The sequence below is a fragment of the Georgenia alba genome, assembly GCF_042665525.1.
Lineage (GTDB): Bacteria > Actinomycetota > Actinomycetes > Actinomycetales > Actinomycetaceae > Allobogoriella > Allobogoriella alba.
On the sequence record NZ_JBHTCQ010000002.1, the window covers coordinates 112,667 to 166,694 of the forward strand.

Sequence of the window (54,028 nt, forward strand, 5' to 3'; positions counted from 1 at the left end):
GGTCGGCGCCGAGCCGGTCGGCGACGAGCGGGGCGACGAAGCCGCCGAGCGAGTGCCCGACCACGACCGTGCCCGTGCCGTCCGTGCCCGAACCATCTGTGCCCGCACCGTCTGTGCCGGCCGCGGTGGCCGCTGCCACGACGGCGTCCGCGCAGTCGTGGAGGCCCTTGGACTCGTCGTCGCACGGCATGTCGATGACGACCACCCGATGCCCGGCCGACTCGAGCTCGGCCCGGACCCGGTGCCACTCCCACGCGGTACCGCCGGCGCCGTGGCAGATGACGACCGTCATGAGCGTGCCTCCTCGGTGGGCCCCGCCGTCTCGAGGGTCACGGCGCTCCCGTCGTGGTCCCCACCCTGCCGCGCCGCTGCGACCGACACCAGGGCAACTGAGTCCGGCGCCGGGCCCGGAAGCCCTGCCTCCGGGGCCGGTGCCTCGCCGTCGTCGCCCGGCGGCTCCTGCTCGGGTGCCTCGGCGTAGCGACGCGAGATCCTGCGGTACGCCGGTGTGCGGAGCGCGCCCAGGGCCAGCAGGACCCCGAGGGCGCCTGTGACGAGGAAGATCAGGGCCATCCCGCGCGCGTCGCCGGCGCCCAGCAGCCACGCCCAGTCGGCGCGGGCGGCCGGTGTCTCCATGTACGGGATGATGAGGTACTCCGCGATCGGCGCGACGAGGAAGGCGGTCACCGGGGCCGCCGCTGCCTCGAACGTCATCGCGAACCCGAAGACCCGGCCCTGCTTCTCGTACGGCACGACCTTCTGGATGACGGTCTGCTCGGCAGACTCGACCGCCGGCATCAGCGCCATCCAGAGGAACATCCCGACGACGAACAGCCAGCCCCACTCGCGCAACGTGAAGACGCCGCCGAGTCCGCCCATCACGGCCGCCACGACGAGCATGGTGCGGACCGGGTTCCGGCCCAGGCCAAACTTGGCGATGACCCCGCCGCCGACCATGAAGCCGGTGGACGCCACGGCGAGCCAGACGCCCCACATCTCCGGCGAGAACAGGGTGAGTCCGTACGGGTCCATGAGCGCCATGTAGACGCCGCCGAGGAGGTTGTTGAGCGTGGTGAACAGCACGAGGGCGAGGAGTCCCGGCGCGGACCGCACTGCCCGCCACCCGATCCGCACGTCGTTCCAGCCCGCCTGGCCCTCGGACTGGACGATCTGCGGCTCAGGGATGCGGACGAGGGCGAGGTGCACGAGCGTGACGCCCATGGCGGCGGTGCCGATGACGAGCGTGGGGCCCATGCCCAGCAAGCCGATCGCCAGCCCGCTGAAGACGCTGGTCACCAGGAACGTCAGCCCTTGCACGGTGCCGACCAGGCCGTTGGCATTGGCACGACGCTCCTCGGGCACGAGCAGCGTCACCGTGGTGGACAGCGCGATGCCGCGCAGCTGGACGACGACGGAGCCGGCGAGCATCGAGGTCGCGAACAGCCAGAACCACGGCCCGGCGAGCGTGCCGACGGCGTCCTCGCCGACGGCGAAGAACAACACGGCGTCGAGGACGAAGACGATGAACGCGACGACCGTCGCCCAGACCATGACCGCCTTCTTCCGGTGCCGGTCCACCAGCGAGCCGAAGGCCATGCTGAAGAGCGAGATGAACAGCATGTAGGCGCCGCCGATCACGCCGGTGGCGAGCACCGAGCGCGTCTCGAGGTAGATCCAGAAGGTGAGGGCGAACCACACGAAGCTGGTGGTCACGTTCGCCGCGCCGGTGTTGACGAGCACGTGCAGGAAGGTGCGGAAACCGTCTCGGGGCGGGGCCGCGGTGGGCACGCTCATGAGCCTGATCCTTCGTCTGGTCCGGTCTGTGTGGTCTGTGTGGTCTGTCTGGTCGGTGCGGTCGTCGCCGCGGAGATCTCCCAGAGGTGACCGTCCGGGTCGGCGACGGTCCCGGTGTATCCCCACGGCTGCTCGCCGGGGGCGGTGACGAGGTCGGCACCCGCGTCCGTCGCGCGCCGGACGAGCCGGTCGACGGCGGCGTCGTCGGCGACCGTCACGCCGAGCAGGCACTCGACCGTGTGCGGCGCGGCCACCGCACGGTCGCCGACCGCCCAGCCGAACCCGTCGGTGGGGACGAGCACGAGATGGAGCCCGTCGTTGACGGCGAGCGTGAGCGGCTCCGGGAGCCCGTCGCTCTCCGGCTCGCCCACCGTGCCGAGCTCGAGGGCCGAGGTGTAGAACGCGTGCGCTCGGTGGCGGTCGGCGACGGGGAGTGCGACGACGGCCGGCGTGAAGGTCGGCATGCTGGCGCTCCTGGGTCGGTCGGGCTGCCCGGGTGGGGCTTCGTCACGCACGCTACCCGCCGAGGTTAGGAAAAACAACCAATTAGAGCGAAAAGAAAACTCAAGTGGTACCGTGGCCGCATGACCGGCAAGCGGTGGTACGACGACGCGTGCGGGCTCGCGCAGGCGCTGAACGTGGTCGGGGAGCGCTGGGCCCTGCTCATCGTTCGCGAGCTCGTGCTCGGCGCGAAGCGGTTCGCCGACCTGCGGGCCGACCTGCCCGGGATCTCCAGCAACGTCCTCTCCCAGCGCCTCGGTGAGCTCGAGGAGCGCGGCGTCGTCCGCCGTCGGCGGATCCCGCCGCCCGCTGCGAGCACGGTGTACGAGCTCACCGAGTGGGGTGCCGAGCTCGAGCCGGTCATCTGCGTCCTCGGTCACTGGGGCGCACGGTCGCCCGTCTACGACGGCGCCGTGCTGAGCTGCACCTCCGCGGTGATGTCCCAGCGCACCATGTTCCGCGCCGACGCGGCGCCCGGGCTCTCGGTCGCGATCGGGCTGCGGATGCCCGAACGGGACCACGTCCGGCCGTTCCGGGCGCAGGTCGAGGACGGCACGTTCACGATCGACCCGGTCGAGGAGCTCGGGCCGGACGTGGACGCGGTGGTCACGGCGACGCCTGCCGTGCTCGCCGACATCCTCTACGAGGGGCGCGAGGTCTCCGAGGCGATCGAGGTCGGGGACCTGACCGTGGAGGGGGACCGGTCGGCGTTCGAGCGGTACGTGGGCTGCTTCTGGCTGCCCCAGCGCGCCGAGGCCGGCTGACCTCGCAGGCCGCCCGGCAGCAACGACCGGTCAGCGGCGTACCGTGCCCACGAGACCCAGCTTCCGCTCGGGGTCCAGCCGGGTGGCGATGGTCGCCGAGATCTGCTTCAGCTCGGTGATCTGAGACGCCTCGAGCCCCTCGAACACCAGCGACCGGACGTTCTCCACGTGCCCCGGCGCGGTCTGCACGACCTTCTCCCATCCGGCGTCCGTGAGCACCGCCATCGTGCTGCGGCCGTCGTCCGGGTCCGGTCGGCGCACGACCCAGTCCCGGTCGGCGAGCCGGTCGAGCAGGTGCGAGAGCCGCGAGACGCTCATGTTGGCCATCGTGGCGAGCCGGCTGATGCGGATGGTCCGTTCCGGCGCCTCGGAGAGCGCCGAGAGCACCGCATAACCGGCATGCGTGAGGCCCGCGTCGCGCTGGAGCTGGGAGTCGAGCGCGCCCGGCAGCACCATCAGGACCGTCATGAGCGACCGCCACGCGTCCTCCTGCTCGGCGGTCAGCCAGCGTGTCTCGCTCATCGGACCAGCCTACGGCGCGGCCGCGGCCGGGAATGCGGCGTCGGTCGTTCGCGGTTGGCCTCGACACGACGCACACTCCAGGACCCGGCGCCGAGGCCGGGCAGGACGAGGGAGACCACGATGACCACGTACGCCGTCACGGGAGCCACCGGCCACTACGGCCCGATCGTCGTCGAGACGCTGCTGGCGCGCGGGGTGGCGCCGGGCGACGTCGTCGCGATCGCGCGGGAGCCCGTTCGGGCCGACCTCCCCGAGGGAGTCGTCGTCCGGGAGGGCGACTACGACCGGCCCGAGACTCTCGCCCCGGCGCTCGCCGGGGTCGACCGGCTGCTCCTGGTCTCCGGCAACGAGGTCGGGCGGCGGGTGCCGCAGCACACCGCCGTCGTGGAGGCCGCCCGCACGGCCGGAGTCGGGCGGGTCTTCTACACCTCGGTGCTGCGTGCGGCCACGACGCCGCTCGTCATCGCCCCTGAGCACAAGGCCACCGAGGAGGCCCTCGCGGCCTCCGGGATCCCGCACACGCTGCTGCGCAACGGCTGGTACATGGAGAACTACACCAGGGCCGCGCCGCAGCACCTCGCGAGCGGCGTGATCAACCACGCGGCAGGGGAGGGACGCATCGCCGCCGCCACCCGTGCCGACCTCGCCGAGGCCGGCGCCGCCGCGATGGTCGCTGCCGAGCCGCGGGACGTCTACGAGCTCGCCGGCCCGGGGTTCACCTACGCCGACCTCGCGCGCACCCTGACCGAACTGACCGGGACACCGGTCGAGGCCCGGGCGCTGACGCCGCAGGAGCTGACGGACGCGCTCACCGCCGCCGGGGTCGACGACGGCACGGCCGGGTTCCTCGTCACCCTCGACCGGAACATCGCCGACGGCGCGCTCGACGGCGACCCGGCCGACCTCGAGGGTCTGCTCGACCGTCCGGCCACACCGCTCGCCGAGGCGCTGCGCCTTGCGCTCGCGGTGTGACGTCGCCGGACTAGTCCTGGTCGTCCAGCACGATGCGCTGCTTCGTGCCGCGTTGTGACGGGTCTTTGATCGGGACGGCGGAGAGCAGCGCCTGGGTGTAGGGGTGTTGCGGATCGTCGAAGAGCCGCTGACGGTCGGTGTTCTCGACGATGCGTCCGCGGCGCATCACGGCGACGTGGTCGGAGATGTGGCGCACGACGTCCAGGTCGTGCGCGATGAACAGGTAGGTGAGGCCGAGCCGCTCCTGCAGCTCCCGGAGGAGGTTGATCACCTGGGCCTGGATCGAGACGTCCAGAGCACTGACCGGTTCGTCGAGCACCAGCAGCCGCGGTTCCAGGGCCAAGGCCCGGGCGATCCCGATCCGTTGACGCTGCCCACCGGAGAACTCGTGCGGGTAGCGGTTGGCGTGCTCGGGCCTCAGGCCCACCATGTCCAGCAGCTCCCGCACCCGCCGGGTCCCGCCGCGTCGGTACCGGCCATGGATGCGCAACGGCTCGGCGACGATCTCGTTGACCGTGAGTCGCGGGTCCAGCGAGGCGTAGGGGTCCTGGAAGACCATCTGCAGGTCACGCCGCACGCCGCGCAGCTGCCGCTTGCCCAGGCTCGCCAGGTCGTGGCCGCGGAACTCGACGGTCCCGGACGTGGGCCGGAGGAGCCGGACGATGCAGCGGGCGACGGTGGACTTTCCCGAGCCCGACTCGCCGACCAGGCCGAGGGTCTGCCCCTGACGGATCTCAAAGCTGACGCCGTCGACGGCGCGCGTCGTCCGAGCGGCGCGGTGGCCCGGTCCGGCGCCGTGGAACTCCTTCACGAGCCCGCTCACCCGCAGCATGACGTCGGAGCCGGTCATCGGTCCGCACCGCCTTCCGCGGACCTGCTCTTCGCGCCTTCGTCCCGTTCGCCCGCGAGCTCTTCGTGGTAGTGGCACCGACTGCTGCGCCGTGCGGTGCCGTCCTCGACGGGGAGCAGGGCTGGCTCCTCCAGCCGGCACGGGGCTCGTCCGTGGGACTGGTCGCACCGCGGATGGAAGGGGCAGCCGGAGGGCAGGCTCAGCAGGCTCGGTGCCTGGCCGGGGATCGCCGGCAGCTGCTCCGACTGCTCGAGACCGGGCCGACTGGCCAGCAGTCCCCGGGTGTACGGGTGCCGCGGCTCGCGGAAGATGTCGTGGACCCCGCCGGTCTCCACGACCCGGCCGGCGTACATGACCACCACCCGGTCCGCCATCTCGGCGATGACGCCCAGGTCGTGGGTGATGAGGATGATCGAGGCCTCCATCTCCTGCCGCGTGCGGGCGAGAAGCTCGAGCACGCGCGCCTGGACCGTGACGTCGAGGGCAGTGGTGGGCTCATCGGCGATGAGAAGCTTGGGCCGGTTCGCGACCGCCATGGCGATCATGACCCGTTGGCGCATCCCGCCGGAGTACTCGTGCGGGTACTGGTCCACCCGGCGCTCGGGATCGTCGACGCCGACCGCACGGAGCAGCTCCACCGCCGTCGCATGCGCGTCGCCCTTCGTCACGTCGCGGTGAGTGCGGATCGCCTCGGCGATCTGCCGGCCCACCGTGAGGACAGGGTTCAGTGACGTGATCGGGTCCTGGAAGACGAGTGCGAGCTCGTCGCCCCGGAGCCGGCGAAGCTCGTCCGGCGGCAGTGCCAGCAGGTCCCTGCCGTCGAAGACCGCCCGGCCCTGCACCACCCGGCCGGTGCGGGGCGGGACGAGGCCGAGCACGGACATCGCCGTGACGCTCTTGCCCGACCCGGACTCGCCGACCACGCCGACGACCTCGCCGCGGCCGACGTCGAAGCTGACGTGGTCCACCGCCCGCACCACACCGTCCGGGGTGTCGAACTCGGTGACCAGGTCCTGGACGGACAGCAACGGTTCGCTCATCGGTCTGCCCCCTTTCCGGACTCCGGGTCCAAGGCGTCGCGCAGCCCGTCGCCGATGAAGTTCACGGCGAGGGACAGCACGACGATGGTCACGCCGGGCATGACCACCAGCCACCACTGCGTGAGCATCGAGCTCTGGCCGTCGGAGATCAGCTTGCCCAGTGCCGGCGTCGGCGGATCGATGCCGAACCCGAGGTAGGACATCGTCGATTCCAGGAGGATCGCCTGGGCGACGACGAGGGTGGCGTTGACGATGATCGGTCCCATCGTGTTGGGCACCATGTGCCGGAAGATCAGCCGCAGGTCTCCCGCGCCGAGGACCCGGCCTGCCTGGACGTACTCCGCCTCGCGCAGGCTCAGGCACTGTCCGCGCACGATCCGCGCGATGGTGGTCCACATGACGACGCCGAGGATCAGCGCGACCCGAACGGGGGAGCCGCCACCGAGGAACGCGGCGAAGACCAGCACCACCGCGAGGAACGGCAACGTCATGATGAAGTCGACGACGCGCATGAGGATGTTGTCCACCAGGCCGCCGTAGAAACCCGCGAGGGCGCCGACGACCGTGCCGATGACCGTGGAGATGACGGCGACCAGGATCGCCACCTGTACCGACGTGCGCGTGCCGTGGAGGACTCGGCTGAAGTAGTCCCGTCCGACCTTGTCGGTGCCGAAGAAGTGATAGTCGGTGACGGTCGGGGGTCGGCTGACGTTCTGCAGGTCCAGCTCGTCATAGGCGTACGGCGCGATCCACGGGGCCAGGAACGCCGCGACGGCGATCAGCGCGAACACGACCAGGCTGGTCATGGCCAGGCGGTGGTGCAGGAAGCGGCGCAGTGCTCGCTGGCCCTGGGACTGCAGGACGGGCAGGTCCTGCTCCGGGGACGTTCCGCGGCTCATACGCGGCTCCGTGGATCGAGGACCCCGTACGCGAGGTCCGCGAGGAGGTTCCCGATGAGCACGAGGACCGCCGTCACCATGAAGAAGGCCATGACGCTGTAGACGTCGCGTTCCTCGAGAGACTCGATGAAGAACAACCCCATGCCGTCCAGGCTGAACACCGTCTCCGCGACGATCGAACCACCGAACGTCAGGCCGATGTTCAGACCGACCACCGTGGCGATCGGGACCAGCGCGTTGCGGAGCGCGTGACGGCGCATGACGTCCTTCTCCAGCACACCCTTGGCGCGGGCGGTCTGCAGATACTGGGCGCTGAGCACCTCCAGCATCTCGCTGCGCATGTAGCGGCTGTAGGCCGCGACGTTGACGTACGCGACCGCTGCGATCGGCAGCGCCAGGTGCTGCAGCCGATCCACGAGGAAGAGGAGGCCGCTCCCCGGATCGATCGAGCTCAGACCGGAGGTGTAGAAGATCCGGACGCCCGAGGCGAGGTAGAGGTTGGTGAAGAGGACCTGGAGGATCAGAGCGAACCAGAACACGGGGATCGAGTAGCCCAGGAAGCTCAGGCCCGTCAGGCCGTAGTCCAACCAGCTGTACTGGCGCCGGGCGCAGACAACTCCGATCGGCACCGCGACGACCAGGGCGATCAGCTCGGCGGCGACGACGAGCTGCAACGTGTTCACTGCTGCGCGCGAGAGGTCGGGCCAGATCGCCTGACCGAACGTGGACGTCCCGAAGGCGTTGGTGACGGCGTCGTGCACCCAGTAGCCGTACTGCACCAGGAGCGGCTCGTCGAGGTGCTTGGCCTCCACCGTGGCCTGGATGGTGGCCTCGCTGACGTTCGGGGAGCGGCGAAGCTGGGACAGCGGGTCACCGATCGAGGAGATGCCGAAGAAGACGACGACACTCGCCGCGAAGAGCACCGGGACGCTGTAGATGACCCGCCGCACGATGTAGCCGGTCATCGCCTGCCCCAGACCTCGACATTCCAGAACGCACCCCAGTCGGTGGGGTTGGGGCGCGGTCCTTCGATCTGGCGGGACCACGCGAGAAAGACCGGGCTCTGGTATAGCGGCAGCGCGGGAAGCTCGTCGGCCATGATGGCGTCCGCTCTGTGGAGCAGCTCGGCGCGACGCTGCGGGTCGAGCTCGGTGCGGCTGGCCGAGACGAGCCGGTCCACCTCCTCGTCGCAGTACGACCGGTAGTTCATGGCACCGTCGCACGCCCAGAACTCCAGCGCCGGGTTCGGATCCGCGGTGTTGAGCCAGGCCTGGTTGAACAGCTCCCAGGCGCCGTCGCTCCCCGAGGGCCACAGCTCCCCGAAGAACGAGGCAGGGTCCTGGGTCTGGGAGGTGAGCTCGATGCCGATGTCGCGCAGGTACGCCTGGATGATCACGAACTGCAGCTCGCGGAGCTCGTTGCCCGAGGTGTAGGCGTAGTCGAACGAGAGGCGGACGCCGTCGCAGACGAAGATCCCGTCCTCGCCGGTGACGCACCCGTGCTCCCTCAGCAGGGCACGAGCCCCATCGGGATCGAAGGACCACCGGTCGAAGGCGGGTTCGTACTCGGGCTGGTCGTTCACGTAGACGATGCTCTGCAAGGGCTCGGCGGCGGGATTCATGGGGCCGATGAGGACGCGGACCAGCTCCCGGCGGTTGATCCCCATCGCGATCGCCTCACGCACGAAGGCGTGCTCCTCCCCGAGGCCCTCGACGCCGTGGTTGAGCTCGAAGAACTCCCAGACGCCACCGGACGTGACCTCGTGCTCGATGCCCTCGAGCTCGCGGACCTGGTCGACGAGGTCCGTCTGCGGCTGGGAGCTGAGCATGTCGATCTCCGCGCCGCGCAACGCCTGGACCTGCACGCTGGAGTCCTCGATGAAGCGCAGCACGAAGCGGTCGAAGCCGGGGGTGGACTCGCCCCAGAAGTTCTCGTTCCTCCTGAGCGTCATCTGCTGCCCCCGGTCCCAGCTCTCGAACATCAGCGGGCCGCTGGACACCGTGATGCCGTCGTCCCAGACCTCGTCGAAGTCCTCACCCTCCAGCACGTGCGCCGGCAGGATGGATCCGGCGGCGTTGCTGAACAGGGAGCGCCACGGCGCGTAGGGCTCCTTGAACACCATGCGGAAGGTCTTGTCGTCGACGATGCGCGACGCCTCCATGTCGACCATCTGGCAGCCGGCGCGCACCGCGATCGCGTAGTCCTCGTTCAGGCAGGTCTCCAGGGTGAACCGGATGTCCTCAGCGGTGATCGGGACGCCGTCGCTCCACGTGGCCTCCTCCTTGAGTCGATAGGTCACCGTGAACGGGTCCTGCTCGACCTCCGGCTGGCCGTCCAGCAGGAGCGGCTCGTACTCGAACTCCGGTGTCAGGCGCCACAGCGGGTACAGGATCGGCAGCGTCAGTGTGTGCGTGGCCTGCAGGTTCCCCTCGCTGACCCACGGGTTCATCACGGCGGGCTCCTGGGCCAGCCCGGCAACGAGCGTGCCGTCCGCGAGGCGGCCGCTCCGATCCTGCGGCGTCAGAGCGCTGCAGGCCGATGCGAGCATGATCAGCACCAGGACGAGGGCGAACCCCTGCTTGCGCGATCGGCGCACGGACTCCCCTCACACCCGCGGTGGTCGGCCGCATCGGCGGCAACGCTCTCGGGCGCCCAGGCTTCCACAGCAGCCCCGCGCCCGCAGGTCGGGATCGCGACCGGCCGGCTCAGCCGCGCAGCGCCGCCAGCTCCTCCCGCCGCTGCTGCTGCTCGACGGGGTCCGGCACCGGCACCGAGGCCAGCAGGCGCTGGGTGTAGGCGTCCTGCGGGTCCGCCAGCACCTGCGCGCTCTCGCCGAGCTCGACGAGCTGGCCGCGGTAGAGCACCGCGATGCGCCGGGCGAGCATGCCGACCACGGCGAGGTCGTGGCTGATGAAGAGCGTGGCGAAGCCCAGCCGTTCCTGCAGCTCGGTGAAGACCTCGAGCACCCGCGCCTGGACCGAGACGTCCAGCGCCGACGTCGGCTCGTCCGCGACGAGCAGCTCGGGGTCGAGCGCGAGTGCACGGGCGAGGCTGGCGCGCTGGCGCTGCCCGCCGGACAGCTCGTGCGGGTACCGCGCCCCGAAGGCCTGCGGCAGGTGCACGGCGTCGAGCAGCTCCTCGACCCGGCGGCGGATCCGGCGCGGGTCCTGCTCCTGGCCGTGGACCACCAGCGGCTCGGCGATGCAGTCGGCGATCGTCAGCAGCGGGTTGAACGACGTCGCCGGGTCCTGGAACACGAAGCCGATCCGCGCCCGCAGAGGACGGAACGTGCGCTCGCGGAAGCCGACCATCTCGTGCCCGAGGACCTCGAGCGAGCCGCCGGTCGCGCGTGTGAGGCCCGCGATGGCGCGACCGATGGTGGTCTTCCCGGAACCCGACTCGCCGACCAGGCCGAGGACCTCGCCCGGCGCGATGGAGAACGACGCCCCGTTCACCGCACGGAACCCGGCCCGCCCCAGCCGTCCGGGGTAGACGATCTCCAGGTCGCGTGCTCGCACCACCGGGGTGCTCTCGCCCGGGGACTGCTCGGGGAGCTGCGCCTCGGTCCGTTCCTCGGTCGGCTCCGTGACTCGTTCCGGCTGGGGCTCGGCGACCTCGGCCGCGACTCGCCCGCCGAGCCTCGGCACGGCGGACAGCAGCGCCCGGGTGTACTCGTGGCGCGGCGCGGAGAACAGGGACCGGGCGTCGGCCTCCTCGACCACCTGCCCGCGGTACATCACCGCGACCCGGTCGGCCAGGTCGGCGACGACGCCCATGTTGTGCGTGATCAGCACGATGGCGGTCCCGAACTCGGTCCGGACCCGCCGCAGCAGGTCGAGGATCTCGGCCTGCACCGTGACGTCCAGGGCCGTCGTCGGCTCGTCGGCGACGATCACCTTCGGCCCGAGCACGAGTGCCATGGCGATGACGATGCGTTGCTTCTGGCCGCCGGAGAACTGGTGCGGGTAGTGGTCCACACGCTCCTCGGGGTCCGGGATGCCGACCCGGCCGAGGATCTCGATCGCCTTCGCCCGCGCCTCCTTCTTGGAGTGCTGGCCGTGCGCGCGCAGGCCTTCCGAGATCTGCCAGCCGACCGTGTAGACGGGGTTGAGGGCCGAGGACGGCTCCTGAAAGACCATGGCCACGTCGCGGCCGCGGACCTGCCGCAGCTCGGCCGCGTCGAGCGCGACCACGTCCTGCCCGGCGAGCAGCACCGCACCGTCGACCGTGGCGGTCTCCGGGAGCAGCCCGAGGATGGACTTGCCGGTCACGGTCTTGCCGGACCCGGACTCACCGACGACGGCGAGCACCTCGCCCGGGCGGACGGAGAGGCTCACGCCCTCCACGGCGCGCACCGGCTCGGCGTCGGTGGCGAAGGTGATGTGCAGGTCCTTGATGTCCACGACGCTCTCGCGCGCCGTTCCGCCCGCCGCGGGGTGATGCGTGCCGGTCATCGGGCACCTCCGAAACTCGGGTCCTCCGCCGTCGCCTCGCCGGTCGTGTCGCCGTCGGCCCCGGCCGCCGCGGGCGCGACGATCGTGACGCCTCCGGTGACCCTCCGGCGGATCCGCAGGCGCGGGTCGGACAGGTCGTTGAGGCTCTCCCCGACGAGGGTCGCGCCGAGCACGAGCAGGACGATCGCCAGGCCCGGGAACACACCGGTCCACCAGATGCCCGAGGCGACGTCCGCGACCGCACGGTTGAGGTCGTAGCCCCACTCCGCCCCCGCGGTGGGGTTGATGCCGAAGCCCAGGAAGCCCAGGCCGGCCAGGGTGAGGATGGCCTCGGAGGCGTTGAGCGTCACGATGAGCGGCAGCGACCGGGTGGCGTTGCGCAGCACGTGCCGGAACAGGATCCGCGACGTCGAGGTCCCGATGACCTGCGCCGACTCCACGAACGGCTCGGCCTTGAGCCGGACCGTCTCGGCCCGCACCACACGGAAGTACTGCGGCACGAAGACCACCGTGATGGACAGTGCCGCAGCGACGATGCCGCCCCACTTCGAGGACTGGCCGCCGGAGATCACGATCGAGATGACGATGGCCAGCAGCAGCGTGGGGAAGGCGTAGATGGCGTCGGCGATCGTCACCAGCAGGCGGTCCAGCCAGCCACCGAGGTAGCCGGAGATCAGTCCGAGCAGCACGCCGAGGAACATCGAGGCGGCGACGGCGATGATCACCGTGGACAGCGCGGTCTGGGACCCCCAGATCACCCGGGAGAGGACGTCGTACCCACCGACGGTGGTGCCCCAGACGTGGCCCTCGCCGGGAGCGGCCTGCCGGGCGAAGTTGCCGGCGTCGCCGGAGAGCTGGTTGAACCGGTACGGAGAGATGACCGGCGCGAGCAGAGCGAGCGCGGCGAACCCCAGGCAGATGGCCAGCCCCGTGATGAGCATGCCGCGCTGCAGCCCGACGGACTGGCGCAGCTGCCAGATCAGGGGCAGGCGCTTCCACCGGGCCTCGGTGGAGCCGCCGTGGGCGACGGTCGCCTCGGTGGTGTCGGTGACGGTCTCGGCCATCAGTACCTCACCCTCGGGTCGATGAGTGCCGCGATGACGTCGACGACGAAGTTCGTGACCGCCACGACGACGGCGAGCAGCGCCACGATGCCCTGGACCGCGACGAAGTCGCGGGCACCGAGGTACTGCGTGAGCTGGAAGCCCAGGCCCCGCCACTCGAACGTCGTCTCGGTGAGGACCGCGCCGCCGAGCATCATGGCGATCTGCAGACCCATGACCGTGACGATCGGGATGAGAGCGGGCTTGTAGGCGTGCTTGCGGACGAGGCGTGACTCGGCGACGCCGCGTGACCTGGCGGCGTCGACGTACTCCCGGCCGAGCGTGCCGATGAGGTTGGTGCGGACGAGCCGCAGGAAGACGCCCGCGGTCAGCAGCCCGAGTGCGAGCGCGGGCAGGGCCGCGTGCGCCAGCACGTCGGAGATGAGGTCCCACCGGCCCGTGCGCAGGGCGTCGAGGATGTTGATGCCGCTGGACCCGGCGATCTGGTCGAGCACGAGCTGGACCTCGGGGCTCGCGCGTCCGGAGAGGGGGAGCCACCCGAGCCAGACCGCGAAGACGAGCTTGAGCAGGAGGCCGGCGAAGAACACCGGCGTCGCGTAGCAGAGGATCGCGAAGATCCGCAGGACCGCGTCCGGCCACCGGTCGCGCAGGTAGGCGGCGAGCATGCCCAGGGGGACGCCGACCACGAACGCGACGACCAGCGCGAAGAGCACCAGCTCGAGGGTCGCGGTGCCGTACTCCACGAGGATCTCGGTGATCGCCCGGTTGTCGGTGACCGACCGACCGAAGTCACCGGTGAACACCTGCCCGAGGTACTCGGCGTACTGCACGAGCAGGGGGCGGTCGTACCCGGCCGCGTGCAGCCGCTCCTGGAGCTGGGCCGGGGTCAGTCGTCCACCCACCGACGCGGTGATCGGGTCCCCGACCACCCGCATGACGAAGAACACGAGCGTGACGAGGATGAAGACGGTCGGGATGATGAGCAGGAACCGGACGAGGACGTACCGGCCCAGGCCCGAGCCCGGGACGCGGGCCTTCGTGCCCCCGACCGTCCGGTCGTCGGCGATCGTCAACGCAGATGACTCCTTCGCATGGTGGTGAGCCGGGCCGTCCTGCCCGGCCGAGGGAACGGGACGCCGCCGGACGCGCCGTCCCGTTCCCCCGAGGTCTCGCCGATGCGGTCGCTCAGCGGTGCAGCGGGGCGAACCGGAACTTGAACGAGCTGTCCAGAGTGACGCCCTCGACGTCGTTCTGCGCGACGGCGATCTGGGCGCCCTGCAGGAACGGGATCGTCGAGAGGTCCTCCGCGACCGCCTCCTGCGCCTGCTCGATGAGCGCGGTGCGCTCCGCCTCGTCCGTGGCGACCGCCTGCTGCCGGATCAGCTCGTTGGCCTCGGCGTCGTCGTAGTGGTTGAGGAGGAACGTCTCGTCCGTGAAGAACGGCGTCAGGTAGTTGTCGGCGTCGGAGTAGTCCGGGAACCAGCCCAGCTGGTACGCCGGGTAGAGGTCCTGGGTCCGCTCCTGGGAGTAGGTGTCCCACAGCGTCTGGGCGAGGTTGACCTCGAACAGCCCGTCGGCCTCCAGCTGGCTCTCGATCATGGCGTACTCCTCGTCGGAGGAGTTGCCGTAGTGGTCGGAGTTGTACTGCAGGTCGAGCTGCACGGGGGTCTCGACCCCGGCGTCCTCCAGGGCCTGGCGGGCCGCGTCCGGGTCCGGACCGCCCTCGCCGTCGCCGTACATCTCGCGCAGCGGCTCGACGGCGCCGGTCAGCCCCTCGGGGACGTAGGAGTACAGCGGGGTGTAGGTGCCGGCGTAGATCTCCTCCGACAGCGCCTCACGGTCGATGAGGTGGGCGACCGCCTGGCGCACGGCCAGCGCCCGCTCGGGGTCGGCCTGCTCGGTCTCGGCGCCGTACGGCTGGGTGTTGAAGTTGAAGACGATGTAGCGGATCTCGCCGCCCGGGCCCTCGTGGACCGTGAGGTTCTCGTTGCCCGAGAGGTCCTCGAGGTCGGTGGGGCTGAGCGAGCGGTGGGCCACGTCGATGTCACCCTGCTGCACGGCGAGCTTCATCGAGGTCTCGTCCGTGTAGTAGGTCAGGGAGACGCCGGCGTTCTCGACCGGGCCGAGGATGCCGCCGTACCCGTCCGCCGGGGCGAACTGGATCAGCTCGTTCTCGCTGTAGTCGGTGATCGTGTACGGGCCGGAGAAGCCCTCGTTGTCCACGATCTCCTGGGCGGGGGTCAGCCCGTCGGCCGAGAAGACCTCCTCGTCGACGATCGGGCCGGCGGGGGAGGACAGGATCTGCGGGAAGACCTGGTCGTTCTCGCTGCCCAGGTGGAAGGTCACCGTCAGGTCGTCGACGACCTCGACCTCCTCGAGGTTGTACAGCAGCGAGGAGGGGCCGTTCGCGTGCGCGATGCCGACCTGCCGGTCGAAGCTGAACTTCACGTCCGAGGCGGTCAGCTCGTTCCCGTTGGCGAAGGTCAGGCCCTCGCGCAGCGTCACGGTGTACTCCGTGGGGGAGGTGAACTCCGCGGACTCCGCCAGGTCCGGCTCCACCTCGGAGCTGCCGTACGGGGTGTTCATGAGGTAGCCGAAGACCTGGGCGTGCACCTGCGAGGTGCCGTTGTCGTAGGCGCCGGCAGGGTCGAGGTTCGTCACGGTGTCGGTGGTCCCGGCGGTGATGACGCCACCGGCACCACCGCCTGCGCCGCCACCGTCGCCTCCGCCGTCGATGTTCTCGGTGTCCGCGCAGGCGGCCAGGACGAGGCCGAGCGCCGCGGCGGCACCGACCATGCTCCCGGCACGACGGCGCTTTCCAGCAAGTGCCATGGTGAGGGTCCTCTTCTGATCCAGGGGCACACCGAGGTGCCCGGTGCCGAGGCTCTCGTGCCTCGGTGGGCACCTTGTCTAACACACGCGCGGTCGACGGTCCGAGCCGCGCAGGTCAACCAGTGTCCCACGATGCGAAACTGCAACGTTCCCCGGGGCGGCGCCACGACGATCCGGGCGAGGGCCGCCGTGGTGCGCGACGATGGCTCCATGGCGAGGACCGAGCAGCCCGAGACCGTGCAGATCGACGGTCGACGGCTGCGCGTCAGCAACCTCACGAAGGTGCTCTACCCGCAGACGGGGACCACCAAGGCGGAGGTGCTCGCCTACCTTGCCGAGATCGCCCCGGTGATGATCCCGCACGCGGCCGGGCGGCCCGCCACGCGCAAGCGTTGGCCCGACGGCGTGGGGACGGACTCCGAGCCCGGCCAGTTCTTCTTCATCAAGGACCTGGAGCCGTCGGCACCCTCGTGGGTGGTGCGGGGGGACATCGAGCACTCGGGAGGACCGAAGACCTACCCGATCGCCGACGACGCCGCGACGCTGGCGTGGCTCGGTCAGGTCGCGGCCCTGGAGATCCACGTCCCGCAGTGGCGCTTCGGCAGTGACGGGCGGCGACGCAACCCCGACCGGATCGTCCTCGACCTGGACCCGGGGCCGGGTGCAGGGCTGCCGGAGTGTGCCGAGGTGGCCCGGCTCGTGCGGCCGGTGCTGCAGGGGATGGGGCTGGAGCCGGTGCCGGTCACCTCCGGGTCGAAGGGCATCCACCTGTACGCGGGCCTCGACGGCACGCACACCTCCGAGGACATCAGCGCCGTGGCGCACGAGCTCGCCCGCGCCCTGGAGGCGGACCATCCCGACCTGGTGGTCTCCGACATGAAGAAGACGCTGCGCACCGGCAAGGTGCTCATCGACTGGTCCCAGAACAGCGCCTCCAAGACGACGATCGCCCCCTACTCGCTGCGTGGGCGCCCGCATCCCACGGTCGCGGTGCCGCGGACGTGGGAGGAGCTCGACGACCCGGGGCTGCGCCACCTCGAGTTCACCGAGGTGCTGGACCTGGTGCGCCGGCGCGGCGACCCGATGGCCGCGATGTACGGGCAGCAGGCGCTGAGCACCTACTCCTCGATGCGTGACGCCGGCCGGACACCCGAGCCCGTGCCGGACCCGCTTGGACCGGCGGGCGAGCAGGCGGGCGCCGGTCGCGCCTTCGTGATCCAGGAGCACCACGCCACGCGGCTGCACTGGGACCTCCGGCTGGCGCACCGCGGGGTCCTCGTCTCGTGGGCCGTGCCGAAGAACATCCCCACCGACGGCACCAACCACCTCGCGGTGCACACAGAGGACCACCCGATGGAGTACCTCACCTTCTCCGGCACCATCCCTGCCGGCGAGTACGGCGGCGGCGAGATGACCATCTGGGACACCGGCACCTACGAGGTGGAGAAGTGGCGGGAGGGGAAGGAGGTCATCGTCACCCTCACCGGCCAGGAGGACGGCGGGTTGGCGGGGCCGGACGGTCCCGGCCGGGAGGCGAAGGTCGCCCTGATCCACACCGGCGGACGGGGCGAGAACGACGAGAAGAACTGGCTGATCCATCTCATGGAGGGCAGTCGGGTCGGGCGCACGGTGTCGGGTCGTGACCGCCGGCGCACGGGGTCGGGCACGACCGGCCGCGCGAGGTCGCACGATGCGCGCGAGGTCCCACGGCAGGACGCGCGTCCGCGGTCCCGCGGTGCGACCTCGGGTGCCGACGCTGCGGGTGCCGGCGTTGCGGGTGCCGGCGTTGCGGGTGCCGGCGCGCGGAGACCGGCTCCCTCGCCCATGCTCGCGACGGCGGGGGAGGAGCGCGACCTCCTGCCCGACCTCGACTGGTCCCTGGAGATGAAGTGGGACGGTGTCCGGGCGGTGGTGCTGCTGGACGAGGGGGCGGTCCGGCTGGTCAGCCGCACCGGCAACGACGTCACGGCCCTGTACCCCGAGCTCGCCGACGTCGGCGCCTGCCTGCGCGGCGTCGGCTCCGCGGTCCTCGACGGGGAGATCGTCGCCCTGGACGGCCGGGGCAGGCCGAGCTTCAGCCGGCTGCAGCAGCGGTTCAACCACACTCGCGAGGCGGACATCGCCCGCGGTGTGCGGGACGCGCCGGTCCACCTCATGCTCTTCGACGTCCTGGAGGTCGACGGCACCTCCACCGTCCGGGAGACCTACGACCGGCGTCGCGAGCTGCTTCGCACGGTCGTCGACGAGGACGCCCATCCACGGGTGGCGGTCCCGGACGCCTTCGACGGCGACGTCGACGCGGCACTGGCGGCGTCGCGCCGGTGGGGGCTGGAGGGCGTGGTGGCCAAGCGGCGCGATTCCCGGTACGCCGTCGGACGGCGCTCGCGGGCCTGGATCAAGATCAAGCACACCGTCACGCACGACGCCGTCGTCATCGGCTGGCGACCCGGCCGGGGGAACCGTGAGGGCGCCGTCGGCTCGCTCCTCCTCGCCGTACCGGGCGAGGGCGGCGCGCTCAGCTACGCGGGGCGGGTCGGGACGGGCTTCAGCCACGACGAGGCCGTGCGCTGGCGGCGCGAGCTGGAGGAGCGCGAGCGGTCCGCCGCGCCCGTCGACGACGTCCCGCGCCTCGACGCGCGCGACGCCCGCTGGGTGGTGCCGGACCGGGTGGCGGAGGTGGAGCTCGCCTCCTGGACCAAGGACGGCCGCATGTGGCACCCGCGCTGGCGCGGCTGGCGGCCGGACAAGACACCGGCCGACGTCGACCCGCGCCCGGGCGGGCCGGCGGCCTCGTCGCCGGACCGCGCGGACGCCTGACCCAGTGGGCCGCGCACGGACCGGGCGAGTCGGGCCTGAACCCGGGCGACCCGCTTTGCCCGCAAGGGCAGAGGCCTGACCGTCCCGTGGCGGATGGTGGGACGGTCAGGCCTCTGGGGAGGACCGTTCGGCCGGGGAAGCCGACGGTCGGTCTACTCAGAGCAGGCCGGCACGACGCTGCCGGCGCCGGGCGGCACGTTCCTGCCGGTTCGCCCGGCGCAGCTCGCGGATCTGGTGGATCTCGGCGGCGCGGGTCAGAAGCTCTTCGTGATGGATGCGAGCGAGAACGTCGTGCGTCTCGCCGATGTAGGGATTCACGTCCGTGTCCTTCGTTCTCGTGGCCCTCGAGGTGGTGTGGTGCGACACCGCAGCGGCACCGCATGTAACGGGTTAAACGTGTGATTGAGGTTACGCTGGCCGTAACCTACTGTCAATGCGGTTCCGGTTACAGACAGGTGGCTGCTGCCCGCTCCCGATCACGTGACCCACTCCATCACCGACCACTGACATGGGCGTCGTCGCGCTGCTCCTGGCAGCGCCGTCCGGGCTCCGGCGGGCATCCAGGACCGGGTGTGCTCACAGATGGGCGCGCGGGCGTCGTCCGCCGAGCACCCGGGCGCAGGCCACGGTGAGCAGCCCGCCGGCGGCGGCGAGCCCGAGTCCCACGCGGAGGGAGGTCGCCTCGGCGACCAGGCCGACCAGGGCGGGGGAGACGAGGAACCCGGCACGCATGGCGATGTTGATGACCGTGAGCCCGACGCCCGGCGGGGGGCCGTCGAGCTCGTCACCCGCGTGCATGGCGGCCGGGATCAGGGTCGACGCGCCGAGGCCCGACGCGGCCAGGCCGAGGATGGTCAGCGGGACGCTGGGGACGGCGACGGCCAGCCCCATGCCGGCGAAGATCAGCAGCCCCCCGGCCCGCGCGACGACGGCCTGGCCGAAGCGGTCGACGAACCGGTCGCCGGTCAGCCGGCCGAGGGTCATCGCGACGTTGAGCGCCACGAAGCCGAGGCCCGCCGTCGCGCCGTCGGCGCCGAGGTCACGACCGAGGTAGAGCGCCGCCCACGACGCCCCGACGTCCTCCACGAAGGAGCCGCAGATCCCGATCAGGCCCATCAGCGCCAGCGCCACGACGATCGCCCGGGCGGCGTGGAACCGACGCGGAGGAGGGGCGGCCGAGGCGTTCGGGTCAGGCGTCGGGCTGACCCGCTCGGCGTCCTCCGGGCCCGGCAGCATGGACCGCAGCGCGACGATCGCCACGGTGGCGAAGATCGCGGCCGAGCAGCCGATGTGCAACGGCAGCGGCACCGCGAGGCCCGCGGCCACCGAGCCCATGAGGCCGCCGACCACCGCCCCGATGCTCCAGAGCCCGTGAAAGGCGTTGACGATCGAGCGCCGGTAGAGGCGCTGGACGCGCAGGCCGTGCGCGTTCTGCGCCACGTCCACGACCGCGTCGGTGGCCCCGGCCAGGGCGAGCACGACCACGAGGACGGCCAGCGCGGGGGCCAGGGAGATGCTCAGTATGGCGAGCGCGAGCACGACGATGCCGAGCGTGGCGACCCGCGCGGACCGGAACCGGCCGATGAGCAGCGGGGCGAGGAATCCCGCCAGCAGTGCCCCGAGCGGGTTCGCGGCCAGGGCCGTGCCGTAGGTTGCGTCGCTGAGCTCCAGCGACGCCTTGATCTCCGGGTAGCGCGGGACCAGGTTCGCGAAGAGCGCGCCGTTGGTCAGGAACACGGCGGAGACGGCCGCCCTGGCCCGGCGGGCCTCCGGGGAGACGCCGCCGGAGCGCTCGGGGAAGGGCATGGATGGAGCCTACGGTCACCGTGAGGTGCCGGCCGAACCCGAGCCTGCGACCCGGTGGATAACCGGTAAACGGGGACCGTATGGTTACACTGGTCGCATGGTGACGGTCCCCAGGGTCGAGATGGCCGACGTGCTCGAGCTCGTCAACACCTACGGGCGGGTGCCGCGGGCCACCGCGCAGGACCAGGGCGAGGGGTATCCGGCCCTGTCCGCGGTCATGGCCGACAACGCGGAGCGGTTCCCGGGAACCGAGCTCGAGCACCTGCAGGCGCTGGCCGACGAGGCGTACCAGGTCTTCGCCGCGGCGCACGAGGGCGGCGACGTGGCGGACCGCGTCAACGCCCTGCTTGCGCCCGCGTCACCGACCCCCACCTGCACCCCCGAGTGCGGGATTGAGTGGGAGGTCGCCGACGCGGCCGACGCGCTGCGTGCCGCGCTCGGGGTGGCGCTGCTGGACTTCCTGCACACGCGCGGCGCCGAGCGGCTCGGGACCTGCAAGGGGATCCGGTGCGCCGACGCGTTCGCCGACCTCTCGCCGTCGGGCCGGAAGCTCTTCTGCTCCAGCGGGTGCCTGAACCGGCACAAGGTGGCCGAGCACAGACGGCGCGCGAAGGCGTCCGCCTGAGCCCAGCCGGCCTCCCGGCGTCAGGCCTGACCGGCCTGGTTCTCCGCCACCTGCTTGCGGACCTCGTCCATGTCGAGGTCCTTCACCGCGTCGAGCAGCTGGTCCAGGCTCTTCGCGGGCAGGGCACCGGCCTGGTTGAAGACCATGATCCCGTCCCGGAACGCCATGAGCGTGGGGATCGCGCTGATCTGGAGCTGTGCCGCCAGACCCTGCTCGGCCTCGGTGTCCACCTTCGCGAAGGTGATGTCCGGGTTGGCCTCGGAGGCGCGCTCGTAGATGGGTGCGAACTGCTTGCACGGTCCGCACCAGTCCGCCCAGAAGTCGACGAGCGTGATGCCCTCGGCGCTGACCGTGGGCTCGAACTCCTCGGTGGTGATGTTCTTGGTCGCCATGCTTCCTCTTCCGTGTCGATGGCGTGGTCTCTGCTGGTGCAACGTCCGTGGCTCGCGATCATTCCCGGCCACCGGTGCGGTCGCAGCCCCACCGGCGCGGCGCCGCCTGTCTACGCTGATCGCATGACGCAGATCACCGCCGACGGCGCGACGTCGGTCGCCGAGGCCGTCGCCACGCTCGCCCGGGCGGCCAAGACCGCCTCGCGGTCGCTCGCGACCGCCACCCGCGCCACCAAGGACGCGGCGCTGCACGCCATGGCCGACGCCCTGGTCGCGGAGGCGCCCCGGGTCGTGGCCGCGAACGCCGAGGACCTCGAGCGGGGACGGGCCGGCGGGATGGCCGAGTCGCTGCTGGACCGCCTCGAGCTCGACAAGGAGCGGATCGCCGGCATCGCCGACGCCCTGCGCGAGCTCGCCGCCCTGCCGGACCCGGTCGGCGAGGTCGTCCGCGGCTCGACACTGCCCAACGGCCTCCGTCTGCGGCAGGTGCGGGTGCCGATGGGCGTGGTCGGGATGATCTACGAGGCCCGGCCGAACGTCACGGTGGACGCCGCGGGTCTGGCCCTGAAGTCCGGGAACGCCGTCCTGCTGCGGGGCGGCTCGGCTGCGGCGCGCTCGAACGAGGCGATCATCGCGGTGCTCGGCGACGCGCTCGCCGGGCAGGGGCTCCCCCGCGAGCTCGTGCAGTCCGTCGACGCCCACGGTCGGGCCGGCGCGGTCGAGCTCATGCGCGCCCGCGGCCTGGTCGACGTGCTCGTCCCGCGTGGCGGGGCCGACCTCATCCAGACCGTCGTGCGCGAGTCCTTGGTGCCGGTCATCGAGACCGGGGTCGGGAACTGCCACGTGTACGTCGACGCCAGCGCCGACGTCGCCCAGGCGGTGCCGATCGTGGTGAACTCGAAGACCCAGCGCACCGGCGTGTGCAACGCGGCCGAGACGCTGCTGGTCCACCGCGACGTCGCGCCGTCGTTCCTGCCCGCGGTCCTCGCGACGCTCGGCGAGGCGGGCGTCACGGTCCACGGTGACGACGAGACGCGGGCGGCCGCGCCGTCGGGGCTGCGGTTCGAGGCGGCCACGGAGGCTGACTGGGCGACCGAGTACCTGTCGCTGGACCTCGCGGTGAAGGTGGTCGACTCCCTCGACCAGGCGCTCGAGCACATCCGGCGCTTCTCCTCCGGCCACACCGAGGTCATCTGCGCCACCGACACCCGTGCCGTCCGGCGGTTCACCACCGAGCTTGACGCGGCCGCCCTGATCGTGAACGCGTCCTCGCGGTTCACCGACGGCGGCCAGCTCGGCCTCGGCGCCGAAATCGGCATCTCGACCCAGAAGCTGCACGCCCGGGGCCCGATGGGACTCGCGGAGCTCACCACCACCACCTGGATCGTCGAGGGCGACGGCCACCTGCGGACGTGATCGCCGCGGGCAGGCGGCCGTCACGGCGAGCCTCGGTGGCTAGGGTGTCTCGGGATGGCTGGAGCGTCCGAGGAAGGACGGCGGGGGCCGCAGGGCGTCCGGCGACGGCGGTGGTGGGCGCTCGCCACCGTGGTGGTGCTGGTCGCCGCGGCGGTCGGCGTGATCGCCGTGGAGCGCTGGCGGGTCGCAGGCGGTGAGGCGGCGTGGACCACACGGGTCGACGGTGTGCGCGGGGTCGAGGACCATGACGCCGAACGGGTGCTCCTCGACACGCGGACCGGCTTCGCCCTCCTCTCTCGCGCGGACGGCAGCGTGCTGCAGGAGCGGCGGATCGACGAGGCGTGGGAGCCCGAGCTGTTCGAGCCCGCCGGCAACGTGCTGGCCCTGGTCGACCAGGGAGTCCTGGTCAGCACGTTCCCCCGGCGGGACTTCGCCATGATCGGCGTCGTCGGCGAGGACGGCAGGTGGCTCTGGCAGGAGCGCGTCGACGAGCGCCAGTTCGTGGTCGGGGTGGATCCGAGACGTTCGCGAGTGGTCCTCAACGCCCCTCAGTCCGGCCGGATCCGCGGTCTCGACACCGCCACGGGCGAGGAGGCGTGGGTGCTCCCGCACGACGAGGGACGGGTGTGGAACAACCCGGACTTCGTCGCGGAGGTCTCGTCGGCGACGCTGCTGGACACGAGCGTCCTTGCGGTGATGCGCTCCGCCGACTCCCCGGTCCTCAGCCTGATCGACGCCGCGGGCGGTCAGGTGCTCGCCGAGACCAGGCTGGCCGACGGGTCCGTCGGCGTCGGTCCGGAGGCCGTCCTGACCCTCACCGGCGAGGACTGCGACGTCGAGCTCTTCCACCGGGGCACCGAGGTGCCCGTGGACTGGGGCGAGGTCACGGTGCCGGAGACGTGCGGGCTCGTGCCACCCTCGGGGCGGCGCGCCTACGTGGTGGAGACCGGCGGACCGGTCGAACGCGTCTACGCACTGGACGTCAGGACCGGCGCGGTCGCCGATCTGGGCGTCACCGGGCTCGACCTGTGGCAGAACCTCAACTGGCGCGAGCCGTGGGGTTGGTTCCCCGCGGAGCACGACGACGGCTTCACCGTGCACGACGGCCGGACGGGGGAGTCACTCTGGACCCGGGCATGGACGAGCCAGAACACCGAACCCGACCGCACCTGGACCTCGCCGGGCCCCGAGCCGACCGATCTCGTCGACATCCCCGACGTTGGTCCCGAAGCGCTCGTCACCCGGGACCGGCCGGGCTGGTGGCAGCGCACAGCCGGTGGCGCCACGGGGTACGAGCTCGAGCTGTGGACGTCGCGGGGCGAGGCCGTCGGTGCGCTGTACCCACGCGTACCCACGGAGTCCGTGAGGGTGCTCGACGGGGAGCAGGCCGTCGTCGCGCTGGAGAACGGCGAGGTGGCGATGCTGCGATGACCGTTTCCGGGCCGGCGTGGGCTCGGCGCCGAGGCGTGGTGGTGGTGGCCGTCGTGGTCGCCGTCGTGGTCGTGATCGCGTGTGTCGTGGCCTGGGCGCGGTGGCGGGTGGCCGACGGAGACGCGGCGTGGGTCACCCAGGTCGACGAGTTCTCACCTGTCGCCGGCGACGACGCGCTGGTCGTCGACCACGACCGCTCACGCCTGCTGCTGGCCACGGAGACCGGCTTCGCGATACTCGCGCGGAGCGACGGAAGCGTCCTCGCGGAGCACACGATGGACGGTCCGTGGGACCAGACCGGCTCGGACGTCGCGCTGGTCGACGGCGGCGTGCTCGTCGCCGGGGAGTCCGTGCTCGGCGTCCTTGCCGGCGACGGCACGTGGCGCTGGCGGCTTCCGGGTACGGCACGCTCGCTCTGGTACGCCGGCGTCGACCCGGCACGGCGGACCGTCGTGGTGCACGACTCGGGGGCGGACGACATCGTCGGCCACGACACCCGGACCGGCGAGCGCGTCTGGAGCATCGACCGCCCCATCGCGCCGGATCTGGAGACGAGTCCCATCGGGGAGCCGGTCGCCGCGGTGCTGGGTGTGGACCTGCTGGAACCCGAGCGGCGCGGACTCGCCTTCGGCACGGCGGACGGCGCGCAGCACTACGAGCGGGCCGGCAACGGCTGGATCGGGATCGGTGCCGAGGCGGCGGTCGCCGTCGAGGACGGGTGCGACATGACCGTCGTCCGTGCCGACGGGCCGGTCGATGTGGACTGGCCCCACGCCGGCCCGCCCGACTGGTGCGACGCCGTGGCGGGGCGAGGACGGTTCGCCTTCGTCGAGAGCCGCGCGCGGACGTGGAGCCTCGACCTGACCTCCGGCGAGATCCGGGAGCTGCCCGTGGACGACCGGTTCGAGGAGCAGCTCCGCCAGCAGGCCGGCGTCGCGCAGGCGCACCGGTGGCTCGTCCTGGGGTTGCCGGGCGGTCTCGAGGTCTACGACGCGGCTACCGGCGAGGTGCGCTGGACCCACGAGTGGCGGGGTGGGGGCGAGATCCTGGCTGTCGGCGTCGACGGCGTCGTCGTGCGGGACCGGCCCGGGCCGTGGGACCGCTTCGTCGGCGGCGCCGTCGGTGGGGCCGTGATGCTCCACGACGAGTCCGGGGCGCGGGCCGGGACGTTCTTCCTCGGCGGTGCGGGCGTCAACGGTGCCCGGGTGCTCGGTGCCGGTGAGGCCGTCGTCGTCACGGACGACGGTGACGTCGTGATGCTGCGGTGAGGCCCTGAGCCGTGTCCGGACGTGCTCGAGGAGCGGCGCGTCGACGCACCGCCCCGCGGGTCATGGGGAGCGACCGTCCGGCACGGCCGGGCCGGGCGTCACCGCGCGGGGCGGTCGTCGTGGCCGTCCCGAGGTCGCCGTGCCCGAGTGACGTCCTGCGGTGGCGGGATGGCCTCGAGCTCGGTGAGGGCCCGGGCGATGCTGACCGCCAGCGCCGTCGCAGCCATCGTGCCGCCGCCCACCCGCTCGATCCGTGACGCGTCGAGGTGCTCGACGAACCGAGCCAGCGCGTCCCGGGCCTCCTTGACCGCCTCGGGGGCCGTGTCCGTGCCGTCGCCTCGGACGACCCGCTCCAGCCCACCGACCATATCCGCCGCCGCGGGCCGCAGGTCGGGACCGAGCGCGACCATCTCGTAGTCAGGCCGTTCGTGCATGCTGAGCAGGTCGACGAGGTCCTGCACGAGCAGCGCCACCCGGTCCAGGCCCCGGCCGTGCCGCACGAGCTCGTCGAGCGCCTCCCGGTGACGGCGGGCACGGATGTTCCCCTGCCGGGCTTCACTGGCAGTGTCGAGGGCGGCCCGCATCCGGGAACGCTGGGGCTCGAGGTTGTGCTGGCGCCGCCGCCACTCCTCGTCGTCGAGCGGCTCGTTCTGCGCCAGGGCCTCGGCGAGGTCGTGGACCTGGTTCGCGAGCGAGGACCGCACGTGCTGGACCGCCTGCACCGCGGGGGCGAGGGGCAGCGGCGGGAAGACGGCGTTGATCGCGATGCCGACGGCGCCGCCGAGCAGGACCAGGCCGGCGAAGACGCCGATGTAGAACGTCTCGCCACCCCCGATGACGAGGGTGAACAACGCCCCGGTCGTGGTCCAGCTGGCCATCGCGCCGAGCCGGCGCCAGCCCGCGAGGAGCACACCGACCGCCACCACGACCGCCACGGTCACGGGATTGTCCTCGGACCCGACGAAGTCGGCGGCGTGCGCGATGGCGCCCCCGATGGCGATCGCCGCGACCGCCTGCAGCGACTCGCGGACCGAGCCGGCCAGCGTGAACGTGGTCGCGACGACGGCGCCGAGCGGGGCGTAGAACGGGTACTCGGCGGCCGGGTCGGGCAGCAGCCGCGCGAGCCACCAGGCGATCGCCGCCGCCAGCGCCGCGCGCACCGCCATGGCCACCCGCGGGTGGTCCGCCCAGGCACGGAGCAGCGCACCCTGTCGCCGGACCTCCTCACGGGAGGGCAGGAAGGGGCCTCGCCGGTCGGAGTCCGTTGCCACGAGGACGTGGTAGCACGTCTGGGACGCCGCCGCCCGTCGAGCGGGACGCCGGACCGCGACAGAATGGGGTTGAGCCCGCCGAGCCGGACGACCTACGGTCGGGCCATGATCATGGTGATGGTGCGTCGTGCGCGGGGCAGGGACCTCGGCACATGGTGCCGCTTCGAGCAGGCAGCCCCGCTGGGGAGCGCATGAGCTGAGCGCCCGCTGGGCGCGACGCGTGGTCGCGTCCTCCGGTGCGGACCGCGGCGACCTCGTCCTCGACCTGGGGGCCGGACGAGGAGCGCTGACCCTGCCGCTCGTCGAGCGTCGCTGCCGGGTCGTGGCCGTGGAGCGGCACGCCGGTCGCGCGGCCGGGCTGCGGGCCCGCGCGCCCGACGACGTGACGGTCCTCGAGGACGACCTCCTCGCCGTCCCGCTGCCGCGCCGCCCGTTCCGCGTGGTGGCGAACCCGCCCTATGCGGTCGCCGCGCAGCTGGTCCGGCGGATCACGGTGCGCGGCTCGCGACTGGTCCGGGCGGACCTCGTGCTGCCCGCCTGGCAGGTGCGGCGCTACCTCGCCGACCCTCCGCGCGGCTTCACCGCCGCGGCGGGCCTGTACGTGCCGGCGAGCGCGTTCCGGCCGCCGCCGCGCAGCGACAGCGGCGTCCTCGTGCTGCGGCCGCGGGGACGGGTGCGGTGAGCGGCTCGGCAGTCTTGCGGAGAGGTCACCCGCTGCGTCTATCGTGACGACCATGAGGGCGAGCGGCGTCCGGCGCGTGGTCCTGGTCGTCGTTCTCGCGATGGTGCTGGTCCTCGGCGCCGTCGTCGGCTGGTCCCGATGGACGGTCGCGGCGGGTGGCGGCAGCTGGACGGTCGCCGTCGCCGGCGCTCGCGACGTCGTCGATCACGACGGCGACCGCCTGCTGGTCAGCACCACCAGGGGGTTCAGCGTCCTGGACCGGACGGACGGCTCGACGCTCGCGGAGCACGCGGTCGGGACGCCCGTCTCGTCCGAGGGCGCCGTCGGGTTCGTCGACGGCGGCGTGCTGGTTCGTGCCGAGGGGCGCATCGGCGTGATGGCGGCGGACGGCTCCTGGGCCTGGCGGCAAGAGTCGGACGCGACGGTGGTCGCGGTCGATCCGAGCCGGTCGCGGGTGGTCGTGCTGGACTGGGACACCGAGATGCTGCTGGGCCTGGACAGCCGCACCGGCGAGGAGGTCTGGGCCCACCCGGCGATCGACGTGGCGCCGGCCGACGGCCCGAGGCTCGGACTGCTCGTCGCCACCACGCGGGAGAGCGGTCAGACCGTGGTCCGCACCAGGGACGGGACGGCACTGAGCACCCTGGATCCCGGCTCGGACGGGCTCGGCGTCGGCCCGGGTGGCGTGGTGGCACGCGAGGGGGAGCGGTGCGCGCACCTGGTGGTCGTGCGCCCGGACGGCGAGGTCGTCACGACGCGCGGGACGGGCGTCCGGCGCTGCGCGATCGCCGGTGTCGCGGCGCACTACTCCTACCTGGTGTCGGACGAGGCGGTGCTGGCGCTGGAGGCGAGCACCGGGCACGTCCGGCGGCTGCCGGTCGGCGTCGACGACGCGGACGCGTGGTCGTTGGTCGGGCAGGCGGACCGCTGGCTGGTCCTCGAGGAGGGGAGCGGTGCCGGGGTGTACGACGCCAGCACGGGTGAGCCGACCTGGTCGGGAAGCTGGCAGGGCGACGGCGGGGTGCTGGCCGTGGGCACGGAGGGGTTCGTCGCGCGCGACGCACCCGAACCGTGGGACCGGACGGTGGGCGGTGCCGAGGGGCAGGCCCTGACGTTCCGCGGACCGCAGGGAGCGATCCTGGGCACCTTCCAGCCTGACGGCGTGGGCCTGACGGTCGCGCGGGTGCTCGACCGGGGGCAGGCGGTCCTCGTCCTGGCCGACGGCGAGGTGGCGATGCTCGGGGAGTCCTCCGAGGGCGCGTGAGGCACGGTGGGTCAGGACCGCCCGGTCGGCTCGGCGCTCACGGACGGCCACGGCCCGAGCTCCGGAAGCGGCTCGGCGACGTCCGCGCGGGTGGCGACCGGCGCCGCCTCGGGCTCCCGGCCGGCCAGCCACGCGACGATGTCACGCAGGGCACCACGGACCACCAGCGGCTCGCGGTCGGCCGTGGCGACGGTCCACCGCACGTCGGCGTCGTCGGCCTCGAGCACGACGTGGTCCGCGTCTCCCAGCCGCGGCTCGAGGAACCCCAGCAGGTGGAGGCACAGGTCGTCGTCCCACGACCCGGGGCCCACGGTGACCCGGAGGTCGACGAGGTGGATGCGGACCTCACGCCACCACAGCACCGCCACCCCGGTCAGGTCGCCGTCGCGGTAGGACGTGGGCTCCCGCCACACCGGAGAGGCGGGAACGGGCCAGGCCGCCTCGAGGCGGGTGGCGAGCCGGCCCAGGCCTGCGGCGTGCTCCTCGAGCACGCGGCCGGCATCGGCCTCGATCGCTGCGTCGCGACCGGCGCGGCCGCCGTCGTAGAACTCGACGACCTCGCCGCGGGCTGCTGCCTCCGCCTGGCGCGCGCACGCGTTGCCCACGCCCTCGATGTGGGCGAGAACGTGGCCGCGACTCCAGCCGGGCAGCGTCGACGGCGCACGCAGCGCGTCGGCGTCGAGACGTTCCATGGCCTCCAGAACCGTGCGCAGGGCGACGGCGGAGTCGCGTACCGCCTTGTCGACCAGGACCGTGGTCTCGTCATCCGGGGTGTGCGCCACACCGCCTCCTTCCCTCGCGGCAAGCATTCCACGCCCGCCACGGAGACGTCATCGGCCCCCAGGGTGACCTCGGAGTGCCGTGCCCGGTGACTGGGGTGAATCCGCGGTGCGGAAGTGAACTCGGATCGAACGTTCGGTGTCTCGAGGGGTTGACGCGGTGGGCCCCACTGAGGGGGGATAGACCAATGACCCTGTGCACCCATCTCGATCAGATCGACTACGACGCGGTCGACCCGGATGCCGACGGTTGCGAGGAGTGCCTGGCCATGGGCGACCGGTGGGTCCACCTGAGGGCATGCCAGTCGTGCGGGCACATCGGGTGCTGCGACTCCTCGCCGAACCGGCATGCCCGGGCGCACGTGACGCAGACCGGTCATCCCATCATCAGGTCCTACGAGCCGGGCGAGAGCTGGTTCTACTGCTACCCCGACGAGCTCGTCTTCGAGCTCTCCGGTGCCCCGCCCGCACCGACGCACGCGTGACGCCGTGGACCAACGACTCTCCTTCGTCACCCTGGCTGTCCGGGACGTCGCCGCCTCGCGTCGCTTCTACGTCGACGGCCTCGGGTGGCGGCCCGAGTTCGAGGCTCCCGGCGTGGTCATGATCGGCGTCGGCGAGCACGTGCTGCTCTCCCTGTGGGACGAGACCGAGTTCGCCGAGGAGGTCGGTCCGGTCCGTCGCGGGGCGGGCGTCGCACCGGTCACCCTGGCGCACAACGTCGCCACCCGTGAGGAGGTCGACGACGTGCTGGAGACCGCGCGTCGCGCCGGGGCGGACCCGGTGAGCGTCGCGGTGGAACGTGAGTGGGGCGGCTACTCCGGCTACTTCGCCGACCCGGACGGCTACCGCTGGGAGATCGCGTGGAACCCGGGCCCGATCGCGGAGCGGGTCATCCCCGCTGGCTGACCGCCGCCCGCTCGGGCTCGGCGCGGTGGGCGCCGCGCCGCCGCTCGCGGCGGCTCCGACGTCGTTCGGAGCGCCGCTCGACGAGCACGTACAGGGCGGGCACGAGCAGCAGCGTCAGCACGGTGGAGCTCAGCAGCCCGCCGATGACCACGAGCGCCAGCGGCTGGGAGATGAAGGCACTGCCGCCGGTGAGTCCGAGCGACATGGGCACCAGGGCACCGATCGTGGCCGCGGCCGTCATGAGGATCGGCCGGAGACGGTGCCGGGAGCCTTCGACGATCGCCTCCCGCAGCCCCACGCCCTGCCGCCGGTACTGGTTGACGAGGTCGATCAGCACGATCGCGTTCGTGACCACGACGCCGACGAGCATCAGCGCGCCGATGAGCGCCGCGACGCCGAGCGGGGTGTCCGTGGCGAGCAGCAGGCCGATGGCTCCGGTCGCGGCGAACGGCACCGAGACGAGCAGGATGAGCGGCTGCACGAGGGACTTGAACGTGGCGACCATGACGACGTAGACGATGAGGATCGAGAACGCCAGGGCGAGGCCGAGGTTCGCGAACGCCTCTTCCTGGTCGGCGCTCACGCCCGCGATCTCCGCCGTCACGCCGTCCGGGAGGTCAAGGTCGTCCAGCGTGGTGCGGAGCGACGCCGTCAGGCTGCCGAGGTCCTCGGCGGTGGCCGCCGCGCTGATGGTCGCGCTGCGCAACCCGTCCAGCCGCGAGATCGAGGTCGGCAGGTCGACCTCCTCGACATCGGCCACGTCGTCGAGCGGCACCGGCCCGGCCGGCCCGGTGAGCGGGAGGTCCCGCAGCTCGGCGACCGTGGCGGGCTGCTCGCCCACCCGCATGACGACGTCGTTGTCGCCGTCCGGGGTGGCGATGGTGCCGAGGGTGCTGCCGCGCAGTGCGGCGGACACCGTCTGCCCGATCTGCGCCTCGGTGAGGCCGACGGCTGCGGCCGCCTCGCGGTCGACGTGCACCTGGATCGTGGGAAGCTCCGCGGCGAGGTTCGAGGTCACGTCCGTCGCGCCGTCGAGGTCGGTGACGGCGTCCTGCACCCGGCGGGCCGCCTCGGCGACCTCCTCGCCGTCGGCTCCGGAGACGACCACCTCGAGGCCCGAGGACATACCGGCCATGCCGGCGGCGACGGTGACCTCGCCGGCGTCCGGGCCGAGGTCCTCGAGCCGGTCGCGCAGCTCGTCCTCGGCCGCCGCGGCGTCGGTGTCGAGGGCGAGGGTGACGGCGAACGTGGTGTCCTCACCGCCCGTGCCGAAGGCGGCCGTGGCGGTGTCCGCGGCGCCGCCGGTGACCTGGTACGTCTCGACCCCGTCGAGCCCGTCGATGACCTCCTCGACCTGGCGGGCCGCCTCGTCGGTGGCCTCGAGCGACGTCCCGGCCGGCATGGCCTGGGTGACCGTGAGGGTGTTCTGACCGGTGTCGCCGAGGAACTGGGTCTCCAGGCGGGTGGCGAGCCCGAGCGTCCCGGCGAGGATGACGACGGCCGCGAGCACCGTCAGGACGGGTCGCGCCAGGACTCCGCGCAGCGTCGCGACGTAGCCGCGCTGCAGCAGACCGCTCGTCTCACGCTCCGCGGCAGCCGTGGGGCTCGGTGCCGCCTCGGCCTCGGCGTCCGGTGCCTTGAGGAACCACCAGGCGAGCACGGGCACGATCGTCAGGGCGACCAGCAGCGAGGCCATGAGCGCGAGGGCGACGGTGAACGCGAACGGTCGGAAGAGCTCGCCGACCATCCCCCCGACGAGCCCGATGGGCACGAAGACCGCGGCCGTGGCGATGGTCGAGGACGTGATGGCGCCGGCGACCTCGCCGAGCGCGTCCAGGATCGCCCGACGGCGCGCCTTGCCGTACGAGAGGTGCCGGCTGATGTTCTCGATGACCACGATCGAGTCGTCCACGACGCGCCCGACCGAGACGGTGAGGGCGGCGAGGGTGAGCATGTTGAGGGTGAAACCGACGACCTGCAGGCCGATCAGCGCCACGAGGACGGAAAGCGGGATGGACAGGGCGGTGACGCCGGTGGGCCGCCAGCGCCGCAGGAACAGCAGGATGACCACGACGGCGAAGATCAGGCCGAGCCCGCCCTCGGTGGTGAGGTCCTCGACGGACTGCTCGATGAAGGGAGCCTGGTCGAACACGACGGTGACCGAGGCGCCCTCGCCGAGCGCGGCCTCGATCTCGGGCACGAGGTCCTGGACCGCGTGCGAGACCTCGACGGTGTTGCCGTCCGGCGTCTTGGTCACGGCGAGGCCGAAGCTGTCGGCGCCGTCCGTCCGTGAGAACGACGTCGCCGCGACCGGTTCCTGGGACACCGTGGCGACCTCGTCGAGGCGCACCGGTCCGCCCTCGGTCGGCAGCGGAAGGGCGGCCACGTCCTCGACGTCGGTGAGGCGCTCGCCGACCTCGACGCTCAGCGTCCGATCGTCCTCCGTCAGGGTCCCGGCCGGGACGACGAGTCCGTTGGCCTGGAGCGCGCCGGAGATCGCGTCCGGCTCGAGCCCCGTGGCCGCCATCTCCGCCGGGTCGACATCGATGGTCACGGCCTGTGTGGTCGTCCCGGTGAGGTCCACGCCGCGCACGCCGTCGACCCGCTCGATCTCGGGCACGGCGACCTCGCGTAGCCGCTCCTCCGTGGTCGCCGGGTCGGCGTCGGGTCCGGCGGTGACGGCGAGCTGGACGACCGGCAGGTCGTCGACGCTCCCGCTGATGACCTGGGTGTCCGCGTCGTCGGGCAGGAGGCTCGAGATCCGTCCGATCGCGGACTGCAGATCCTGGTGGGCCGTGCCGGAGCTGGTGCCGTACTCGAGCTCGAGCATGACGGTGGAGGTGCCCGCGCTCGACGTCGACGTGACGGACTCCAGCCCGGACACGGAGCTGGCGGCCTCTTCGACGTGCTCGGTGACCTGTTGCTCCACGACGTCGGGGGAGGCGCCGGGGTACGTGGTCACGGCGCCGACGACCGGGAGCTCGAGCGAGGGGATGAGCTCGCGCTCGAGCGCCGACGTCGACCACAGACCGGCCAGCACGGCGACGATGGTGGAGAGGGCGACGAGGGCGCGGTTGCCGAGGCTGAAACGGGCGAGTCGGGTCACCTGTGCTCCTGGGAGTGCGCGGTCCGCGCGGGCGTGACGGGGGATGTTCAGGGCCGGGCTAACAGTTAGCGTCAGGCGAAGTAAACTCTACAGCGTGGACGACAAGGCGGCACTCATCGACGAGATCGCCCGGCTGCAGGCGGAGCTGGGCGCCGCGCTGGCCCGGCAGCGGTACGTGCCGATGCTGCGCTCCACCCTGACCATGCAGCAGTTCAAGCTGATGATGCTGATCCGCGCGCATGGCGGCATGACCGGTAACGAGCTCGCCGAGCGGCTCGGGGTGTCGCTGCCGACCGTGTCGGGGATCGTGGACCGGCTCGCCGAACGAGGCCTGCTCGAGCGCCGCGAGGACGAGGAGGACCGGCGGGTGCGCCGCTCGGTGGTCAGCGACGCCGGCGAACGGATGATGGCCGAGATCGACGCCGCGGGGGAGCAGTACGGGCGGGACGTGCTCGAGGAGGTCGGCGTGGCCGACCTGCGGGCGCTCGCCCGGGGCGTCGCGGCGGTCAAGGCGGTCCTGGAGGCGCGGGTGGACCGGGCCTGACCGCAGGCCCGCCATCCCGGCGGCCAGCTCAGGTCCGGCGGACGGGATCGTGGATCTCGGTGCCGTCGCGTCGGTAGAACCGCCACCGACCGTCGTCTCGTTCGATGGTGACTCGGCGCTTGTGGACCCAGTCGTGGTGGTGCCAGCAGAGCAGGATGCCCAGTGCGGTGCGGGTCTCGCCCTGCTGCGACCACCACCAGATCGAGTGGTGGATCTCGCCCTCGCCGGGTGGACCGTCACAGCCCGGGAACCGGCAGTGGCCGTCGCGGGCGATGATCGCCCGGGTCTGGGCCGCCGTGAACAGACGCTCCTCCCGGCCCACGTCCAGCACCTCGGAGTCGGGCCCGAAGATCACCCGGTGCAGGTGGCTGGAGCAGGTGAGCCGTGCCAGCAGCGTCGGCGCGACGGGGTTGCCGTCGTCGAAGGTGGCGGGCTCGGCGTCGGCCAGCGCGGCCGCGTCGAGGTCGGCGGTGATGGTCCGATCGGGCCGGAACGCGGCGCACACGCAGTCGGCGCTGGACGGGCGCGTGCCGGCGGGGTCTGTGCCGGCGGGGTCTGTGCCGGCTGGGTGCGTGCCGGCGGGGCATCCGGCGCGATGGGCGGGCGTGCTGGCCCCTGCGAGGGTCTCGAGGGTCTCGAGCGGGACGGTCACCGCCAGGTGCGGGCGGATACGCGCGCCCGGCCGCAGCGTGCCCGAGTCGAGTGCGAGGCGCGCCAGGTCGCCGAGCGCCGCCGCTCGTCGCTGTGCCGGACTGCGACGGTCGTCGGCCGCCGGGGTCCCGATCCGGGCCTTCAGCGCCGTCATCAGGGTCCGGCCGGTCGACGGGGAGAGCCATCCGCCGGGGACGTACCCGTCGGTCGTCTCGGCGAGGAAGAACTCCTCGCGATCGCTGTCCTCGACATACGTCCGGTCGGCCGCTTGCGGGTCCACGCGGTGCGACCAGGTCCGGACCACCCGCGCGAACCGGGAGGCGTCCATCTTGGTCGCGTAGCCGACGAGGAAGTCCTCGCCGACGTCCGGGTCGGCGAGCTTGGCACGCCGGGCGTCGCTGTCGGTGGTGTGGTGCGCCAGCGTGCTGGCGTGATCTGCGGTGATCCGGCCGGCCATGAGGGCTGCGGCGGTGGCCGGGAGGTGGTCGCGCAGCGCGCGGGCACGCCGGACCTCGCGAGAGGCGGTGGAGGCGTGCCGACCCGACCGGTACCGCCACCAGGAGGCGAAGGACCGAGCGCCCTCGACCGCCCACCGCCCGTCCGTCTCGACCACGGCGAGCGTCCGGGTGGTCAGTGCCTCTGTCCGCCTGCGCAGCCCCTCCAGGCCGTCCAGTAGCCGCAGGAGGGTGTCCTCCGGCAGGTCGTGCGGGTCGAGGTCCGCCAGGACCTCGAGGGCGGCGCAGGCTCGGGCCACACCCGCGAGGGCGTTCTGGGCGGCGGTGGGAGCGTCCAGCGTCCCGGTCGCGGTCATCACCACCTCCTCCTCGAAGCCTGCAGTCCGGCAATCCCTGCGACGAGCACGCTACGAACATACGTGCGAGCACTCACGTGATTTTCTGGAAGTCGCAAGAAATGTGGACGAGGTGTCATTTCGGCGACATTGTGGAAAAGCTCGTCACGATCGCGGCCGAGTCTCTGGCCGCCGATGTGGGTGGTCCGTGCTTGGCTTCGAGAACGAGACGAGGAGGCCCCATGGCAGCAACGATGCAGATCACCTTCGACGCCGCAGATCCGGGCGCGCTGGCCGCGTTCTGGGCCGCGGCCCTCGGCTACCGGCTCGCCGACCCGCCGTCCGGCTTCGACAGCTGGGACCAGGCCCTCGAGGCCTGGGGCATCCCGGAGGAGCGGCGCAACGACCGGTCCGCGCTGGTCGACCCCGACGGAGACGGGCCACGCCTGTTCTTCCAGAAGGTTCCCGAGCCGAAGGCCGCGAAGAATCGGCTGCACATCGACATCCGCTCCGCGGTCGGGCTGGAGGGTGCGGAGCGGATGGAGGCGCTCGAGGCGCGGTGCGCCGAGCTCGTGGCGCTCGGGGCCAGCAGGGCCGAACGGTTCGAGCCCGGCGGTATCAACGCCGGCTGGATCGTCATGCGGGACCCCGAGGGCAACGAGTTCTGCCTGGACTGACCGCCCACGCGCCGGCCTGTCCGTACCGTTCAGGGAGCAGGTCGCCGAGGCTGCCTTCCGTGCCTCCCGGACCGTGGCGCTGTGTATTACGCGCTGGTCGGTAGGGTTGACCTGAACCAATGTTGAGGTCAGATCCTGAACGCCGCGTGCGTCGCCGTCCGGAAGGAGCGAGATGTCCGAGCACGTCCCCTGGGACCACGAGGAGCTCACGGTCGGTGAGCTGGCCGCGCGCAGCGGGGTGGCCGTCTCGGCGTTGCACTTCTACGAGCGCAAGGGACTCATCGGCAGCCGGCGCACCTCCGGGAACCAGCGGCGGTACCACCGGGCCACCCTGCGGCGGGTGGCGTTCATCCGGGTCTCGCAGCGAGTCGGCATCCCGCTCGCCCGTATCGGGGAGGCGCTGAACGCGCTGCCGGGCGACCGCACGCCGACAGCGAAGGACTGGCGCCGGCTCTCCCAGGCGTGGCAGGCGGACCTCGACACCCGCATCGAGCAGCTCCAGCGGCTGCGGGACCACCTCACGGACTGCATCGGCTGCGGCTGCCTCTCGCTACGGAAGTGCGCGCTGGCCAACGCCCACGACGAGCTCGGCGCCACCGGGCCTGGGCCGCACCACCTCCTGGTGGAGGGCCTCGACCCCTGACCTGCTCCGGGTTCTCAGGACGCGGCGGACGGGTCGGCCAGGCGGTAACCCGAACCGCGCATCGTCCGGACCCGGTCCGCGCCGATCTTCCGGCGCAGCGCGCGGACGTACACGTCGACCACGTTCGACGCCGGGTCGAAGTCGTAGCCCCACACGTGCCCGAGGATCTGCTCGCGCGAGAGGATCTGGTTCTCGTGCCGCATGAACACCTCCAGCAGCGCGAACTCCCGGCCGGAGAGCTCGACCGTCGTCCCGTCCACCTCGACCTGACGGGTGCGCAGGTCGAGCGACATGCCGGCGGCCTGCAGCGTGCTCGCGCCACCGGTGGGCTGGTCCTGCAGCCGCAGCCGGACGCGTGCCAGGAGCTCGGCGAACTGGAACGGCTTCGTCATGTAGTCGTTCGCGCCGCCCTCGAGACCGTGCACCCGGTCCGTCACGCTGTCCCGGGCCGTCAGGACGATGATCGGGGTCGCCACGCCCTCCTCGCGCAGCCGCTGCAGGACGGTGAAGCCGTCCATGTGGGGCAGCCCGACGTCGAGGATGATCATGTCGAACTCGCCCACCCGGGCCATGAGCAGAGCGGTCTGCCCGTCCTCGGCCACGACGGTGCTGTAGCCCGCCGCCCGTAGCCCTTTCTGGACGAACGAGACGATCCCGGCGTCGTCCTCGGCGATGAGGATCCGGCTCATCGATCCTCCCCGGTGCGCAGGCCGCGCAGCGCGGCTCGGTGCGGGCTGGTGCTCTCGGCGGCCGGGGCCGCGCTCTCGGTGTCGCGCAGGTCGATCGGGACGTCGACGCCGAACGTCGAGCCCTGGCCGAACGCGGACTCGACCCAGGCGCGGCCGTCGTGCGCGTCCGCGATGGCCCGCACGATGGACAGCCCGAGTCCCACACCATGTGCGTGCGCGGTCGAGGCGTCGGCACGGTTGAATCGCTCGAAGACGCGTGGCATGTCCTCCTCGCTGATGCCGGGACCGGAGTCGGCGAGCCACAGCCGCAGCAGGTGCCCTTCGCCGTCGTCGCCGCGGACGACCGTCGAGCCGAACCGCACCGGCGCCCCGGCGGGCGAGTACTGCACGGCGTTCGTGGCGTACTGCAGCATGACCTGGGTCAACCGCTGCGCATCCACCTCGGCGCGGCCTTCCGCGACCTCCATCAGCAGCCAGGGACGGTCGTCGAGCGCCTGCACCGTGGAGTCGATGCTCAGCATCATCTCCGCGAGGTCGGTCTCCTCCTTGATGAGGAAGTCGGGTCGTTCGGCCTTGGCGAGCATGAGCAGGTCGGTGACGATCCGCGACATGCGGCCCAGCTCGCGGTCGACGATCGCCAACGTCGTCGCCCGTTCCCCGGGGTCCTCGCTCAACAGCTCGAGGTGTCCGCGGATGACCGTGATCGGCGTGCGTAGCTCGTGGCTGGCGTCATCCACGAATCGCCGTTGGGCGTTGTAGGCGCCCTCGATCCGGTCCAGCATGTTGTTGAACGACTGGGCGAGCTCGCCGAGATCGTCACGCGTGCGGACCGGCACCCGGACGCTGAGGTCCGACTCCGAGATGCTGGACGCCGCCCGTCCCACCTGCCGCACGGGGGCGAGGATGCGGCCCGCCGCCACATAGCTGATGCCCGCCGTGAGGAGCAGCCCGCCGAGTGCGACGACGACGGTCATGCGGATGAGCTGGTCGACGGAGTCCATGCTGTTGGTCACGAACTCGGCGACGACGAAGTGCCCCGGCTCGCCCGTGCCGGTGTTGATCTGCAGCTTGCCCCACCGGAGCGGACCGTGCTCGGTCTCCAGGACGCCGGTGCTGGCAGGATCGTCCACGATCTGCTGGAGCGTCGCGGCGTCGTGCGCGAGCTGGTACTGCACGCCGTCGGGGGTCGAGAGCCGCGTGTTGTCCGAGTACAGCGGCGTGCCCTCCCCGAGTCCGATGATGGCCTCGCCTTCGTCGGGATGTTGGCGGGAGAGGTACAGCTCGAGCAGGTCGTCGACGCTGGAGAAGGGCCGGCCGGTGCGTGGGTCGACTCCCTCCGCGGCGAACGTCGCGAATTCGTCGATCTCCTGCGTGACGGCCCGGTTGGCCGCACTCTCCACATCGTTGATGAGGACGGACCGCATCGTGAGGATGATCGCCATCAGGGTCACGCCCGTGGTCAGGACGATCCATCCGGCGATGCGCCAGCGGGCGGGGATTCCGGTGCCGCGTCTCGGCGGGGGCGGTGATCCGTCAGCGCTCTCGGGTCGATCGGCGGAGGTCTCGATGGGACGTGTGGTCGCAGGTGACGAGGCACTGCGGCGGTGCGCCTCAGTCATCGTCGTCGTCATCGCCACCGTCATCGTCATCGTCGTCATCATCGTCGCCCCAGTCGTCGTCGTCATCATCGTCGTACGACGGGGCGGGCGGCGGTGCCGGGTTCGGGTCGACGGGGACCGGGCGCGGGCCGTCTCCGGAGCCGCCCGAGCCGCCACCTGAGCCGCCGGAGCCGCCCGAGCCACCGGAGCCGCCCGAGCCACCGGAGCCGCCCGAGCCACCGGAGCCGCCCGAGCCGCCACCTGAGCCGCCTGAGCCGCCGCCGGAGCCGCCCGAGCCGCCGTCGTCCCCGCCGCCCCCGGAGGGTGAGGGGTCGGGCGACGGGTCCGACGGCGACGGCGAGCCGGTCGGCTCGTCCCCACCGTCCGGCGTCGTGGGGGAGTCGATCTCGACGTTGATCGAGTCACGCTCGAGACGCGGCTCCCCGGCCGGACGCGTGAGGGCCTGGCTGGCGACGGCGAGCCCGACCGGGAGGGCCACGATCGCCAGCACCAGCAGGACGCGCTTGACGAGACTCATGGCCACAAGAATGGCGCGATGCGATGACCCGTGTGTGAAAGGAACATGAGAGAACTCTCATCTGGCTCGCCGCTAGGGTCGCTGAGATGAGTCGCCCCATCCGCATCGGAGTCCAGATCCAGCCCCAGCACGCCGACTACGCGCAGATCCGCGACGCGCTCCTGCGCGCCGAGGACGCCGGCGTGGACATCGCCTTCAACTGGGACCACTTCTTTCCCCTGAGCGGGGACCCGGACGGGAAGCACTTCGAGTGCTGGACGATGCTCGGTGCCTGGGCCGAGACCACCACGCGTGTCGAGATCGGGGCGCTGGTGACCTGCAACAGCTACCGGAACCCGGAGCTGCTCGCGGACATGGCCCGCACCGTCGACCACATCAGCGCCGGCCGTCTCATCCTCGGTATCGGCGCCGGCTGGTTCCAGCGGGACTACGACGAGTACGGCTACGACTTCGGGAGCGCGGGCAGCCGGCTGCGAGACCTGTCGGAGGCGCTGCCGCGGATCACCGGCCGTTGGGCGAAGCTGAACCCCCGGCCCACGCGTGAGATCCCGATCCTCATCGGCGGAGGCGGCGAGCGGAAGACGCTGCGGTACACCGCCGAGCACGCCGACATCTGGCACGGCTTCGCGGACGTGGAGACGCTCGAGCACAAGTGCGCCGTGCTGGACCGGCACTGTGCCGATGTCGGCCGCGACCCGACCGAGATCGAGCGCTCCGTGGGCGTCGGCAGGCGACCCGAGGAGATCGGCGACCAGCTGGTCGCGGCCGGTGCCACGCTCTTCACCGTCCCGGTCGGCGGCCCCGACTACGACCTCGACCTGCTGCGCAGGTGGATCGCCTGGCGCGACGCCCGCGGGTGATCCACGCCCCCGTCAACCCAGGTCGGCGCTCAACCACCGCTCGGGCCGCATCTCCACGACGACCTCCTGCCCCAACTGCGTCCGCGCGAACTCCATGTACTGCTCGGCCGCCTCCCCCCCGAGGTAGTGGTAGGTCATCGTGCGCAGGTCCTCCTCGGTCCCCGGCTCGATCCGGATGAGGGGACCTTCCGCCGAGACGTACCGGATGGTCGGTTTCATCCGGCTGCTCAGCATCGTGAACCGGCCCGCCTCGCGGATGAGCCGCACCTTCCGGGACTCCGCCTCCGTGAGGATCCAGAGCGTGCCACCGGGCGTGTAGTGGTACCAGATCGGCACGGACACCGGGCCGCGGCCCGGCTCTCCCGCCACCGACAGTGCGCCCACCCTCCGCTCGGCCAAGAACTGCTCGCGTTCCTCCTTGGACAGCGCCATGACTGCTCCTCGCGTCAGTTGTCGTGACGCCTCAAACGTACGCTCGGCCACCCACACGGGCGGCGCGGTCGCAGTGCCCCCGGACCGCGTCAGTCGGCCCCGACGTGCCGGCTGCGGCGCTCGATGAGCACCGTGTCCCGCCACTGCCCGGCGAGCGGTCCGACCGTCATGCGCGCGATCCGTCGCCGCACGCCGACCTCGCGGAAGCCCGCGGCGCGGTGCAGCGCCAGCGACGCGGCGTTCTCCGGGAAGATCGAGGACTGGATCGTCCAGACGCCGGCGGCCTCGGTCGAGGCGACCAGCGCCGCCAGCAGCGCGGACCCGACCCGCCGGCCCTGCGCGTCGGGCGCGACGTACACCGAGTGCTCGACCACGCCGGCGTACACCGCACGCGCGGAGACCCGCGTGACCGCCGCCCAGCCGAGCACGGTGCCGCGGTCGTCCAGGGCGACGAGGCGGTGCTCCCGAAGCCGGGAGGAGTCGAACTCCGCCCAGCTCGGCGGTGCGGACTCGAACGTCGCGTGCCCGGTCGCGATCCCGGCGGCGTAGATCGTCTCGACCTGCGGCCAGTGGTCGGGCAGGAGCGGGGCGACGGTCGACGACATGGTCGCAGCGTAGGCCGCCGCGGTTCGCCGACCGGTGGGGCCGCGCCCGCCGGGGTCGGATGTGCAGATCGCCGGCGATGCGGCGTGTGAGCCGTGCCCGCGGGTCGTGCGAGACTGGTCCCTGGCACACGGCAGGAGCAAGGGAAGGACTCTCATGAAGAGCTCGCTGGTGGTCTTCGCCGCGGAGCAGGAGGCGGAGCACGCCGAGGCCGCCGAGGCGGCCGCGGTCAACCCGTACCTCCTCGGCGGCATCGCCCTCCTGGTGCTGCTCAGCCTGCTGCTGTTCACCTTCTCGTTCCGCAACGTCGCGCACCGCCTCTGACGGAGCAGGGATGTCTTGGGGCGTGCGACCGAAGCGCCGGGTCGGTGTCATGGGCGGCACCTTCGACCCGGTCCACCACGGCCACCTCGTGGCCGCCAGCGAGGTGATGGAGTCCTTCGCGCTGGACGAGGTGGTGTTCGTCCCCACCGGTGAGCAGCCGTTCAAGGCGAACCGTGAGGTCACCGAGGCGGAGCACAGGTATCTCATGACGGTGGTCGCCACGGCATCGAACCCGCGGTTCACGGTCTCCCGAGCGGAGATCGACCGGCCCGGCAAGACGTACACCATCGACACCCTCCGTGAGCTGAAGTCCCAGATGCCCGACACGGAGCTGTTCTTCATCACCGGTGCCGACGTGCTGCCGCAGATCCTCACGTGGAAGGACGCCGACGAGCTGTGGTCGCTGGCGCACTTCATCGGCGTCAACCGGCCCGGTCATTCGCTCGACGCCGAGGGGCTGCCGGAGACCGGCCTGTCGCTCCTGGAGGTCCCCGCGATGGCGATCTCCTCGACGGACTGCCGGGCGCGCGTGGCCGAGGGCAAGCCCGTCTGGTACCTGGTGCCCGACGGTGTGGTGCAATACATCGCCAAGTACGGCCTCTACCGCGAGGGCCGGGCGCGCACGGGCAACGTCTCCCGTCGGCGTCCGCGCGCGACTGACGAGGGCCCGGCGGCGAACGTCTCACTGCCGCCCCGGGCCGTGGGAGCAGGGAATTGAGCGAGCAGGATCCGACCGGTCAGCAGTCCGTCGTCGGCGAGCGGCGCCGCAGGCGGCTCGCCGAGCGCGCCGCGCAGGAGCAGGCCGCCAAGGCCGGTGTGGTGCAGCCGCTGACGCGGCGCGAGCTGCGCCGTCGCCAGCTGGAGGAGCAGGCGCGGCTGGAGGCCATCGCCACCGGCGAGCTGCCGTTGGTCGACGGGGAGGGCAACCCGCTCGACCCGGAGACGTTGGCCGCGGCCCAGGAGGCCGACGGTCAGCAGCCGGGTGAGCGCGATGTGCGTACGAGCAAGCCCGAGGCGCACGGGTCCGCGCCCGCGCCGGAAGCCGCCCGCGACACCGACGACACCGCAAGCGACGCCGCAGAAGACACCGATCACAGCGACACCGACAACACCGCCACCGACAACGCCGGCGAGACGACGACGGATGTCCCGACGGCCACGGATGTCCCGACGACGACCGGTGAGACGGAACGGATCGGCACCCCGCCGCCGGGTGTCCGGGCGGCCGGTAGCGCGTCCTCCGCGCTCTCGGGCCCGACCGCGAGCTCGGCGTCGACGCCGGCGGCCGGCATGCCCTCGCGGCGCTCGATGCGGGATCGCGTCGCGGACGCCGAGGCGGCCGAGGCGGCCGAGACGGCGCCCGAGACGCCGAGCGAGCGCACCGGGACCGGCAGGCGACCGGTGGTGCGGGCACCCCACACCGCCAGCGGCATCAGGTCGCTGGACTCCACCGGTTCCCTCACCGGCGTCCAGCCGGTGAGCCGGCCCGGCCCGGCGCCGGCTCCGGAGGAGGCGACCGAGGCCACGACCGACCCTGCCGAGTGGAGCACCGCCGTCGTCTCGCCCGCCGGCCTCACCGCGGCCCGCGGCGTCGATGAACCGTCCGACGGTTCGGCGGACGACGACGGGCGGCCGGAGTCGGCCACCCGAGCCGACGGGTCCACCAGCGCCACCAGCGCGTCCACCGGGAGCGTCGGCGTGGTCGAGACCGGACCCACGGCGAGCGGAGACCAGGAGAGCGGCGAGCAGAACGAGGGCCGCCGGCTCCCCACGTGGCTCACCGCACCGGGCACCGACGGCGTGGACCGCCCCGGCGGCACCGCGGTCCACGGGCCCGAGGCGGTCGCCGCCGCAGCGCTGTCGGCCGACGAGAACCAGGAGGACGACCTCGACAAGCCGCGCTGGTCGCCCCTCTCCGCGTACTCGCCCGGCTCGGGAGCCGTGCCGGCCCAGCCCGAGCGCCGCTCGGTGCGCGACCGCGTGGACAGCGACGAGGAGCCGGCCGGTTCCGCGACCGTGGACCCGGACCGGGCGGCACCCCCGGCGGCACCCGTCGCCACGGAGCCGGCCGCCGACGGGGGCCGCCGTAACCTCACCGTCTCCATCATCCGGGTGGTCGCGCTGGTCCTGGCCGCGATCGTGATCGGCGTCCTCATCGCGCTCCTGGTGGTCAACCAGGGCGACACCGGCGCCGCCGGCGGGCTCGTGGGCCCGTGGACCGCCCCGGTCGTGTGGGACCCGCCGCACCCGACCATCTAGGATTTCTGGCGACGACGCCTGCTTCGAGGAGACCTGTGGTTGCTGACGAGACCGCTCGCCACCGTGCCGTGGTCGCGGCGCGCGCCGCGGCGGACAAGAAGGCACGCGAGATCATCGCCCTTGATGTCTCCGAACGGCTGGTGCTGACCGACGTCTTCCTCGTCGCCTCGGGCGACAACGAGCGCCAGGTCAAGGCGATCGTGGACGGCATCGACGAGGCCCTGCACCGCGAGGGCGCCAAGGCCTCCCGCCGGGAAGGGCTCGACGAGGCCCGGTGGGTGCTCGTGGACTACGGCGACGTCGTCGTGCACGTCCAGCACCAGGAGGACCGCGAGTACTACGCGCTCGAGCGCCTCTGGAAGGACTGCCCCGTCATCGAGCTCCCGGCAGACCTCGAGGGTCCGACGGCCGCCTCCGGCGACGTGAGCGCATGAGCCGCCGGCTCGAGGCACCACCGCGCTCGGACGAGTCGGGTCACGCATGACGGCAGGCACCGTCGTGCTCTGGCGGCACGGCCAGACCGAGTTCAACGCGGCCGGGAGGCTCCAGGGGCAGTCGGACATCAGGCTCAACGACGCCGGCCACCGTCAGGCCGACCTGGCCGCGACCGCGCTCGCCACCCTCGAACCGAGCCGGATCATCACCTCCGACCTCGTGCGTGCCACCCAGACGGCACAGGCGCTCGCCGAGCGCACCGGCGTGCGGCCGACGGTCGACGTGCGGCTGCGGGAGCGCGGCTTCGGCCGGTGGGAAGGACTCACGCAGGCCGAGATCCAGGAGTCGTGGCCCGAGGCGTTCGTCCAGTGGCGGCACGGCCAGGAGCCGGAGGGCATCGGCGCGGAGACCCGGACGGCGTGCGGCACGCGCGTGGCGGCGGCCGTGGAGGAGGTCTCGGCACAGATGGATCCGGAGGAGGTCCTCGTCGTGGTCAGCCACGGCGCGGCCATCACCCTCGGCCAGACCATCCTCCTGGGGCTGGACCCCGCGCAGTGGTTCGGGATCAGCGGGCTGGAGAACTGCGGCTGGGCGCTCATGCACCCGAATCCCGGGCGGCAGCCGGCCTGGCGGCTCAGCGCGTACAACCTCGGCCTGGACTGACCCGCGACTCAGTGCCGACCGGGGTCGAAGGCCGTCCGGTACAGCTCTTCCGCCGCGTGCTGCAGCTCCGGCGAGATCACCGCCAGCGGCGTGATGTCCGCGAGCAGCGGCTCGCAGTCGGGCCCGCGGCCGACCTCCGTCCCGGCCAGCAGCCACCCGACGATCCCGGGTCGTTCGCTGAGGTGGTCGTACTGCACGAGCTGCCGCGCCACCCAGTGCTCGGCGGGGCGGTCCCACCACGGTTCGGGCGTGACGGGATTGGTGCTCACCCCCGGGAGCCGGCAGCCGCTCTCCTTGTCGACGCTGCCCTCGGCCGGGTCGTCCTGCGGGCCGAGGCTGTAGCGGACGTACAGGCCGCCGACGGCGCGTTGCAGCTCCACCACCTCGCCGACGCTCGTCAGGATCGGCAGGTCGTGCGCCGCCGCGACCTCACGCGCGGCCCTACCGGTGTCCTCGTCCATCCCGGTCACCCTCCGTGGCAGCCGAGCTCGGCGCAGCTGACCCGATGCTCGTGGCACTCGGCCGGGTCCTCGCACACCACACCGAGGCACTCCTCGGTGCCGTCCACGTGGACCACCCACGTGCCATGACAGTGCCGCAGGTGGGCGTCCCGGCACCGGTCCGTCGCCCGGGTGTCGCTGCCCGTCTCTGTGTCCGTAGCGGTCATGACGCCCGCTTCCGCTTCGTCGAGGACTTGCCGCGAGCCTCGGCGACGGCGTCTGCCAGCTGGTCCTTCGTCATCTTCGAGCGCCCGGCGACCCCGAGCTCGGCCGCCAGGTCGTACAGCTCGTCCTTGGACATCGTGGCGAGGTCCTCCTCGCCGTCGGGCTCGCGGGTCTCCAGGCCGCCCGCCTGGCGCTGGTTGCCGGGCTGGTGCTGGCGAGAGGCCTCGACGGACCGGCGCAGGGCATCCATGAGGTCCACGACCTCGCCCTCCTCGCCGGTCTCCTCCTCGGGAGTGACGACCTCCTGCCCGCCGGCCTTCGCCTCGACGAGGTCGAGAACCTTCTCCCGATAGGTGTCCTGGTAGTTCGCCGGGTCCCACTCGCTCGTCATGGAGTCGATGAGCGAGACGGCCATGTCCAGGTCCTTCTGCGCCGGCTTGCGCCGGGGGAGGCGGTCGAGCGCCGTGGTGGCCTCGCGGACCTCGTCGGCGAAGAACATCGTCTCCAGCACCAGGACGCCGTCGCGCGGTCGGACCGCGGCGAGGTACTGCTTCGAGCGCATGACGAAGTTCGCGACCGCGATCCGATCCGCCTTCTCCATCGCGGCGGTCAGCAGCGCGTACGCCCGCTCCGCGGCCTCGTTCTGCGGCGCCAGGTAGTAGCTCTTCTGGTACTGGATCGGGTCGATCTCGGCGGCCTCGACGAAGTCGGTGATCTCGATGGTCCGGGACCGGCCGGGCGCGATCTCCTCCAGCTCCGCCGGTTCGAGCAGCACGTAGTCGCCCGAGTCGAGCTCGTACCCCTTGACGATGTCCTCGTAGGCGACCTCCTTGCCGGTCTCCTCGTTCACGCGGCGGTACCGGATCCGTCCCGACGTGCCGCGTTCGAACTGCCGGAAGTGGATGGTGCGGTCCTCGGTCGCGGCGTACAGCCCGACCGGTACGTTGACCAGCCCGAACGCGATCGCGCCGGTCCAGATCGCCCTCGCCACGTCGGCCACCTCCTCACACGGGCCGGCGGTGTGCGCCGGCCCTCTGCCGCGACGGTAGGGCGGACGTCGGCGCCTCGCCACACGAGGCGGACGCCGCGCGGCAGGGGAGACGGGACTCGCTCCGCCGGCAGGCCGGTGAGCGGGCGGGCCTCAGGTCGCGGGCGGGACCTCGCCCTCGAGCAGCGCCGACATCTCCGGCAGCTGGAAATACTCCGCGGTCGCCCGGGCGGACGGCGTGCCGCCGTCGGGGTCGGCGCCGGCCGCCGTGAGCAGCCGCACGATCTCCGGGTCCTGCCGGAACACGGCGCAGATCAGCGCGGTCTGCCCACGGTCGTTGAGCCGCTCGACGTCGGCGCCGCGCTCGAGGAGCGCCGCCACGGTCTCCGGCTGCTGGTGGTACGCGGCCAGGATGAGCAGCGTGTCGCCCTTGGCGTCGGTGAGGTTCACCGGGGCGCCGGCGTCCAGGTAGCCGGTCAGCTCCGCGGTCCGACCCTCCCGGGCGAGGTCGAGCATCTTCTGCGCCAGGGCGATCGCGCCGTCATCCGGGGTGCTCACGAGAGACCAGGGTAGGCGAGGGGCGGCGGCCCTCGCGTTGCGCCGTCGGGTGGGCGGGCGTTCACTCGGCCGTGTGAGACGGATGGTGACGGCGCTGGTGACGGCCGTGGTCGTGCTCGCGCTCGGCGCGTGCGGGCTGACGATCCCGACCGACCCGGACGGGACGCTCGAGCGCGTCCGGGGCGGGACGCTGCGGGTCGGGGTCTCACCCAACCCGCCGTGGACCGACCTCCCGGACGGGACGGACGCGGATCCCACCGGCACCGAGGCCGAGCTCGTGGAGGAGTTCGCCCAGCACCTCGACGCCGAGGTCGAGTGGGAGGCCGGCGGTGAGGAGGAGCTCGTCACGTCCCTCGAGCGCGGGGAGATCGACCTCCTGATCGGTGGGCTCACCGCGCGTACCCCATGGGTGGACAAGGTCGGCACCACGTACCGGTACACCGTGACCTACGACGCCCACGGGCAGGAGGAGCAGCACGTGATGGCGGTGCCGATGGGGGAGAACGCGTTCCTCGTGGAGCTCGAGCACTTCCTGCTCGCCCAGGGGCTGCCCCGATGAGGCTGGGACGACGGCGCAGCCGCGCCGGCGAGGACCGGGCGCGGTTCGGGCACACCGAGCTCCCCGACGAGCAGGAACAGGCCCTGCGACGGGCGGTCCGCCTGGAGTGGACCACGATCGGCTTCCTGTGCATGACGATCGTGCTCGTGTTCCTGGTGATGGGGCGCTCGCAGGCGATGAAGGCGGCGTTCGTCGAGGACGCGCTCTCGCTCATCCCGCCGATCGCGTTCCTCGTCGCGGTCCGCGTCACCCGGCGCCGGCCGAGCGCCCGCCACCCGTACGGGTACCACCGCGCGGTCGGTGTCGGGCACCTCGTGGCGGCGACGGCGCTGTTCGTCATGGGCGCCATGCTGGTCGTCGACTCGAGCATGAGCCTGCTGGCGGCCGAGCATCCGCCGATCGGGCTGCTGGAGATCGGTGGCTGGCAGGTCTGGGGCGGGTGGCTGATGATCGCCGTCATGGCGTGGTCCGCCGTGCCGCCCGTGCTGCTCGGCCGGGCGAAGATGCCGCTCTCGGAGACCTTGCACGACCGCGTCCTCCATGCGGACGCCGACATGAACAGGGCCGACTGGATGACCGCCGTCGCCACGATCGTCGGGGTGCTCGGCATCGGGGTCGGGCTGTGGTGGATGGACGCGGTCGCCGCCCTGTTCGTCTCCGGCGGCATCCTACGCGACGGTGTCCGGAACCTGCGGACCGCGGTCAGCGCGCTGATCGACGCGCGCGCCGCGACGTACGACGGTCAGGACACCCACCCGCTCGTGAGGCGGATCGACGAGCGGCTCGAGGAGCTCGACTGGGTCGAGCAGGCCCGTTCCCGCGTGCGGGACCAGGGTCATGTCTTCCACGTCGAGGCCTTCGTCGTGCCGGTCGCCGGCCGAGCGCCGAGCCTCCGGGAGCTCGTCGAGGCCAGGGAGGCCTGCGTCGCGCTCGACTGGAAGGTCGACGACATGGTGGTGATCCCGAGCGAGGAGCTGCCGGAGCGCATGCTGCCCGGGGTCCGGGAGGAGCTGGCGGGCGGGCACGACGCCGACCGGTGACCGGTGACCGGTGAGCGGCGGCCGGGTCCCGAGATGCGCGCCGTGCCACCTGCCCCAATAGTGGGGAGAGTGGTCGACGGCGGCCGGTGGGCCGCACCGCCGGGCACACAGTCGACAGAACTCGACCCGCCCTGGGACGTCCCCGGACCCCGGACAGAACGGACGCGTCGCCGACCCCGCCTGCGGGCGGAGAGGAGAAGCGATGTTCTTCCACACGCAAGAGCTGCAGTTCAGCGCGACGCCCGAGAAGCCGGACGCCGTCTACGCCCGGAAGCTCCAGGAGGTGCTGGGCGGCCAGTACGGCGAGATCTCGGTCGCCATGCAGTACATGTTCCAGGCCTGGAACATGCACGTGCCGGGCAAGTACCGGGACCTGGTCTTCGGCATCGGTGCCGAGGAGTTCGGGCACGTCGAGATGCTCGCCACGATGATCTCCCAGCTGCTCGAGAAGGCACCGCTCGGGGTCGCCGAGGCTGCCGTCCAGGACGACCCGACGGTGGCCGCGGTGGTGGGCGGCACCGACGTGCAGCAGGCCATCGTGGCGGGTGCCGGCGCCCGACCCGTCGACTCCAACGGCAACCCCTGGCAGGGCTCCTACGTCACCGCGAGCGGGAACCTGCTCGCGGACTTCACCGCGAACGCGAACGCCGAGATGCAGGGGCGGGTCCAGGTGGCACGGCTGTATCACATGACCGACGACCCTGGCGTCCGGGAGATGCTCGCCTTCCTCCTGGCGCGCGACACCATGCACCAGAACCAGTGGCTGCGCGCCATCGAGGAGCTCAAGGCGGACGGGCTGGAGCAGCTCCCGGTGCCGAGCAACTTCCCGCAGGGCAAGGAGCACACAGAGGTCTCCTACCAGTACCTCAACTTCTCCGACGGCGGGCAGGCGGGTGACGGCCCGTGGGCCCACGGGCCGAGCCTGGACGGGAACGGCGAGCACAGCTACCACGACGGACCGACCACGTCGGCGCCCATGCCGCCACCGACCCGGCCGGACGCGCGGTTCTACGGCACCACAGACCTGCCGAACGCCGTCGAGAAGGTGGCCGGAGCGGCCCAGGACGCGCTGAACCGCGAGTAGACCTCCGTGCCGGTGCGGCACGGGAATGACCTGACGAGACCCCTGAAGGAGCAAACGAGAGAGGAGGCCACCATGGCCACCGGTGAGACCGGATTCGACGACGTGACCTACGACCTGATCTCCGTGCAGTACCACGCGCTCAAGGCGGGGCACGACTACGGCCAGTACGTGCGCGACGCGCGCAACGCCGGCCAGGAGGAGATCGCCACCTTCTTCGAGAAGGTCATGGCCGAGGACTCGGCGCGGGCGAAGCAGTGCCACGAGTTCCTCCGCCGGCTGGGCGGCATCGACAACACCCAGCCGCAGCAGGGCCCGGCCTGACGAGCGACGGAGAAGCTGCCGGCGGTCCGCCGTCGACACGAGAGGGCCCCGGGTGCCACGCACCCGGGGCCGCTCTTTCGTGCCGTGGCTACGCGTCGACACGCCGCGCGCCCCGGGCGCGGTCCGGCCACACCGCGATCGCGAGACCGGCGGCGGCGCTGGCCACGTGCAGCCAGTTGTCGGCGGCGTTGATGTTGAGGATGTTGACGTCCGGGTCGTCGACGACGACGAAGCCGTACACGGCCGCGGCTCCGTAACCGAGGAGCAGGATCCACCCGAACAGCCGGGCGCGGCCCGGCCTGGACCACAGCAGGGCGCCGAGCAGTCCGATGAGCAGATGGACCACGTTGTGCAGCGGGTTGATCGCGAACACCAGGAGGGTCTGGGAGTGGTCGTGCTCGACCCAGTTGCCGAAGCCGGTGATGAGGAAGCCGACGATCCCCACCAGCAGGTAGATCACGCCGATGGCGAGGGCGAGCCATTGGAAGGGCGCGGTGCGCCGCGCGGTTGCCGGTTGGGTCATGATCGCTCCGCGGGGGTGAGGTGGGTCACGTCTCCTCACGATGCGTCCACGGTTCTCGGTGCGCACGCCGAGATCGGCACCGTGACGATGCTGTGACCTGGAGCGTCAGGTCTCGACGCGCTCCACGAGCTCCGGGCCGTCGTTGTCGACGTTCCCGACCGCCCGGTCCACGGGCCGCGGCTCGAGCTCCGGCGGTGACATGGCGTCGATCATCGACCGCACGTCGGCGAGGCTCGTGGTCCGCGGATCGAGCCAGTCCGAGACCATGTCCCGGGGCAGGACCACGGGGGAGCGGTCGTGGATGTGGCCGAGCGTGTCGGTGGCGGTGGTGGTCATGATCGTCATGGTCCAGAGCCACTTGTCCGGATGGTCGTCCGGCAGCTCGGGGTCCGGCCAGAGCTCGTACAGCCCGGCGAAGGCGAGCGGCCCGTCGCCGTGCAGGAAGTACGGCTGCTTGCCGCCGCCCGGCAGCTTCTCCCACTCGTAGTAGCCGTCGGCCGCGACCACGCACCGGCGGCGGGAGGCCGCCTTCTTGAACGCGGGCTTCTCGGTCACGGACTCCGAGCGGGCGTTGATGAGCCGGGAGCCGATCTTCACGTCCTTGGCCCACGACGGCACCAGCCCCCAGCGCACCGTGCGCAGCTGCCGCTCGGGCGCGGCGTCCGGCTCCTCACGTGGCGCCCGTTCCAGGACGGTGCGCACGTCGTGCGTCGGGGCGACGTTCCAGGACGGCGGCAGCTCCTCGCCCACGACGTCCGTGACGTCGAAGGCGTCGATGAGGTCGGCGTCCCGTCGGGCGTTGGCGTAGCGGCCGCACATGCGCCCAGTGTCTCCCGAGCCGCCCACACCGCGGGACGGCCCGACGGCTGGGCGCAGTGGCGAGGCTCACGGTCCGGGCATGGTCCGGAGATTGGCTCTCGGAGTGGGTCTGGCCTATTCTGGTCTTCGCCCTCTGGGGCGTACGGGGCTATGGCGCAGTTGGTAGCGCGCTTCCATGGCATGGAAGAGGTCGAGGGTTCGAATCCCTCTAGCTCCACAGTTTTCGCGACAATGGTCGTCACGGGGCCGGACCTTCGGGTTCGGCCCTTTTCGACGTTCCGGTGGTGCTCCTTGGACCTCTGCGACCGTTCGCCCGGGTCCGCCACGCTCCGTCTGCTCCATGCCGTCGGTGGCGCCACCGGCCTCGACCCCTCCTCCCTCCGGACGACGACCCCGCGGCGGTATCTCCATCCCCGGGGGGATCTCCGCGCCGTGCGCCCCTGGTAGGAAAGACCGCATGCGACCGAGACTGAGCAGAGAAGCCGCCCGGACCGCCACCGCCGTCGGAGCTGCCGCGTTGCTCGTCGTCGTCGGCGTCCCGGCGGTCTCCGCCGCCGGCCCGGCCGACGCGACGGGCGACGCCCCGCAGGTCGAGGCGCCCGTTCCGGACATCAGCTGGACGGCCTGCGAGGGGGAGGGGCTGGCAGCGTTCGACTGCGCCAGCGTCGAGGTCCCCACCGACTACGACGAGCCGGCCGGCGACACGACGACGATCGCCCTCACCCGGCTGCCCGCCACCGAGCCCGACCAGCGCATCGGCAGCCTGTTCGTCAACTTCGGTGGTCCCGGCGGCCCGGGGGTCGCCACCATGCACCAGCTCGGCGGACCGTTCCTGGACCCGCAGGTGCACGCCCGGTTCGACGTCATCGGCTTCGACCCGCGCGGCGTGGGCGAGTCCGACCCGGTGACCTGCTTCCCGGACCAGGCGTCCGAGAACGCATTCCTCGCCGACACCCCGGTCGTCCCCATCAGCCAGCGCGAGCAGGCCCAGTTCCTCACGTCCTTCGCCACGACCGCCGCCTCATGCGAGGTGCTCTCCGGCAACCGGATCGCGCACGCGTCCACCGCCAACGTCGCGCGCGACATGGACGTGCTGCGCCAGGCGGTCGGCGACGAGCAGCTGAGCTACCTCGGGTACTCCTACGGGTCCGTCCTCGGCGCCACCTACGGGACGCTGTTCCCCGAGCGCGTCCGCGCCCTGGCCATCGACGGCACCCTCGAGCCCTCCGGCTGGTCCGGCGGTGAGGGGTCCGTCGGACTGCGCACCGGGCAGGGCGTCGCCGCGAGCGAGGTCTTCGACGAGTTCCTCGCCACCTGCTCCGAGGCCGGCCCGGAGGCCTGCTCGCTCGCCGCGCTCGGTGAGCCGCGCGAGGTCGTCGAGACGGTCCTGGAGCGACTGCGGGAGGAACCGGTGGAGGTTCCGCTGCCGGACGGCAGCACCGTCGAGTTCGGGTACGGGGAGGCCGTCTCGACGGCGTTCAGCGCGCTGTACTCGCCGCTCGGCTTCGCGCCGCTGGCCGACTCCTTCGCCGAGCTTGCGGCGCTGACCGGCACGCAGGCGCAGCATCGCCGTGCCTCGGCGGGCGACGTCGGGGACCTGCTGCGTCGTCTCGGCCTCATCGAGGACTACTCGGGCGTCGGCAGCGCACTGGCGTCGATGTGCGTGGACGGCGAGCACCCGCTGAAGCCCTGGGAGTACGCCGCGCAGGCCGACGCCGCCGACGAGGAGGCCCCGCACTTCGGGCGAATGCGGTCCTGGGTCGGTATCCAGTGCGAGTTCGTCCAGTTCCGCGACGACGACGCCCACCTGGGTCCCTGGGACCAGACCACCGAGGCGCCCGTGCTGGTCATCGGCACCCGGCACGACCCGGCGACCCCGTACGACCAGACGCAGCCGTACGCGGACCGATTCCCCGACGCCCGCGTGCTGACGGTCGAGGGCTACGGGCACGGCACCCTCGGCATCAGCACCTGCGCGAATGCTGCCATCGCCCGCTACCTCACGGACCTGACGGCAACCGACGGTGCCACCTGCGGCCAGGACGTCGCACCGTTCCAGGACGTACCGGCGCAGCTCCCGGCCGACCAGCTGCTCCTGGCGCCGACCCCGGGCGTGCCCGGGACCTGATCCGGTCTACGCGAGCACAGCCAGGAGCATCGTGCGCACCTGGTCGCCCGTCCGCACACGCGCCCCCAGGTGGGGCCACCAGGGAGATCCGGCGTTGCCTCGAGCGCTACGGCGGACGACCGATCTTCCGCATATGGCCGCAGCCCCAGCACCATCAGGCTGCGAGGAAAACCCTCATG

Annotated in this window: 57 protein-coding genes and 1 tRNA gene (2 of these 58 cut by a window edge); 26 read left to right on the plus strand and 32 right to left on the minus strand. The window is 72.1% G+C overall.

Annotated features, from left to right (window positions below; all coding sequences use genetic code 11):
- The 3 genes in view from ACFQQL_RS10455 to ACFQQL_RS10465 are tightly spaced (each overlapping or abutting the next) and all read right to left on the minus strand, a layout consistent with a single transcriptional unit that may run on beyond the window.
- Window positions 1–292, minus strand: partial view of an alpha/beta fold hydrolase gene (locus ACFQQL_RS10455; protein WP_382394046.1) — the 5' end (the start) only. The gene continues 428 nt to the left of window position 1, outside the view; the window shows 292 of its 720 coding nt (coding positions 1–292); its start codon is at window positions 290–292; its stop codon lies beyond the left edge, outside the window.
- Window positions 289–1,794, minus strand: coding sequence for an MFS transporter (locus tag ACFQQL_RS10460; protein ID WP_382394048.1), 1,506 nt, complete (start codon window positions 1,792–1,794; stop codon window positions 289–291). Before ACFQQL_RS10460 ends, ACFQQL_RS10455 begins: the two co-directional genes overlap by 4 nt.
- Window positions 1,791–2,258, minus strand: a complete 468-nt coding sequence (locus ACFQQL_RS10465) for a VOC family protein (protein ID WP_382394050.1) — start codon at window positions 2,256–2,258, stop codon at window positions 1,791–1,793. Before ACFQQL_RS10465 ends, ACFQQL_RS10460 begins: the two co-directional genes overlap by 4 nt.
- A 120-nt stretch (window positions 2,259–2,378) precedes the next feature.
- On the opposite strand from ACFQQL_RS10465, the gene ACFQQL_RS10470 reads away from it, so the two are divergent.
- A complete protein-coding gene (locus ACFQQL_RS10470; protein WP_382394052.1) occupies window positions 2,379–3,059 on the plus strand; it encodes a winged helix-turn-helix transcriptional regulator in 681 nt (226 codons plus the stop codon).
- A gap of 30 nt (window positions 3,060–3,089) precedes the next feature.
- On the opposite strand, the gene ACFQQL_RS10475 is transcribed toward ACFQQL_RS10470, so the two are convergent.
- Complete coding sequence (locus tag ACFQQL_RS10475) at window positions 3,090–3,581, minus strand: MarR family winged helix-turn-helix transcriptional regulator (RefSeq protein WP_382394054.1); 492 nt, start codon at window positions 3,579–3,581, stop codon at window positions 3,090–3,092.
- A 120-nt stretch (window positions 3,582–3,701) separates the two neighbouring features.
- Here ACFQQL_RS10475 and ACFQQL_RS10480 point away from each other — a divergent pair, with 120 nt between their 5' ends.
- Window positions 3,702–4,553 (plus strand): NAD(P)H-binding protein, encoded by an 852-nt coding sequence (locus ACFQQL_RS10480; RefSeq protein WP_382394056.1) that lies wholly within the window; start codon window positions 3,702–3,704, stop codon window positions 4,551–4,553.
- 10 nt (window positions 4,554–4,563) lie between these two features.
- Here ACFQQL_RS10480 and ACFQQL_RS10485 read toward each other — a convergent pair whose 3' ends face one another.
- The 9 genes from ACFQQL_RS10485 to ACFQQL_RS10525 form a co-directional block, all read right to left on the minus strand.
- Entirely contained in the window at window positions 4,564–5,403 is an 840-nt protein-coding gene (locus ACFQQL_RS10485) for an ABC transporter ATP-binding protein (protein WP_382394058.1), read from the minus strand.
- Window positions 5,400–6,443, minus strand: a complete 1,044-nt coding sequence (locus ACFQQL_RS10490; protein WP_382394060.1) for an ABC transporter ATP-binding protein — start codon at window positions 6,441–6,443, stop codon at window positions 5,400–5,402. Before ACFQQL_RS10490 ends, ACFQQL_RS10485 begins: the two co-directional genes overlap by 4 nt.
- Window positions 6,440–7,342, minus strand: coding sequence for an ABC transporter permease (locus tag ACFQQL_RS10495; protein ID WP_382394062.1), 903 nt, complete (start codon window positions 7,340–7,342; stop codon window positions 6,440–6,442). Before ACFQQL_RS10495 ends, ACFQQL_RS10490 begins: the two co-directional genes overlap by 4 nt.
- Window positions 7,339–8,307, minus strand: coding sequence for an ABC transporter permease (locus tag ACFQQL_RS10500; protein ID WP_382394063.1), 969 nt, complete (start codon window positions 8,305–8,307; stop codon window positions 7,339–7,341). Before ACFQQL_RS10500 ends, ACFQQL_RS10495 begins: the two co-directional genes overlap by 4 nt.
- Window positions 8,304–9,938 (minus strand): ABC transporter substrate-binding protein, encoded by a 1,635-nt coding sequence (locus tag ACFQQL_RS10505; RefSeq protein ID WP_382394065.1) that lies wholly within the window; start codon window positions 9,936–9,938, stop codon window positions 8,304–8,306. Before ACFQQL_RS10505 ends, ACFQQL_RS10500 begins: the two co-directional genes overlap by 4 nt.
- Before the next feature lie 109 nt (window positions 9,939–10,047).
- Complete coding sequence (locus ACFQQL_RS10510; protein ID WP_382394067.1) at window positions 10,048–11,796, minus strand: dipeptide ABC transporter ATP-binding protein; 1,749 nt, start codon at window positions 11,794–11,796, stop codon at window positions 10,048–10,050.
- A complete protein-coding gene (locus ACFQQL_RS10515; RefSeq protein ID WP_382394069.1) occupies window positions 11,793–12,860 on the minus strand; it encodes an ABC transporter permease in 1,068 nt (355 codons plus the stop codon). Before ACFQQL_RS10515 ends, ACFQQL_RS10510 begins: the two co-directional genes overlap by 4 nt.
- Complete coding sequence (locus ACFQQL_RS10520; RefSeq protein WP_382395358.1) at window positions 12,860–13,927, minus strand: ABC transporter permease; 1,068 nt, start codon at window positions 13,925–13,927, stop codon at window positions 12,860–12,862. Before ACFQQL_RS10520 ends, ACFQQL_RS10515 begins: the two co-directional genes overlap by 1 nt.
- A gap of 118 nt (window positions 13,928–14,045) precedes the next feature.
- Complete coding sequence (locus tag ACFQQL_RS10525) at window positions 14,046–15,692, minus strand: ABC transporter substrate-binding protein (RefSeq protein ID WP_382394071.1); 1,647 nt, start codon at window positions 15,690–15,692, stop codon at window positions 14,046–14,048.
- A 210-nt stretch (window positions 15,693–15,902) separates the two neighbouring features.
- Here ACFQQL_RS10525 and ACFQQL_RS10530 point away from each other — a divergent pair, with 210 nt between their 5' ends.
- Window positions 15,903–18,509, plus strand: coding sequence for an ATP-dependent DNA ligase (locus tag ACFQQL_RS10530; RefSeq protein ID WP_382394073.1), 2,607 nt, complete (start codon window positions 15,903–15,905; stop codon window positions 18,507–18,509).
- 156 nt (window positions 18,510–18,665) lie between these two features.
- Here ACFQQL_RS10530 and ACFQQL_RS10535 read toward each other — a convergent pair whose 3' ends face one another.
- Window positions 18,666–18,827 carry a hypothetical protein gene (locus ACFQQL_RS10535; protein WP_382394075.1) on the minus strand — a complete coding sequence of 54 codons (162 nt, stop codon included), beginning with the start codon at window positions 18,825–18,827 and terminating at the stop codon, window positions 18,666–18,668.
- A 258-nt stretch (window positions 18,828–19,085) separates the two neighbouring features.
- Window positions 19,086–20,315: an MFS transporter gene (locus ACFQQL_RS10540; RefSeq protein ID WP_382394077.1), complete on the minus strand. Its 1,230-nt coding sequence runs from the start codon at window positions 20,313–20,315 to the stop codon at window positions 19,086–19,088.
- A 97-nt stretch (window positions 20,316–20,412) separates the two neighbouring features.
- Here ACFQQL_RS10540 and ACFQQL_RS10545 point away from each other — a divergent pair, with 97 nt between their 5' ends.
- Window positions 20,413–20,940, plus strand: coding sequence for a CGNR zinc finger domain-containing protein (locus ACFQQL_RS10545; protein ID WP_382394079.1), 528 nt, complete (start codon window positions 20,413–20,415; stop codon window positions 20,938–20,940).
- A 20-nt stretch (window positions 20,941–20,960) separates the two neighbouring features.
- On the opposite strand, the gene trxA is transcribed toward ACFQQL_RS10545, so the two are convergent.
- Complete coding sequence (gene trxA / locus ACFQQL_RS10550) at window positions 20,961–21,332, minus strand: thioredoxin (protein WP_382394081.1); 372 nt, start codon at window positions 21,330–21,332, stop codon at window positions 20,961–20,963.
- 123 nt (window positions 21,333–21,455) lie between these two features.
- Here trxA and ACFQQL_RS10555 point away from each other — a divergent pair, with 123 nt between their 5' ends.
- The 3 genes from ACFQQL_RS10555 to ACFQQL_RS10565 are packed head-to-tail and all read left to right on the plus strand — an operon-like array spanning window position 21,456 to window position 25,447.
- Window positions 21,456–22,748, plus strand: a complete 1,293-nt coding sequence (locus ACFQQL_RS10555; protein ID WP_382394083.1) for a glutamate-5-semialdehyde dehydrogenase — start codon at window positions 21,456–21,458, stop codon at window positions 22,746–22,748.
- Window positions 22,749–22,802: 54 nt separating this feature from the next.
- Window positions 22,803–24,179, plus strand: a complete 1,377-nt coding sequence (locus ACFQQL_RS10560; protein ID WP_382394085.1) for a PQQ-binding-like beta-propeller repeat protein — start codon at window positions 22,803–22,805, stop codon at window positions 24,177–24,179.
- Entirely contained in the window at window positions 24,176–25,447 is a 1,272-nt protein-coding gene (locus ACFQQL_RS10565; RefSeq protein ID WP_382394087.1) for a hypothetical protein, read from the plus strand. Before ACFQQL_RS10560 ends, ACFQQL_RS10565 begins: the two co-directional genes overlap by 4 nt.
- Before the next feature lie 98 nt (window positions 25,448–25,545).
- Here the strand turns inward: ACFQQL_RS10565 and ACFQQL_RS10570 are convergent, their stop codons facing one another.
- Window positions 25,546–26,718, minus strand: coding sequence for an aromatic acid exporter family protein (locus tag ACFQQL_RS10570; RefSeq protein ID WP_382394089.1), 1,173 nt, complete (start codon window positions 26,716–26,718; stop codon window positions 25,546–25,548).
- Between the two features lie 220 nt (window positions 26,719–26,938).
- Between ACFQQL_RS10570 and ACFQQL_RS10575 the strand changes: the two genes are divergently transcribed.
- Together ACFQQL_RS10575 and ACFQQL_RS10580 are read left to right on the plus strand one after the other, a co-directional pair.
- The gene (locus tag ACFQQL_RS10575) at window positions 26,939–27,400 is read left to right on the plus strand and encodes an rRNA adenine N-6-methyltransferase family protein (RefSeq protein WP_382394091.1); all 462 of its coding nucleotides are present in this window, start codon (window positions 26,939–26,941) and stop codon (window positions 27,398–27,400) included.
- A gap of 52 nt (window positions 27,401–27,452) precedes the next feature.
- The gene (locus ACFQQL_RS10580) at window positions 27,453–28,664 is read left to right on the plus strand and encodes an outer membrane protein assembly factor BamB family protein (protein ID WP_382394093.1); all 1,212 of its coding nucleotides are present in this window, start codon (window positions 27,453–27,455) and stop codon (window positions 28,662–28,664) included.
- Between the two features lie 11 nt (window positions 28,665–28,675).
- On the opposite strand, the gene ACFQQL_RS10585 is transcribed toward ACFQQL_RS10580, so the two are convergent.
- Window positions 28,676–29,446 carry a maleylpyruvate isomerase family mycothiol-dependent enzyme gene (locus ACFQQL_RS10585; protein ID WP_382394095.1) on the minus strand — a complete coding sequence of 257 codons (771 nt, stop codon included), beginning with the start codon at window positions 29,444–29,446 and terminating at the stop codon, window positions 28,676–28,678.
- 185 nt (window positions 29,447–29,631) lie between these two features.
- Between ACFQQL_RS10585 and ACFQQL_RS10590 the strand changes: the two genes are divergently transcribed.
- Entirely contained in the window at window positions 29,632–29,928 is a 297-nt protein-coding gene (locus tag ACFQQL_RS10590; protein ID WP_382394097.1) for a UBP-type zinc finger domain-containing protein, read from the plus strand.
- Between the two features lie 4 nt (window positions 29,929–29,932).
- Window positions 29,933–30,352: a VOC family protein gene (locus ACFQQL_RS10595; RefSeq protein WP_382394099.1), complete on the plus strand. Its 420-nt coding sequence runs from the start codon at window positions 29,933–29,935 to the stop codon at window positions 30,350–30,352.
- Here the strand turns inward: ACFQQL_RS10595 and ACFQQL_RS10600 are convergent.
- Window positions 30,336–33,458 carry an efflux RND transporter permease subunit gene (locus ACFQQL_RS10600; RefSeq protein ID WP_382394101.1) on the minus strand — a complete coding sequence of 1,041 codons (3,123 nt, stop codon included), beginning with the start codon at window positions 33,456–33,458 and terminating at the stop codon, window positions 30,336–30,338. The genes ACFQQL_RS10595 and ACFQQL_RS10600 overlap by 17 nt on opposite strands.
- 94 nt (window positions 33,459–33,552) lie before the next feature.
- On the opposite strand from ACFQQL_RS10600, the gene ACFQQL_RS10605 reads away from it, so the two are divergent.
- Entirely contained in the window at window positions 33,553–34,002 is a 450-nt protein-coding gene (locus ACFQQL_RS10605) for a MarR family winged helix-turn-helix transcriptional regulator (protein WP_382394103.1), read from the plus strand.
- A 28-nt stretch (window positions 34,003–34,030) separates the two neighbouring features.
- Here ACFQQL_RS10605 and ACFQQL_RS10610 read toward each other — a convergent pair whose 3' ends face one another.
- A complete protein-coding gene (locus ACFQQL_RS10610; RefSeq protein ID WP_382394105.1) occupies window positions 34,031–35,464 on the minus strand; it encodes an HNH endonuclease signature motif containing protein in 1,434 nt (477 codons plus the stop codon).
- A 221-nt stretch (window positions 35,465–35,685) separates the two neighbouring features.
- Between ACFQQL_RS10610 and ACFQQL_RS10615 the strand changes: the two genes are divergently transcribed.
- Both ACFQQL_RS10615 and soxR read left to right on the plus strand, forming a co-directional pair.
- The gene (locus ACFQQL_RS10615) at window positions 35,686–36,120 is read left to right on the plus strand and encodes a VOC family protein (RefSeq protein ID WP_382394107.1); all 435 of its coding nucleotides are present in this window, start codon (window positions 35,686–35,688) and stop codon (window positions 36,118–36,120) included.
- Between the two features lie 172 nt (window positions 36,121–36,292).
- Window positions 36,293–36,763: a redox-sensitive transcriptional activator SoxR gene (gene soxR / locus ACFQQL_RS10620; RefSeq protein ID WP_382394109.1), complete on the plus strand. Its 471-nt coding sequence runs from the start codon at window positions 36,293–36,295 to the stop codon at window positions 36,761–36,763.
- 14 nt (window positions 36,764–36,777) lie between these two features.
- Here the strand turns inward: soxR and ACFQQL_RS10625 are convergent, their stop codons facing one another.
- The 3 genes from ACFQQL_RS10625 to ACFQQL_RS10635 all read right to left on the minus strand — a co-directional run bounded on the left by ACFQQL_RS10625 (window position 36,778) and on the right by ACFQQL_RS10635 (window position 39,588).
- Window positions 36,778–37,452: a response regulator transcription factor gene (locus ACFQQL_RS10625; protein ID WP_382394111.1), complete on the minus strand. Its 675-nt coding sequence runs from the start codon at window positions 37,450–37,452 to the stop codon at window positions 36,778–36,780.
- Complete coding sequence (locus ACFQQL_RS10630) at window positions 37,449–38,894, minus strand: sensor histidine kinase (RefSeq protein WP_382394113.1); 1,446 nt, start codon at window positions 38,892–38,894, stop codon at window positions 37,449–37,451. Before ACFQQL_RS10630 ends, ACFQQL_RS10625 begins: the two co-directional genes overlap by 4 nt.
- Window positions 38,895–39,063: 169 nt before the next feature.
- Window positions 39,064–39,588, minus strand: a complete 525-nt coding sequence (locus ACFQQL_RS10635) for a hypothetical protein (protein ID WP_382394115.1) — start codon at window positions 39,586–39,588, stop codon at window positions 39,064–39,066.
- Window positions 39,589–39,674: 86 nt separating this feature from the next.
- Between ACFQQL_RS10635 and ACFQQL_RS10640 the strand changes: the two genes are divergently transcribed.
- On the plus strand, window positions 39,675–40,448 hold the full coding sequence (locus tag ACFQQL_RS10640; RefSeq protein ID WP_382394117.1) for an LLM class F420-dependent oxidoreductase: 774 nt from the start codon (window positions 39,675–39,677) through the stop codon (window positions 40,446–40,448).
- Window positions 40,449–40,460: 12 nt separating this feature from the next.
- Here ACFQQL_RS10640 and ACFQQL_RS10645 read toward each other — a convergent pair whose 3' ends face one another.
- On the minus strand, window positions 40,461–40,880 hold the full coding sequence (locus ACFQQL_RS10645) for a pyridoxamine 5'-phosphate oxidase family protein (RefSeq protein ID WP_382394119.1): 420 nt from the start codon (window positions 40,878–40,880) through the stop codon (window positions 40,461–40,463).
- 89 nt (window positions 40,881–40,969) lie between these two features.
- Window positions 40,970–41,485: a GNAT family N-acetyltransferase gene (locus ACFQQL_RS10650; protein ID WP_382394121.1), complete on the minus strand. Its 516-nt coding sequence runs from the start codon at window positions 41,483–41,485 to the stop codon at window positions 40,970–40,972.
- 154 nt (window positions 41,486–41,639) lie between these two features.
- Between ACFQQL_RS10650 and ACFQQL_RS10655 the strand changes: the two genes are divergently transcribed.
- From ACFQQL_RS10655 to ACFQQL_RS10675, 5 genes are read left to right on the plus strand one after another with little or no spacing between them, the layout of a single operon-like run.
- A complete protein-coding gene (locus ACFQQL_RS10655; RefSeq protein WP_382394123.1) occupies window positions 41,640–41,807 on the plus strand; it encodes a hypothetical protein in 168 nt (55 codons plus the stop codon).
- 10 nt (window positions 41,808–41,817) lie between these two features.
- On the plus strand, window positions 41,818–42,525 hold the full coding sequence (gene nadD, locus ACFQQL_RS10660; protein WP_382394125.1) for a nicotinate-nucleotide adenylyltransferase: 708 nt from the start codon (window positions 41,818–41,820) through the stop codon (window positions 42,523–42,525).
- On the plus strand, window positions 42,522–44,066 hold the full coding sequence (locus tag ACFQQL_RS10665; RefSeq protein ID WP_382394127.1) for a hypothetical protein: 1,545 nt from the start codon (window positions 42,522–42,524) through the stop codon (window positions 44,064–44,066). The genes nadD and ACFQQL_RS10665 overlap by 4 nt, the downstream gene beginning before the upstream one ends.
- Before the next feature lie 35 nt (window positions 44,067–44,101).
- Entirely contained in the window at window positions 44,102–44,500 is a 399-nt protein-coding gene (gene rsfS / locus ACFQQL_RS10670) for a ribosome silencing factor (protein ID WP_382394129.1), read from the plus strand.
- A gap of 46 nt (window positions 44,501–44,546) precedes the next feature.
- Window positions 44,547–45,164, plus strand: coding sequence for a histidine phosphatase family protein (locus tag ACFQQL_RS10675; RefSeq protein WP_382394131.1), 618 nt, complete (start codon window positions 44,547–44,549; stop codon window positions 45,162–45,164).
- An 8-nt stretch (window positions 45,165–45,172) separates the two neighbouring features.
- On the opposite strand, the gene ACFQQL_RS10680 is transcribed toward ACFQQL_RS10675, so the two are convergent.
- From ACFQQL_RS10680 to ACFQQL_RS10695, 4 genes are all read right to left on the minus strand, one after another.
- Window positions 45,173–45,625, minus strand: coding sequence for a DUF6098 family protein (locus ACFQQL_RS10680; RefSeq protein WP_382394133.1), 453 nt, complete (start codon window positions 45,623–45,625; stop codon window positions 45,173–45,175).
- 5 nt (window positions 45,626–45,630) lie between these two features.
- Window positions 45,631–45,831 (minus strand): hypothetical protein, encoded by a 201-nt coding sequence (locus ACFQQL_RS10685; RefSeq protein WP_382394135.1) that lies wholly within the window; start codon window positions 45,829–45,831, stop codon window positions 45,631–45,633.
- Window positions 45,828–46,820, minus strand: a complete 993-nt coding sequence (gene ku, locus ACFQQL_RS10690) for a non-homologous end joining protein Ku (RefSeq protein WP_382394137.1) — start codon at window positions 46,818–46,820, stop codon at window positions 45,828–45,830. Before ku ends, ACFQQL_RS10685 begins: the two co-directional genes overlap by 4 nt.
- 150 nt (window positions 46,821–46,970) lie before the next feature.
- Window positions 46,971–47,333, minus strand: a complete 363-nt coding sequence (locus tag ACFQQL_RS10695) for an ankyrin repeat domain-containing protein (protein ID WP_465254048.1) — start codon at window positions 47,331–47,333, stop codon at window positions 46,971–46,973.
- Between the two features lie 124 nt (window positions 47,334–47,457).
- Here ACFQQL_RS10695 and ACFQQL_RS10700 point away from each other — a divergent pair, with 124 nt between their 5' ends.
- The 4 genes from ACFQQL_RS10700 (at window position 47,458) to ACFQQL_RS10715 (ending at window position 50,379) form a co-directional block, all read left to right on the plus strand.
- Entirely contained in the window at window positions 47,458–47,934 is a 477-nt protein-coding gene (locus ACFQQL_RS10700) for a transporter substrate-binding domain-containing protein (RefSeq protein WP_382395360.1), read from the plus strand.
- Window positions 47,931–48,974, plus strand: coding sequence for a cation diffusion facilitator family transporter (locus ACFQQL_RS10705; protein WP_382394141.1), 1,044 nt, complete (start codon window positions 47,931–47,933; stop codon window positions 48,972–48,974). Before ACFQQL_RS10700 ends, ACFQQL_RS10705 begins: the two co-directional genes overlap by 4 nt.
- Before the next feature lie 202 nt (window positions 48,975–49,176).
- A complete protein-coding gene (locus ACFQQL_RS10710; RefSeq protein ID WP_382394143.1) occupies window positions 49,177–50,058 on the plus strand; it encodes a manganese catalase in 882 nt (293 codons plus the stop codon).
- Between the two features lie 72 nt (window positions 50,059–50,130).
- Window positions 50,131–50,379, plus strand: coding sequence for an acyl carrier protein (locus tag ACFQQL_RS10715; RefSeq protein ID WP_382394145.1), 249 nt, complete (start codon window positions 50,131–50,133; stop codon window positions 50,377–50,379).
- Between the two features lie 88 nt (window positions 50,380–50,467).
- On the opposite strand, the gene ACFQQL_RS10720 is transcribed toward ACFQQL_RS10715, so the two are convergent.
- Window positions 50,468–50,902, minus strand: coding sequence for a DUF4383 domain-containing protein (locus ACFQQL_RS10720; RefSeq protein ID WP_382394147.1), 435 nt, complete (start codon window positions 50,900–50,902; stop codon window positions 50,468–50,470).
- Window positions 50,903–51,007: 105 nt separating this feature from the next.
- Window positions 51,008–51,721, minus strand: coding sequence for an SOS response-associated peptidase (locus ACFQQL_RS10725; RefSeq protein ID WP_382394149.1), 714 nt, complete (start codon window positions 51,719–51,721; stop codon window positions 51,008–51,010).
- A gap of 144 nt (window positions 51,722–51,865) precedes the next feature.
- On the opposite strand from ACFQQL_RS10725, the gene ACFQQL_RS10730 reads away from it, so the two are divergent.
- A tRNA-Ala gene (locus ACFQQL_RS10730) sits at window positions 51,866–51,938 on the plus strand.
- 240 nt (window positions 51,939–52,178) lie between these two features.
- Window positions 52,179–53,849, plus strand: a complete 1,671-nt coding sequence (locus ACFQQL_RS10735) for an alpha/beta hydrolase (protein ID WP_382394151.1) — start codon at window positions 52,179–52,181, stop codon at window positions 53,847–53,849.
- A 174-nt stretch (window positions 53,850–54,023) separates the two neighbouring features.
- Here the strand turns inward: ACFQQL_RS10735 and ACFQQL_RS10740 are convergent, their stop codons facing one another.
- Window positions 54,024–54,028, minus strand: the final stretch of a protein-coding gene (locus tag ACFQQL_RS10740; RefSeq protein ID WP_382394153.1) for an alpha-hydroxy acid oxidase. It continues 1,213 nt past the right edge of the window; the window shows 5 of its 1,218 coding nt (coding positions 1,214–1,218); its start codon lies beyond the right edge, outside the window; its stop codon occupies window positions 54,024–54,026.

Bases quoted from the DNA above. Each gene is read 5' to 3' on its own strand.
- ACFQQL_RS10640 (WP_382394117.1), top strand. From the start codon at position 39,675: ATGAGTCGCCCCATCCGCATCGGAGTCCAGATCCAGCCCCAGCACGCC.
- ACFQQL_RS10735 (WP_382394151.1), top strand. From the start codon at position 52,179: ATGCGACCGAGACTGAGCAGAGAAGCCGCCCGGACCGCCACCGCCGTC.
- ACFQQL_RS10635 (WP_382394115.1), bottom strand. From the start codon at position 39,588: ATGAGTCTCGTCAAGCGCGTCCTGCTGGTGCTGGCGATCGTGGCCCTC.
- ACFQQL_RS10685 (WP_382394135.1), bottom strand. From the start codon at position 45,831: ATGACCGCTACGGACACAGAGACGGGCAGCGACACCCGGGCGACGGAC.
- ACFQQL_RS10610 (WP_382394105.1), bottom strand. From the start codon at position 35,464: ATGACCGCGACCGGGACGCTGGACGCTCCCACCGCCGCCCAGAACGCC.
- ACFQQL_RS10485 (WP_382394058.1), bottom strand. From the start codon at position 5,403: ATGACCGGCTCCGACGTCATGCTGCGGGTGAGCGGGCTCGTGAAGGAG.
- ACFQQL_RS10725 (WP_382394149.1), bottom strand. From the start codon at position 51,721: ATGTGCGGCCGCTACGCCAACGCCCGACGGGACGCCGACCTCATCGAC.
- ACFQQL_RS10615 (WP_382394107.1), top strand. From the start codon at position 35,686: ATGGCAGCAACGATGCAGATCACCTTCGACGCCGCAGATCCGGGCGCG.
- soxR (WP_382394109.1), top strand. From the start codon at position 36,293: ATGTCCGAGCACGTCCCCTGGGACCACGAGGAGCTCACGGTCGGTGAG.
- ACFQQL_RS10715 (WP_382394145.1), top strand. From the start codon at position 50,131: ATGGCCACCGGTGAGACCGGATTCGACGACGTGACCTACGACCTGATC.
- ACFQQL_RS10645 (WP_382394119.1), bottom strand. From the start codon at position 40,880: ATGGCGCTGTCCAAGGAGGAACGCGAGCAGTTCTTGGCCGAGCGGAGG.
- nadD (WP_382394125.1), top strand. From the start codon at position 41,818: ATGTCTTGGGGCGTGCGACCGAAGCGCCGGGTCGGTGTCATGGGCGGC.
- ACFQQL_RS10565 (WP_382394087.1), top strand. From the start codon at position 24,176: ATGACCGTTTCCGGGCCGGCGTGGGCTCGGCGCCGAGGCGTGGTGGTG.
- ACFQQL_RS10465 (WP_382394050.1), bottom strand. From the start codon at position 2,258: ATGCCGACCTTCACGCCGGCCGTCGTCGCACTCCCCGTCGCCGACCGC.
- ACFQQL_RS10655 (WP_382394123.1), top strand. From the start codon at position 41,640: ATGAAGAGCTCGCTGGTGGTCTTCGCCGCGGAGCAGGAGGCGGAGCAC.
- ACFQQL_RS10590 (WP_382394097.1), top strand. From the start codon at position 29,632: ATGACCCTGTGCACCCATCTCGATCAGATCGACTACGACGCGGTCGAC.
- ACFQQL_RS10705 (WP_382394141.1), top strand. From the start codon at position 47,931: ATGAGGCTGGGACGACGGCGCAGCCGCGCCGGCGAGGACCGGGCGCGG.
- ACFQQL_RS10695 (WP_465254048.1), bottom strand. From the start codon at position 47,333: ATGCTCGACCTCGCCCGGGAGGGTCGGACCGCGGAGCTGACCGGCTAC.
- ACFQQL_RS10630 (WP_382394113.1), bottom strand. From the start codon at position 38,894: ATGGCGATCATCCTCACGATGCGGTCCGTCCTCATCAACGATGTGGAG.
- ACFQQL_RS10530 (WP_382394073.1), top strand. From the start codon at position 15,903: ATGGCGAGGACCGAGCAGCCCGAGACCGTGCAGATCGACGGTCGACGG.
- ACFQQL_RS10470 (WP_382394052.1), top strand. From the start codon at position 2,379: ATGACCGGCAAGCGGTGGTACGACGACGCGTGCGGGCTCGCGCAGGCG.
- ACFQQL_RS10495 (WP_382394062.1), bottom strand. From the start codon at position 7,342: ATGAGCCGCGGAACGTCCCCGGAGCAGGACCTGCCCGTCCTGCAGTCC.
- ACFQQL_RS10500 (WP_382394063.1), bottom strand. From the start codon at position 8,307: ATGACCGGCTACATCGTGCGGCGGGTCATCTACAGCGTCCCGGTGCTC.
- ACFQQL_RS10710 (WP_382394143.1), top strand. From the start codon at position 49,177: ATGTTCTTCCACACGCAAGAGCTGCAGTTCAGCGCGACGCCCGAGAAG.
- ACFQQL_RS10680 (WP_382394133.1), bottom strand. From the start codon at position 45,625: ATGGACGAGGACACCGGTAGGGCCGCGCGTGAGGTCGCGGCGGCGCAC.
- ACFQQL_RS10515 (WP_382394069.1), bottom strand. From the start codon at position 12,860: ATGGCCGAGACCGTCACCGACACCACCGAGGCGACCGTCGCCCACGGC.
- ACFQQL_RS10540 (WP_382394077.1), bottom strand. From the start codon at position 20,315: ATGCCCTTCCCCGAGCGCTCCGGCGGCGTCTCCCCGGAGGCCCGCCGG.
- ACFQQL_RS10525 (WP_382394071.1), bottom strand. From the start codon at position 15,692: ATGGCACTTGCTGGAAAGCGCCGTCGTGCCGGGAGCATGGTCGGTGCC.
- ACFQQL_RS10560 (WP_382394085.1), top strand. From the start codon at position 22,803: ATGGCTGGAGCGTCCGAGGAAGGACGGCGGGGGCCGCAGGGCGTCCGG.
- ACFQQL_RS10555 (WP_382394083.1), top strand. From the start codon at position 21,456: ATGACGCAGATCACCGCCGACGGCGCGACGTCGGTCGCCGAGGCCGTC.
- ACFQQL_RS10480 (WP_382394056.1), top strand. From the start codon at position 3,702: ATGACCACGTACGCCGTCACGGGAGCCACCGGCCACTACGGCCCGATC.
- ACFQQL_RS10675 (WP_382394131.1), top strand. From the start codon at position 44,547: ATGACGGCAGGCACCGTCGTGCTCTGGCGGCACGGCCAGACCGAGTTC.
- ACFQQL_RS10625 (WP_382394111.1), bottom strand. From the start codon at position 37,452: ATGAGCCGGATCCTCATCGCCGAGGACGACGCCGGGATCGTCTCGTTC.
- ACFQQL_RS10650 (WP_382394121.1), bottom strand. From the start codon at position 41,485: ATGTCGTCGACCGTCGCCCCGCTCCTGCCCGACCACTGGCCGCAGGTC.
- ACFQQL_RS10700 (WP_382395360.1), top strand. From the start codon at position 47,458: ATGGTGACGGCGCTGGTGACGGCCGTGGTCGTGCTCGCGCTCGGCGCG.
- trxA (WP_382394081.1), bottom strand. From the start codon at position 21,332: ATGGCGACCAAGAACATCACCACCGAGGAGTTCGAGCCCACGGTCAGC.
- ACFQQL_RS10490 (WP_382394060.1), bottom strand. From the start codon at position 6,443: ATGAGCGAACCGTTGCTGTCCGTCCAGGACCTGGTCACCGAGTTCGAC.
- ACFQQL_RS10460 (WP_382394048.1), bottom strand. From the start codon at position 1,794: ATGAGCGTGCCCACCGCGGCCCCGCCCCGAGACGGTTTCCGCACCTTC.
- ACFQQL_RS10580 (WP_382394093.1), top strand. From the start codon at position 27,453: ATGAGGGCGAGCGGCGTCCGGCGCGTGGTCCTGGTCGTCGTTCTCGCG.
- ACFQQL_RS10720 (WP_382394147.1), bottom strand. From the start codon at position 50,902: ATGACCCAACCGGCAACCGCGCGGCGCACCGCGCCCTTCCAATGGCTC.
- ACFQQL_RS10475 (WP_382394054.1), bottom strand. From the start codon at position 3,581: ATGAGCGAGACACGCTGGCTGACCGCCGAGCAGGAGGACGCGTGGCGG.
- ACFQQL_RS10545 (WP_382394079.1), top strand. From the start codon at position 20,413: ATGGTGACGGTCCCCAGGGTCGAGATGGCCGACGTGCTCGAGCTCGTC.
- ACFQQL_RS10510 (WP_382394067.1), bottom strand. From the start codon at position 11,796: ATGACCGGCACGCATCACCCCGCGGCGGGCGGAACGGCGCGCGAGAGC.